We start from the raw sequence: 57671 nt of genomic DNA, 5'->3' as shown, positions 1-57671 counted from the left end.
ACGACACCGAAGAAGCCGATCAACGCCGAGTTCTTGATCATCGCGATGATCACTGAGCCGAGCGGAACCACCGACGCCGCCCACGACTGCGGCAGCACCACATACCGCAGGTTCTGGGTGAAGGTCAGCCCGAGGGACCGGGCAGCCTCCGCTTGGCCGGCGGGCACCGCGTTCACGCCGGAGCGCAGCGCCTCGCAGACGAACGCCGCGGTGTAGAGCGTCAGGGCGATCAGCCCGAAGCGGAAGTACGGCAGGTCGGTGCCGAGCCGACTGAACACGATCTCGAGCCCGGGGATACGGAGGAAGTCCGCGTTGGAGCCGAGCGCGGGGAGGCCGAAGGCGGCGAAGAACATGACGATGGTCAGCGGCAGGTTACGGAAGATGTTGACATATGCGGTACCGACCGCTCGCAGGGGCGGTACCGGGGAGATCCGTAGCACCGCCACGACGGAGCCCAGGATCAGGGCTCCGATCGCGGCGAGGAAACAGATCTGGAGGGTGAGCCAGAATCCACTCGCGAAGACGTCGAACTTGTCGATGAGCACACTCACGGTCGGTCTCTCTCCCCACCCTCCAGATCAGCCCGGGTCAGCTCAGTAGCGGTCGATGGTCGGCGGCGTGCCGAGCTCGGCACCGAACGTGCCGGCGGTGTCGTCCCAGGCCTGCTGCCAGCTGCCGTCGGCGAACGCCGCTTCCAGCACGTCGTTGACGAAGTCGCGGAACTCGGTGTCGTCCTTCTTCACCCCGATGCCGTAGGGCTCCTTGGTGAAGTTCTCGCCGGCCAGCTTGAAGGATTCCTCGTCCTTGGCGATGTAGCCGAGCAGGATCACGTTGTCCGTGGTGAGCGCATCGACCTGGCCGCCCTGGACCGCGTCGCGGCACTTGTCGTACGTGTCGAAGAGGACTAGCTGGGAGCCGACGTCCTTGACGTACTGCTTGATCTCCTCGGCCGGAGTCGATCCGGTCGCCGAGCAGACCTTCTTGGTACCGTCGGCGAACGAGTCCGGCCCGGTGATCGAGGTGTCGTCCTTCCTCACCATGATGTTCTGGCCGGCCTCGTAGTACGGACCGGCGAAGGCGATGCGCTCCTTGCGCTTGGGGTTGATCGTGTAGGTCGCGGCGACAAGGTCGACGGTCCCGTTGACGATCACGTCCTCACGAACCTTCGAGGGGGCCTCGACCCACTCGATCTTGTCCTCGGGAATGCCCAGCTCCGAGGCGATGATCTTTGCGATCTCGACGTCGAAGCCTTCCGGCTGGCCGGACAGGCCCTTGAGGCCGAAGCCCGGCTGGTCGAACTTGGTGCCGATGGTGATCGCCTGGGCCTCGTTCAGGCGCTCCATGGTGCTGCCGGCGGCGAAGGACTTGTCGCTGCCGCCGCTGCCGGTCTCCTCTCCAGCGTCGTCACCACATGCGGTCAGGCCGAGTGCCAGTGCGGCGACCGCGGTGAGCACCGCCGCGCGCTTGGTACGCATATCTGTCTCCTTTTCGACGGGGCGGGCCGGGGGCGGCACGCCCACAACGGACGCCTAGTGCGTGAGGATCTTGGAAAGGAAGTCCTTGGCCCGCTCGCTGCGCGGGTTGGCGAAGAACTCCGTCGGGGGTGCGTCCTCGACGAGTTGCCCGTCGGCCATGAAGACCACCCGGTTGGCCGCGTGGCGGGCGAAACCCATCTCGTGGGTGACCACGACCATCGTCATGCCCTCGCGGGCCAGGGAGGTCATCACGTCCAGCACCTCGCCGACCATCTCCGGGTCCAGGGCGCTGGTCGGCTCGTCGAAGAGCATCGCCTTGGGCTGCATCGCCAACGCCCGGGCGATCGCCACCCGCTGCTGCTGGCCGCCGGAGAGCTGGGCCGGGAACTTGTCGGCCTGGTTGGCGATGCCGACCCGGTCCAGCAGGGCCAGGCCGCGTTCGCGGGCCGCCGCCGGCTTCTCCCGGCGGACCTTGATCGGTCCGAGGGTCACGTTCTCCAGGATGGTCTTGTGCGCGAAGAGGTTGAACGACTGGAACACCATCCCGACCTCGCTGCGCAGCTTGGCCAGGGCCCGGCCCTCAGCCGGCAGCGGCTGGCCGTCGAAGGTGATGCTGCCGGAGGTGATCGGCTCCAGCCGGTTGATGGTGCGGCAGAGCGTCGACTTGCCGGAGCCGGACGGCCCGATCACCACGACGACCTCGCCGCGCCCGACCGACAGCGAGACGTTGTCCAGTACGTGCAGCGGCCCGAACCACTTGTTGACCGATTCCAGCACGATGAGCGGTTCGCTCGTCGTCACGTCGTCCACCGTCCCTGTCGTCACGGATGGGAGGCCGAATGACCTCCGGTTGGCAAACTCTAGGCGGGGAGATGTTGGGGTGGGGTGGCCCAGATGGTCACGGAGCCGTAACACCCTTCCGCGATGAGCTGGGGAGGCGTTCTTCCGGGCCGCACGGTGGCCCCGTGGGGTGGGGTTGACTCCCGTGTCGTGCGGTATGGCGCTGCCTTATACCCGATAATGTGTCATCTTCCGGCTGGTTATCGCGTCATCACTCGAGGGAATTTTGCCCGGAATGGTCACAGACCGGTAACTTGCTCCCGGCTGGGGCTAAATGCCCCCCACCATCGTCAGTAAGGCCCGATCCGGGGCCGGTGAGACGATCGCAGCGAGGAGGCGGCATGACCGAGCTGTGGAACTGGAGAATCGACCAGGTACGGCCGACCGAGGTCTGGCCGGCGCTGGCCGAGGCGCTCGGCCGGGTGGTGATGCCGTTGGCCATCGCCGACCCGGCACGCCTGCCGAGATACGCCGTGGTCTGCGACATCTGGCAGGCGCCGGGAGAGTTCGCCACCATCGTCGACTGCTACGGCGTGCCGGACACCCTCGCCGAGCTGCCCAGCATCGCGAACCTGGCCCGGCTGCTGGACCGCAACTGCGTGTTGCGCGACGACACCCTCGACGAGACCCGGCACCTGCTGGTGGCCCCGGACGGAACGATCCGCCCGGTGCACTTCGATGTCCGGGAGACCGACGACGGCGAGGTGCTCAGCCACCAACGGCTCTGCACCGCGGCCAACCCGGGCTGTCGCGGCTGGTCCCGGTGCCACCGCTCCCGCTGGGCCCCCGACTCGGTGCTGCCGGCCCTCGCCGCGGCCTGACCCGCGGGAAGCACGGGGTGTTGCGGCGCCGCGCGGATCGCCGACCGTGACCCGCTGGTCGCGACGGTGGGGTACGCCGGGTCCGGCGCGGTCGTCAGTTTCTGCTGGCTCAGCCCGGAAATAGGGCGAAATCGGTAGGCTGAGGTCGTGCAGCTGCCGCGACCTGGAAGCCGTACCTGCCGCTCCCACCCGGGCCGGCGGGGCCGCCCGACGTCCCCGACGCCGGTGGCGGAGACCGCCAGGGCGGGTGGTTGACCATGCGGGTCGGCGTGCTCATCCTGCCCTCCGCGCCCTGGGACCAGGCCCAGCAGATGTGGCGGAAGGCCGAAGAGCTGGGGTTCGCCCACGCCTGGACGAGCGATCACATCGGCTGGCAGGACATGGTCGGTAAGGAGTGGTATGCGGCGGTGCCGACCCTGGCCGCCGCGTCGGTCATCACCCGACAGATCAAGCTCGGCACCCTCGTCTCGTCACCGAACTTCCGACACCCGGTGCCGTACGCCAAGGAGGTCGTCACCCTCAACGAGCTCAGCGGCGGGCGCTTCATCCTGGGTCTCGGTGCCGGCGGGAGCGGAATCGACGCCACCGCCCGCGGTCAGGACCCGGAATGGACGCCCGTCGAACGGGCCGATCGGTTCGGCGAGTTCGTGGAGCTGACGGCGGAGCTGCTGTCCAACCCCGTCACCGATGCCGACGGCAAGTACTACCAGGCGCGACAGGCGCCCATCTGGCCGGTGGACTCCTCGCCCGCCCACATCCCGTTGGCGATCGCCGCCAACGGTCCCCGTGGCATGGCCCTGGCCGTGCGCCACGGCGACATCTGGGTGACCAACGGCCGGTCGCGGCGGAACGGGGTCGTCCCCCCGGTGGCCCGGCCCGACGACGTCGCGGGACAGGTTCGCCAGCTGACCGACATCTGTGAGAAGGCCGGCCGCGACCCGGCATCCCAGCGCCGGCTGTTGATGTACGTGAACCGGGAGCCGACGGCGCTCGCCTCCCTCGACGTGTTCCGGGAGACCGTTGACACGTACCGCCAGATCGGGATCACGGACCTGGTGGTGCCGTTTCCCGGGCAGGCGCCCTTCGACACCAGGATGGCGGTGCTCGAACAGGTAGCCGGGATCCTGTCCGACCTGTGAGGCGGTAGCTCGACTCCGGTCCATCCGGGCGGCCCGGATAGGCTGTCGAGGTCATGACTACCGCAGCGGCGAGCAGCCCTCGCACCTACCAGGTGCGCACCTACGGCTGCCAGATGAACGTGCACGACTCCGAGCGCATCTCCGGCCTCCTCGAGCAGGCCGGCTACCTGCGGGCCGGGGCCGCCGACGACACCCCGGACGTGGTGGTCTTCAACACCTGCGCCGTGCGGGAGAACGCCGACAACCGGCTCTACGGCAACCTCGGTCAGCTGCGTCCCCGCAAGAGCCAGCACCCGGAGATGCAGATCGCGGTGGGTGGCTGCCTGGCGCAGAAGGACCGCAGCGAGATCGTCCGCCGGGCGCCCTGGGTGGACGTGGTCTTCGGCACGCACAACATCGGGTCGCTGCCGGTGCTGCTGGAGCGGGCCCGGCACAACGCCGCCGCCGAGGTGGAGATCCTCGAGTCCCTCGAGGTCTTTCCGAGCACCCTGCCGACCCGTCGGGAGTCAACCTACGCCGGTTGGGTGTCGATCTCGGTTGGCTGTAACAACACCTGCACCTTCTGCATCGTGCCGGCGCTGCGCGGCAAGGAGCGGGACCGCCGCCCCGGCGACATCCTCTCCGAGGTACGCGCCCTGGTCGACGAGGGTGTGTTGGAGGTGACCCTGCTCGGGCAGAACGTCAACTCCTACGGCATCGAGTTCGGCGACCGGTACGCGTTCGGCAAGCTGCTGCGTGCCTGCGGTGACATCGAGGGTCTGGAGCGGGTGCGGTTCACCAGCCCGCATCCGAAGGACTTCACCGACGACGTGATCGCCGCGATGGCCGAGACACCGAACGTCTGCCCCTCGCTGCACATGCCGCTGCAGTCCGGCTCCGACGACGTGCTGCGGGCCATGCGACGGTCGTACCGGTCGGAGCGGTTCCTGGGCATCATCGAGAAGGTGCGGGCGGCGATGCCGGACGCGGCGATCACCACGGACATCATCGTCGGCTTCCCCGGCGAGACCGAGGCCGACTTCGAACGCACCCTCGACGTGGTTCGCGCGGCCCGGTTCTCCTCGGCCTTCACCTTCCAGTACTCCAAGCGCCCCGGCACCCCCGCCGCGACGATGGCCGACCAGTTGCCGAAGGCGGTGGTGCAGGAGCGCTACGAGCGGCTGATCGACTGCGTCGAGGAGATCACCTGGGCGGAGAACCGGCGGCTGCTGGGGAAGACCGTCGAGGTGCTGGTGGCCGTCGGCGAGGGGCGCAAGGACGAGCGCACCGGCCGGCTCTCCGGGCGGGCCCGGGACGGCCGACTGGTGCACTTCGACGCGGGCAGTCTCGCCGGGCAGATCCGCCCCGGCGACATCGTGCAGACCGTGGTCACCTACGCCGCCCCACACCACCTCAACGCCGACGGTGAGCCGCTCGCGCACCGGCGTACCCGGGCCGGCGACGCGGCCGAGGCGGGGCACCGACCCCGTACCGCCGGGGTGTCGCTCGGGCTGCCCACCGTCGGCGCCCCGCCACCGATGCCCCCCGCGGCCTCGTCGGCCTGCTCCTGCTGACACCGGGGCTGATGCGGCGCGGTTGACGCCTGCCACCTCCCGTAACCCGGGCCTGAACCGCCCGGGGCCCCGGTTCACGAGGAACCGGGGCCCCGGGGCGGCCGGACCAACGGATCAGCTGGACTGCTCCGCCAGGCTGAGGAACTGACGCTTGGAGCTGAGGGCCTGCTCGGCGTCCCGGACCCGCCGGGCGTCCCCGGCGGTCTTCGCCCGGGCCAGCCGCTCCTCGGCCTCGGCGACCTGCGCCCGCATCTGCGCGAGCAGGGGGTTGTCCTGCGGAGCGGTGCGCCGCCACGCGGAGTCCATCACCTCGCGAACCTTGTCGTCGACCGTGCGCAGTCGACGCTCCAGGCCCCCCGCCGCCTCCCGGGGCACCCGTCCGGCCTCGTGCCACTGCGCCTGGATCTCCCGGAGTTTCGCCTGCGCGCCCTTCGGGTCGCCGTCGACATCCAGCGCCTCGGCCTCCGTCAGGAGCGCCTGCTTACGCTCCAGGTTGGCGCGCTGCTCGTTGTCCCGGGCGGAGAAGACCTCGCTGCGCCGGGTGAAGAACGCGTCCTGCGCGGCCCGGAACTTCTCCCAGAGCCGCTGCTCGGCCTCCTTCGACGCCCGGGGCGCGACGCGCCACTGGCTCATCAGCTCCTTGAGCTGGCCGGCGGTGTGGGCCCACTCGGTCGAATCCTGGAGCTTCTCGGCCTCGACGACCAACTCCTCCTTGATCGCCTGCGCCTGTTTCCGCTGCGCGTCCAGCGAGGCGAAGTGGGCGCCCCGGCGGCGGGTGAAGCCATCCCGGGCCGCCGCGAACCGCTTCCACAGCTCACCGTCGGTCTTCCGGTCCACCCCGCGGATCGACTTCCACTCCCCGAGGATCTCCTTGAACCGGTCGCCGGCGGTCTTCCAGCCGGTCGACTCGGCGGCCAGCTTCTCGGCCTCCTCCACCAGTGCGGTCTTGCGGGCCAGGGCTTCGCTCCGGGCGGCGTCGCGGGCGGCCCGAGCCTCGGTGGCTTTCTCCTCCGCGAGGGTGACCAGCCGGTCCAGCCGGTTGGCGAGGCCGTCGATGTCGCCCACGACGTGCGCCTCGGCCAGCGAGGCGCGCAGCCGGCGGAAGGTGCTGAGCGAGTGGCTCGCATCAGCCGCGCCCGAGTTGAGTCTCGCCTCGGCCAGCCCCACCTCGGTGATCAGATCGGCGAACCGGCGGGCGAAGTGCGCCAGCCCCTCCTCCGGTGCCCCCGCCTGCCAGGAACCGACCACCCGCTCGCCCTCAGCGGTTTTCACGTAGACGGTGCCGTCCGCGTCCACCCGTCCGAAGGCAGTCCAGTCGCTCATGTGCCCATCCTCGTTCTCCCGGCGTCACGGGTCAGTCCCGCGAGCGCCGCCACGGCGCAGCCCAACGTTCTCCACGGCATTGTCACAGGTGCGCCCCCGGCTCCGTCGAGCGCCTATCGCCGACCGTGACCATACGGTGTCCTAGCGCCCCGACGGGCCGGGATGGGGCGAGTGTCGGAAACCTCCGTTCGGGCGTACCCGTCAGTAGCCGGAATTCCGGGCTCCGGCCGCGGGAAGGCGCGCGGCGGCGCGTTCGCACCAGCCGTTACGGTGACCCTCGTGCCCCTGGTCGCCGCCGCCGTCTGCCCACATCCGCCGTTGCTCGTCCCCGAGGTGGCGGGCGCCGCCTCCGCCGAGCTGGACGAGCTGCGTGCCGCCTGTGCGGGGGCGGTGGCCCGGCTACTCGCCGCCGAGCCGGACCGGATTGTGATGATCGGGTGCGGGCCGGCGACCGCGACCTTCGGCGCCGCGGAGCACGGCTCGTTCCATCGGTACGGGATCCACCGCCGGGTGCCGCTGTCGCCAGCAGACGCCGGGGACCGCACTGATGCGGCCGCTGCCGGGCCGGCGCGGCTGCCGCTGAGTCTGACGATCGGGGCGTGGCTGCTCGATCGCGCCGGCACGGCGCTGCCCCGTTCCGCGGTGGCGGTCGCCGCCGACGAGCCCGCCGCCCGCTGCGCCGCCCTCGGCGCGGGCCTGCTCAACCCAGACCTGTTCAACCCAGAACTGCTCAACGCGGATCGGCTCGGCTCGGTGACCGGGAACGCGTCGGGTGGTGATGCGTCCGGCCGGCTCGGGCTGCTCGTCCTGGGCGACGGGTCGGCCTGCCGGGTGGAGTGGTCACCCGGCTACGACGATCCGCGCGCCGAGCCGTACGACCAGGCGGTGGCGCGGGCCCTGGCTGGTGCGGACCCGGCCGCCCTCGGTGCGTTGGACGTGGAGCTGTCGGCGGGGCTCAAGGCCACCGGCCGGGCGCCCTGGCAGGTGCTGGCCGGCGCGGTCCGGGCGGCCGGCGGCCCGTGGCGTGGCGAACTGGCCTACGCCGCGGCACCCTACGGGGTGACCTACCTCGTCGCCTCGTGGGCGCCGACAGGAGCGGCCCGGTGAGCGTCGCCGACGCGGCCGACGGTGCTCGCCTGGCGGCGGAGGCGGCCGCCGGCGTGGCTGACGGTGCTGACCCGGCAGCGGGCGCGGTGCCGGCTGACGGTGCTGACCCGGCAGCGGGCGCGGTGCCGGCTGACGGTGCCCCGCCAGCAGCGGGCACGGTGGTGGGCGTGGTCGGTCCGACCGCAGCCGGGAAGTCGGCGTTGAGTATCGCCCTCGCCCACGAGCTCGACGGTGAGGTCGTCAACGCCGACTCGATGCAGCTCTACCGGGGCATGGACATCGGCACCGCCAAACTGACCGTCGGCGAACGCGCCGGGGTGCCGCACCACCTGCTGGACATCTGGCCGGTGACCGAGCCGGCGAGCGTCGCCGAGTACCAGCGGCTCGCCCGCGCGGCGATTGACGACATTCTGGCTCGGGGGCGGGTGCCGCTGCTGGTCGGCGGTTCGGGCCTCTACCTCCGCGCCGTGCTGGAACGCTTCGAGTTCCCCGGCACGGATCCGGTGCTCCGGCAACGGCTGGAGGCGGAGCTGGCGCAGGCCGGCCCGGCTGCCCTGCACGAGCGACTGCGCGCGGTTGACCCCGACGCGGCGGCGAACATCCTGCCGGGCAACGGCCGGCGGATCGTCCGGGCGTTGGAGGTGATCGAGCTGACCGGTGCGCCCTTCGCCGCCGCGCTGCCCGACCCCAGCCCGTACTACCGGTCGGTGCAGGTCGGCGTCGACCTGGACACCGCCCAGCTCGACGAGCGGGTGGCACTGCGGGTGGACCGGATGTGGGCCGACGGCCTGGTGGCCGAGACCCGGCTGCTGGCCGACCAGGGGTTGGCCGCGGGCCGTACGGCCAGCCGTGCCCTCGGTTACCAGCAGGTCCTGCGGTTCCTGGCCGGAGAGCTGACCGAGTCCGAGGCGTACCAGGAGACGATCCGCGCCACCCGCCGGTTTGTCCGTCGCCAGCGGTCCTGGTTCCGCCGGGACCCGCGGATCACCTGGCTCGACTCGGCCGGAGCCGGGCTGGTGGCGGAGGCGCTGCGAGTGGTCCGGCCCGCTGCGCGATGATGGGGTCGTGGAGTTCACCAAGGGGCATGGCACCGGCAACGACTTCGTGATCCTGCCCGACCCCGACGGCACCCTCGAGCTGACCCCGGACCTGGTCGCGGCCTTGTGCGATCGGCGACAGGGGATCGGTGCGGACGGCGTACTGCGCGTGGTCCGCGCCGCACGGCACCCCGACGGAGCGGCCCTCGCCGGTGCGGCCGAATGGTTCATGGACTACTGGAACTCCGACGGCTCCGTGGCCGAGATGTGTGGCAATGGCGCCCGGGTCTTCCTCCGCTACCTGTTGGAAGCCGGGTTGGCGGTGCCGTCGGAGGCGGCACTGCCGGTAGCCACCCGTGCCGGTCTCGTGCGGGCGCGGGTGGAGGGGGAGGAGCTGGCGGTCGAGATGCGGCGGCCCCGGTTGGCCGACTCCTCGTTCGCGGTGCTCGGCGGGCTGGCCCTGCCCGGCACGGCGGTTGACGTCGGCAACCCGCACCTGGTCTGCCCGGTGCCGGCCGGGCTGGAACTGGCGGCTCTCGACCTGACCCGAGCCCCGGAGTTCGACCCGGCGATCTTCCCGGCAGGGGTCAATGTCGAGTTCATCAGCCCCGGGAGCCCGACGGACGGCCTCGATGGCCACGTTCGGATGCGGGTCTACGAGCGGGGTAGCGCCGAGACGCGTTCCTGCGGCACCGGTGCGTGTGCGGTGGCCGCGGTCGTCCTGCGGGACGCGGGCCGGGACACCGGCGTGGTCGCCGTGGACGTGCCCGGTGGTCGGCTGGTGGTGACCCAGACCGCCCAGAGCTGCTGGTTGGCGGGGCCCGCCGTACTGGTGGCGAGCGGCGAGGTGACGCGCGCGGCGCTGGCCTGACCCGCTACCGGACCGGCGGCGGGCGTGCCGCCGCAAACTCCACCGTGGTGCCGGACCGGCGGCGTGCCGACGAGGCGGGCGGCATCTAAGCTTTCCAATGTGAACGACGGAGTTTTGGTAGCTGGTGCCGGGATCGCGGGTGTGTCGATGGTTCGGGCGTTGCGGTGGCACGGTATCCCTGCGACGGCAGTGGAGCAGCGGCCCGCCCTGCTGGACGCGGGGCTGGCGATCAATATTCCGGGCAACGGGGTGCGGGCGCTTGCGGCACTCGGCGTCGCCGACGGCTTGCGTGACATCGGCCTGCCGGTGTCGAGACGCGAATATCGCACCCAGCGGGGGCGGCTACTTTTCTCCGTTGCCGAGGACGAGTTCTGGGGCGTGGCGCACCAGCCCCGGTGCGTGCGTCGTCGGGACCTTCTCGACCTACTGGAACGTGACCTGCCCCCGGGTTCGGTGCGGCGCGGGGTGGCGGTGAGCATGGTCCGCGCCACAGCCGGTGGCGTCGATGTGACCCTCTCCGATGGCAGCACCGGCCGGTACGGGTTCGTGGTCGGGGCCGACGGAGTGCATTCAACGGTTCGCACGTCCCTGTTCGGCGACGCCCGCCTCGAAGCGGCGCTGCTGTCCGCGGCGAGTTGGCGGTTCATGGCACCCAACCCCGGTGTCACCTGCTGGACGGTGTGGTCCGGCGACAGCGGCACGGCCCTGCTGCTTCCGGCGGGTGACGGCGAGGTGTACGGCTTTGCCTCCGCGACCAGGGGCGGCCCGATCGGGTCCGACCCCGGCTGGCTGTCGGCGACCTTCGCTGGGTTCCCCGAAGCGGTACGGACCGCGATCGCCGCGGCCCTCGTCCGCCCGGAGTCGATGTACCACTCCCCGATCGAGGAGGTGCGTATCCCCCGGTGGCATCAGGGCCGGGTTGTCCTGATCGGCGATGCCGCGCACGCCACCGCGCCGGTCTGGGCGCAGGGTGCCTCGCTCGCCGTAGAGGATGCGCTGGTGCTGGCCGAACTCCTCGGCAGCCGGGACTGGGAAACGGTCGGTGGGCAGTGGGAACGGCTTCGGCGTGGGCGGGTAACCCATGTGCAGGCAGCGACTGACCAGCTCTCCCGGGCCGTCGTCAAGCCTGCGTGGTTGCGAAACATTCTGCTGCCGGCGATCGGTCAGCGCAGCTACCGGTCGGCGTACGGCCTGCTGCGCACACCGGTGGCGGCAACGACGGCGCTCGACTGACCCTCGGTGGCTTCGGCGCGGTCCGGAGGTCGGTGCCCGATGCCGTTGTCGCTCCTGCCGAGAGCCGCGGTGCTCGGCGGGCCGGCGCTGCTCGCGGTGAACGACCTCGGTGTCACGTCGGGCGCCGCAGCTCCCCGAGCAGTTGCGCCACTCGGTTCCGGATTTCGTCGCGGATCGGGCGGATCGCCTCGACGCCGAGGCCGGTGGGGTCGTCGAGATCCCAGTTCTCGTGGCGTCCGGCTGGGAAGTCGGGAAAGTCACTGCGGCGCCCGATGGTGATGATGATGTCAGCGGACGCGGCTGTCGCGGGCCGCAGCAGCGTCGGCACCTGACCGGTGATGTCGATGCCGACCTCCCACATGGCCACCGCGGTGGCGGGGTCGACCTGGCGGGCGGGGGCGGAGCCGGCGGAGCGGACCTCGACGGTGTCGCCAGCGAGCTGGCGTAGCCAACCGGCGGCCAGCTGCGAGCCGCCGGCGTCGTGGACGCAGACGAACAGCACCGAGGGTTTGTCGACCCCGCGGTGCTCCTCACTGGTCTGGTGCGAGTGGGGCGGTGGCGTGGCCGGGGAGCGGCGGCGGTCCACTCGACGGGTCGGCGGCCCCTGGTGTCCCGTCGCTGCCGGCTCCGCGGGGATGACGACCTGGTCGGCGGCGGCACCGGCGTCGGGGTAGAGGGCGGTGAGTAGGCCGACGCCGACGGCGAGTCCCGCCAACTGGGCCAGGATGAAACCGGGCACCGAGGTGGGGGCGATGCCGGCGAAGGTGTCGGAGAACGCGCGGCCGATGGTGACCGCTGGGTTGGCGAAGGAGGTGGACGAGGTAAACCAGGACGCGGCCCCGATGTAGGCGCCGACGGCGGCCGGGGCGACCGACGTACGCCCGGACCGGGCGAGGGCGAAGATCAGTAGGACCAGCCCGGAGGTGGCGACAACCTCACCGACCCAGAGGTGCCAGGCGGCCCGTTCCTTGCCGGCGAAGTCGATCGCGGCGAGATCGAACATCAGGTGCGCCAGCACCGCACCGGCGACCCCGCCGAGGATCTGGGCCGCTCCGTAGGCACCCAGGTAGCCGGCGGTCAGGCCGGTGCCGGCGCGCCGCCCGAGGAACCAGTCGGCGGCGGAGACGACCGGGTTGAAGTGGGCCCCGGAGACCGGTCCGAAGATCAAAATCAGCGTGCCGAGGGCGAAGGCGGTGGTGATCGAGTTTGCCAGCAGCTGTAGGCCGACCTGGTCGGGGGCGAGGGTGGTGGCCATGATTCCGGAGCTGACCACGGCGGTGACCAGCAGGGCGGTGCCGGTGAACTCAGCCAGCAGGCGTCGCCACAGTGTGCTGGTCATCGCTTGGTATCCCACCATCTGCGGTTGCCGAGGAGCGGCGAGCTGCGATTACCAGCTGTGGTGTGCCCCAAACCCACCCGGATCACCTGCTCGTCGAGGTGATCCGGCGCGGTGGAGGGCGGCGGCCTAGGGGGTGGCGCTGGCGTTGGCGGCGATCTCGGGCAGGTCGACCGGGCCGGGGTCGGCGGCGGGCGGTGGGGTGGTTGCCGGGTTCTGCGCGGCCGCGCGGACGGCCGCGGCGACGGCCGGGGCCACCCGGGAGTCGAAGACGCTGGGGACGATGACCGTCGGGTTGATCTTCTCCTCGCCGACGACGTCGGCGATGGCCCGCGCCGCGGCGATCGCCATCTCCTCGGTGAAGCCCTCCGCGTGCGCGTCCAGCATCCCCCGGAACACGCCGGGGAAGGCCAGCACGTTGTTGATCTGGTTGGGCTGGTCGGAGCGGCCGGTGGCGACCACGGCGGCGTGCTTGCGCGCCTCCCGCGGGTCCACCTCCGGGTCCGGGTTCGCCAGCGCGAACACGATCGCGTCCTTGGCCATGGCGGCGATGTCGTCCCCGGTGAGCAGGTTGGGGGCGCTCACGCCGATGAAAACGTCCGCGTTCCGTACCGCCCCGGCCAGGTCACCGGAGTAGTTCTCCCGGTTCGTGTGCTCGGCCAGCCACTGCCAGGCCGGGTTCAGCCCGGTCATCCCACGGTGCAGCGCACCCTGCCGGTCGTACGCGATGATGTCGCCCACGCCCTGGCGCAGCAGCAGCTTCATGATCGCGGTGCCGGCGGCGCCCGCGCCGGAGACCACCACCCGTACCTGCGCCAGTTCCTTACCGACGACGCGGAGCGCGTTGGTCAGCGCGGCCAGCACACAGATCGCCGTGCCGTGCTGGTCGTCGTGGAAGACCGGAATGTCCAGCGCCGCACGCAGCTGTGCCTCGATCTCGAAGCAGCGCGGCGCGGCGATGTCCTCCAGGTTGATCCCGCCGTAGGCGGGTGCGATCGCCTTGACGATCGACACGATCTCGTCGGTGTCCTGGGTGTCGAGCACCACCGGCCAGGCGTCCACCCCGCCGAAGCGCTTGAACAGCGCGGCCTTGCCCTCCATCACCGGCAGCGACGCCGCCGGCCCCAGGTTGCCCAGGCCGAGTACGGCGGAGCCGTCGCTGACCACCGCCACCGTGTTGCGTTTGATGGTCAGGCGCCGCGCGTCCGCCGGGTTCTCCGCGATGGCCTGGCAGACCCGGGCCACCCCCGGGGTGTACGCCCGGGACAGTTCGTCCCGGGTGCGTAGCGCGACCTTCGGGCTGACCTCGATCTTGCCGCCGAGGTGTAGCAGGAACGTGCGGTCGGAGACCTTACGCACGTCAACCCCGTCGAGCGCGGTGAGCGCGTCAACCACCTGGTCGGCGTGGTTGGCGTCGGCGGTGTCACAGGTCAGGTCGACGGTGACGTGGGTGTGGTCGGAGTCGACCACGTCGAGCGCGGTGACGATTGCCCCGGCCTCGCCGACCGTGGTGGTCAACCGCCCGATGGAGGAGGCATCCGCGGTTACTGCGATCCGGACCGTGATCGAGAATCCGGCACTCGGCAGTCGGGTGGTGGCCACACAGTTCCTTCCGATGACGCTGAACGACTCGCCCCGCATTTCTACTCGCCCCCGGTATCGGCACCGCATCCGACCCCGTTACCGGTGGGTAGCCCGGGCATATTGCCGATGCGGGTGGCGTTGTCACATGTCAGGATTGTGGGAGCCGGTCGCAATTTCCCGGCAGCACGGTGGGCAAACAGCCAGCCGGCGGTAACCAGACAGGGGGCGCGATTTGCGAGAGCAGGAGACCTTCCTTCCCGACGAGGGCGACGCGTTCGACGCCACCACCGGTGAGTTCGAGCTGTCGGAGCGGCAGGCGCTGCGGCGGGTCCCCGGCCTCTCCACCGAGCTGACCGACATCACCGAGGTTGAGTACCGCCAGCTCCGACTGGAGCGGGTCGTGCTGGTCGGGGTGTGGACCGAGGGTTCGCAGCAGGACGCCGAGAATTCCCTCGCCGAGCTGGCGGCGCTGGCCGAGACGGCCGGTTCGCAGGTGCTCGAGGGGCTGATCCAACGCCGGCAGCGGCCCGACCCGGCCACCTACGTTGGCCGGGGCAAGGTGGATGACCTGGGGGCGGCCGTGCTCGCCAGCGGCGCCGACACGGTGATCTGTGACGGTGAGCTGAGCCCGTCCCAGCTGCGCAACCTGGAGCAGCGCACCAAGGTGAAGGTCGTCGACCGCACCGCCCTGATCCTGGATATCTTCGCCCAGCACGCGAAGAGCCGGGAGGGTAAGGCGCAGGTCGAGTTGGCCCAGCTGGAGTACCTGCTGCCCCGGCTGCGGGGTTGGGGTGACACCCTTTCCCGGCAGAGCGGTGGATCAGGCCGCGGCGGTGGCGCTGGCGGCGGCGTGGGCCTGCGGGGCCCGGGTGAAACCAAGTTGGAGACCGACCGCCGGCGGATCCGGCACCGGATCGCCCGGCTGCGCCGGGAGATCAAAGCCATGCGCACGGTACGCCAGACCAAGCGTGCCCGCCGCTATCGCAACGCGGTGCCGGCGGTGGCCATCGCGGGTTACACGAACGCCGGCAAGTCCAGCCTGCTGAACCAGCTGACCGGAGCCGGGGTACTGGTGGAGAACGCCCTCTTCGCCACGCTGGACCCGACGATCCGGAAGGCGACCACGGCGGAAGGGCGGCACTTCACCTTCTCCGACACGGTGGGCTTCGTCCGGCATCTGCCACACCAGATCGTCGAGGCGTTCCGCTCCACCCTCGAGGAGGTGGCGGAGGCCGACCTGGTGGTGCATGTCGTTGACGGCACCCACCCGGACCCGGAAGAGCAGGTTCGTGCCGTCCGGACGGTCCTCGCCGAGGTGGGCGCCGACCGACTGCCGGAGCTGCTGGTGGTCAACAAGACCGACGCTGCCGGCGAGGAGACCCTGCTCCGGCTCAAGCGGCGCTGGCCGGAGGCGATCTTCGTTTCCGCGTACTCCGGGCAGGGCATCGCCGACCTACGGGGTGCGGTCGAGGCCCGGCTGCCCCGTCCGGCCGTGGAGGTCCGCGCGGTCCTGCCGTACGAGCGGGGTGACCTGGTGGCCCGGGCGCACCAGCAGGGTGAGGTGCTCAGCACGGTGCACCTGCCCGAGGGCACCCTGCTCCAGGCCCGGGTCGGCGCGGCGCTGGCCGCCGAGTTGGCGCCCTTTGCGTCGGCCGAGGCAGCTGGTTCCGAGCCGACGACGGAGCCTGCGGCGGTGGTGGTCGGGGCGCGTTCGTAGCCATTGCGGGTGGGCGGCCGTGAAGCGCCGCCATGCGACACTGTGCTGATGCGTCGCTTCCTCACCCTGACCACGGGTTCCCTCAGTCTGCTGGGGGCAGCCGCGGTTGCCATCGGTGTAATCCTGGTCATGGTGCCGTCGCCGGCCGCGGCCGAGGGGCAGAAGCGTTGCACCGTCACCGACGATCGGCTGCGGGAGCTGTCCGGGTTGGTGGCCACGGAGACCGGCTACATCGTGATCAACGACAGCACTGACGTGGAGAGCCACAAGCGGGTCTTCTTCCTGGACGCTGACTGCGAGGTCACTGGGGATCCGGTCCGCTACTCCGTCAGCGGTCCCCTGGACACCGAGGACCTGGCGTTGTCGCCGGATGGCAAGACCCTCTGGGTCGCTGACACCGGCGACAACGTGACCAGCAGCACCCGCCGGGAGCGGGTGGCGGTGTGGAGCATGCCGGTAAGCGGTGACGAACGGCTGACGCTGCACCGCCTCGCCTACCCGGACAACGAGCCGCGGGACGCCGAGGCCCTGGTCATCGACGATGACGGCGTCCCGATGATCATTACCAAGGTTGCCTCCGGCAAGGCCGAGATCTTCACCGTTGATGGGGAGCTACCCAGCGGTGACACCGCACCGGGGAAGATGAAGAAGCTCGGCGAGGTGGAGTTGCCGACGACCGAGACCGAGAACGCCTTCGGGGCGCTCGGGCGCGCGGCGATCACCGGGGCCGCCCGCTCCCCGGATGGCACTCGGGTGGCGCTGCGCACCTATGCGGACGCCTTCGAGTACGACGTCACCGACGGCGACCTCGTGACGGCGCTGACGTCGACGGAACCGCGGGTGACTCCGCTCGCGGATCCGTTTGGTGAGGCGATCACCTATACCCCGGATGGCAAGACCTTCCTGACCGTCTCCGACGGCGGCCAGCTCGACGACGGCGAGCCGATCGACGTCCTGTCGTACTCGCCGACGGCGAAGCCGGAGTCCGGCCCGGAGGCGAACGCCGACGGAGCGGAGGAGTCAACGGCCTCCTGGTTCGACAGCTTCTCCCTGCAGGGGAAGGTGTACCTGGCCGTCGCCGCCGTGGGCCTGATCGGTGTGGGGCTGGTCGCAGCGGGCCTGACCGGCGTCGTACGGGCGCGGCGGCGACCGGCCGAGACCACGGGTGCCGGTGGGCCGGCCGATGACAGTGGTTCACGCGATGCCACCGACCGCCCGCGCGGCGCGGTGTACGGCGGCGCGCCGCCCGCCGCGGGTCACGGGGTGCGTCCGGAGCCGGGCCGGGCGGCGGCTCCGGCCGACAAGCGCGAGCACGGTGGTGGCCGTCCGGCGGAGGGGGGTCGTCCCGCTGCTGGTGTCTACGGCCGGCGGCCCGCCGGTGGTGCCGGTGGTGCTGGTGGGCCCCGTCCCGCCGCGGGCGGCGGTCAGGGCGCCGATGGCGGCCGTTCGGCCGGCGGGGGTCGTGGCGGCGGTGTGTACGGCGGGGGAGCCGGTGGTGGGGTGAACGGCGGGGGAGCCGGTGGTCGGGTGCACGGCGGTGGTGGTCGGGCCCAGCCACCGCGCCGTGACGGTGGTGGGCACGGCCGTTACTGATCCGGCTGTCCGGCGGCTACCACGGTCAGATGCGGCGGAGCACGGTGACGACCCGGCCCATGATGGTGGCATCGTCGCCCGGGATCGGGTCGAAGGCCGGGTTCTGCGGCATCAGCCAGACGTGTCCGTCCCGCCGCCGGTAGGTCTTCACCGTCGCCTCGCCGTCCAGCATGGCAGCCACGATGTCGCCGGATTCGGCGGTGGGTTGCTGCCGGACGACGACCCAGTCGCCGTCGCAGATCGCCGCATCCAGCATCGAGTCGCCCTTGACCTGGAGCATGAAGACCTCCCCCTCGCCGACCAACTCGCGGGGGAGCGGGAAGATGTCCTCGATGGCCTGTTCGGCGAGGATCGGACCGCCGGCGGCGATCCGGCCCAGCATCGGCACATAGGCCGGGGCTGGCCGCTGTGCGATCGCCGCGTCGTCGTCGAGGGCGTCGCTGGGCGGCCGGACGTCAACCGCGCGCGGGCGGTTTGGGTCGCGGCGCAGAAAGCCCTTCTTCTCCAACTCCTTGAGCTGGTAGGCGACGCTGGACGGGGATACCAGCCCGACCGCCTCGCCGATCTCGCGCACGCTCGGCGGGTAGCCGTGCCGCTCGACCCAGGTGCGAATGAACTCCAGGATCCGCCGCTGCCGGGTGGTGAGGTCGACGGTCGCCGGTTCGGGGTAGGCGCTGACGACGGGGGTGACCGGACGCACAGCGGGCGAACCGGTGCGGCCCCGCGCAGCACGTCGACGGCGGGTGCTCGCCGGCCCCGCTTCGGTGGTCTGCTGCGGGCTCTTCGGCCGGTTGGTCCGGTCCTCGGTCACGTCCGTCCTCCCTGGTCGGCGCTTGGGTGTCCAGTCGCTCGTGGTGTTGGCCCGCGCCGGAAGCCGTCGTGAGCCGGTCGTCCCTGACCGTATAGGCGAGATCAGCCTTCTTCAAACATCTGTACGACCTTGGTCGGCGTGTCGGGGTGGTTCTCGCCTGGGTCGTACTCCTGTTCTGGTAAATAGTACGACGGGTCGTACTTCTGTTCTAATTTCGGGGCCGCAGGGGATGAGCTGCGCTGGGTGCCCGTACCGATTCGGGGTCGAAGGGGGTTGAAAATCTCGGTGGCGCTGGTCCTGGTCAGGTGGGCCGCGCGGGCGGGGTGATCCAGGTCGCTTGGTGACGCGCCGGACAGGCTCGCCAACTTGACCCCAGTTCTCCGGCGGCATACGGTCGACCCCTAGATGTAGTAGTCATTGGGCCTTAGTTGCCTATAGGTTGGGTTCGACTACGGACCGCACTTCATCCGCCAGCACGGCGAAGACCGTCGAAAGGACGGCTCCGCCGCGGTGAGGCGTGTCCGGGGTGCGGCCCGGCTCGGCCCACGGCCGACGAAGGAGGTCGGGCTCCATGCGGTGTCCGTACTGCCGGCACCCCGACTCCCGGGTCGTTGACTCACGGGAAGCCGACGACGGTCAGCTGATCCGGCGCCGGCGCTCCTGCCCGGAGTGCGGCAAGCGGTTCACCACGGTGGAGGAGGCGGTCCTCGCGGTCGTCAAACGCAGCGGGGTCACCGAGCCCTTCAGCCGCACGAAGATCATCGGCGGGGTGCGCAGGGCGTGCCAGGGTCGTCCGGTTGACGACGACTCCATTGCCCTGCTGGCGCAGAAGGTGGAGGAGACCGTGCGGGCCAAGGGCGCCGCCGAGCTTCCCAGCCATGAGGTCGGGCTGGCCATCCTGGGGCCGCTGCAGGACCTGGACGAGGTGGCGTACCTCCGGTTCGCCAGCGTCTACCGGTCGTTCGAGTCGCTCGCCGACTTCGAGCGGGAGATCGAGACGCTGCGGACCGCGGCGCAGGTCCGCGAGGGAGGCTGAGGCGGTCGGGGTAGCTGGCCGCACCAGAGCGTGCCGCGGGTGAGACGCGGACGGGTTTGACGGTAGGGCCGCGGGTGAGACGCGGACGGGTTTGACGGTAGGGCCGCGCGTGGGGCGCGGACGAGGGGCGATGAGATGCCGGGGGACGGTGTGACAACGAGCAAGTCACGGAGCAAGGCGGCAGCGGGTCTGAAGGTCGAGCGGGTGTGGACCACCGAGGGGATCCACCCGTACGACGAGGTGACCTGGGAGCGTCGGGACGTCATCATGACGAACTGGCGGGACGGCTCGATCAACTTCGAGCAGCGCGGCGTGGAGTTCCCACAGGAGTGGAGCGTCAACGCGGCCAACATCGTGACCACCAAGTACTTCCGGGGTGCGGTGGGTACCCCGGAGCGGGAGTGGTCGCTTCGACAGCTGATCGACCGGGTGGTGGCCACCTACCGCACCGCCGGTGAGGAGTACGGCTACTTCGCCACCCCGGCCGACGCCGAGATCTTCGCCCACGAGCTGACGTGGATGCTGCTGCACCAGGTGTTCAGCTTCAACTCGCCGGTCTGGTTCAATGTCGGCACATCCTCGCCGCAGCAGGTCAGCGCGTGCTTCATCCTCGCCGTTGACGACTCGATGGACTCCATCCTGGACTGGTACAAGGAGGAGGGGCTGATCTTCAAGGGTGGCTCCGGCTCCGGAGTCAACCTCTCCCGGATCCGCTCCTCGAAGGAGTTGCTCTCCTCCGGCGGCACCGCCTCCGGCCCGGTCAGCTTCATGCGCGGCGCCGACGCGTCGGCCGGCACCATCAAGTCCGGCGGCGCGACCCGGCGGGCGGCCAAGATGGTCATTCTCGACGTCGACCACCCGGACATCGAAGAGTTCGTGGTCACCAAGGCGCGCGAGGAGGACAAGGTCCGTGCCCTGCGTGACGCCGGCTTCGACATGGACCTGGGCGGCGCCGACATCGTCAGCGTGCAGTACCAGAACGCCAACAACTCGGTCCGGGTCAGCGACGAGTTCATGACGGCGGTGCAGGACGGCGGCACCTTCGACCTGCGGGCCCGCCTCGACGGTACGGTGATCGACACGATCGACGCGAAGCCGCTGTTCCGGACCATCGCGCAGGCGGCCTGGGAGTGCGCCGACCCGGGGCTCCAGTACGACGACACCATCAACGACTGGCACACCTGCCCGGAGACCGGGCGGATCACCGCGTCGAACCCCTGCTCGGAGTACCTGCACCTGGACAACTCCTCGTGCAACCTGGCCTCGCTCAACCTGATGCGTTTCCTCCGCGCCGACGGCGGCTTCGAGGTGGAGAAGTTCGTCCGCTCGGTCGAGTTGGTCATCACCGCGATGGACATCTCGATCTGCTTCGCCGACTTCCCCACCGAGAAGATCGGCGAGACCACCCGGGCGTACCGGCAGCTCGGCATCGGGTACGCCAACCTCGGTGCGCTGCTGATGGCCTCCGGACTGCCGTACGGCTCGGACCAGGGTCGTACGCTGGCCGCGGCGATCACCTCGCTGATGACCGGCACCGCGTACCGGCGCTCCGCCGAGCTGGCCGGCATCGTCGGCGCGTACGACGGCTACGCCCGGAACGCCGAACCGCACAAGCGGGTCATGCGCAAGCACGCCGCCGCGAACGACGAGATCAAGCCCACCGGCACCGTGGCCACGGCCGTGCAGCGGGAGGCGACCCGGCAGTGGACCCTCGGCAACAAGGTCGGCGACCGGAACGGCTGGCGTAACTCGCAGGCCAGCGTCCTGGCGCCCACCGGCACCATCGGCCTGATGATGGACTGCGACACCACCGGGGTCGAGCCGGACCTGGCGTTGGTCAAGTTCAAGAAGCTGGTCGGTGGCGGCTCGATGCAGATCGTCAACCAGACCGTGCCGCGCGCCCTGCGCAGCCTCGGCTACCAGGAGGAGCAGGTCGAGGCGATCGTCGAGCACATCGCCGAGCACGGTCACGTGGTGGACGCCCCGGGGCTCAAGCCGGAGCACTACCCGGTCTTCGACTGCGCGATGGGCGAGCGTTCCATCGCCCCGATGGGCCACGTGCGGATGATGGCGGCCGTCCAGCCGTTCATCTCCGGCGCCATCTCCAAGACGGTCAACATGCCGGAGCAGGCCACCGTCGAGGACGTCGAGAAGATCTATTTCGAGGGCTGGCGACTCGGCCTCAAGGCGCTGGCGATCTACCGCGACAACTGCAAGGTCGGCCAGCCGCTGTCGGTGGCGAAGAAGGAGAAGGCCACCGCCCTGGCCCCGGCCCCGGCGGCGACGCCGGCCGCGGTCGAGAAGGTCGTGGAGAAGGTCATCGAGTACCGGCCGGTACGGAAGCGGCTGCCGAAGAAGCGCCCGTCGGAGACGATCTCCTTCTCGGTCGGCGGCGCAGAAGGTTACCTCACCTCGTCCTCCTACCCGGACGACGGCCTCGGCGAGGTCTTCCTCAAGATGTCGAAGCAGGGCTCGACGCTGGCCGGCGTGATGGACGCCTTCTCGGTGGCCATCTCCATCGGTCTCCAGCACGGTGTTCCGCTGGAGACGTACGTCAGCAAGTTCACCAACATGCGCTTCGAGCCGGCCGGTATGACCGACGACCCGGACGTGCGGATGGCGGCCTCGGTGATGGACTACATCTTCCGTCGCCTGGCCCTGGACTTCCTGCCGTACGAGCGCCGCGCGGAGCTGGGCATCTTCACCGCCAAGGAGCGGGCCGCCCAGCTCGCGGCCGAGGCGGAGGCGGAGGCGAACACGGCGGACCTCACCGCGATGGCCTCGTCGGCCCCGGTCGAGACCCGGCCGGAGGAGCCGAAGATCGGCCCGGTCGCCCAGCCGGCGCAGGAGCTGGCCGATGTCGCGGCGGCGCAGCCGGCGCCGCCGGTGGGGTCGAGCACCGAGCTGCTGGAAGCGGTGATCGGTAAGGCCGCCGACGCGCCGCTCTGCTTCACCTGCGGTACGAAGATGCGCCCGGCCGGCAGCTGCTACGTCTGCGAGGGCTGCGGTTCCACCAGCGGTTGTAGCTGACGTACGTGCCACGTGTGACCTCGGGCCAGGGTGCCCGGGGTCACACGGGGCGGTAGCCGGTGTGGGGCCCTGGACTCTCCTTTGTGGTGCGATCCTGTGGGCATGACGGCAGCCGATACCTATCGCACCTTTGCCACCCGGGAAGCGTGTGGCGTCTCACCGGCGTACGAGCGCTTGGCCCTGGCGGTGTCCGGTGACGCCGAACTGCTCGCGTTGATCGAGCAGCTTCCGCCGCCCAAACGGCAGCCGAATCTGCTCTTCGGCGTGGTGCGGCTGCTCGGTGGCCCGGTCGAGGACCCCGCGGCCTTCCACGCCTACGTTCTGGCGAACTGGCCGCTGATCGAGGTGGAGATTCGACGCCGGGCGACCCAGACGAACGAGGCCGGGCGGTGCGCCGTCCTGCTGCCGCTGCTCGCCGCGCTACCCCAACCACTGGCGCTGTTGGAGGTCGGCGCGTCGGCGGGGCTCTGTCTCTACCCCGACCGGTACGCGTACCGCTACGACCGCCAGCTCCTGGGCGACGGCCGCCCCGTCCTCGACTGCGCGCTCACCGGCACCCTGCCCCCGAGCCGGCTCCCCACCGTGGTGTGGCGGGCCGGGCTGGACCTCAATCCGCTGGACGTGACCGACGCGGACGATCTTGCCTGGCTGGACGCTCTCATCTGGCCGGAGCATGCCCACCGGCGGGCACGGCTGCGGGCGGCGGCGACTCTGGCCGCGGCCGATCCGCCGCTGCTTGTCCGCGGCGATCTGGTGGACGACCTGCCGGCGGTGGCCGCACTGGCCCCACCCGAGGCGACCCTGGTGGTGTTCCATACGACGGTGCTGTACCAGGTGCCGCAGCGCCGACGCACCGCCTTCGTCGAGGTGGTTCGTGGGCTGCCCGGCACCTGGATCGCCGTGGAGTCGCCGCGGGCGCTGCCCTACGACGGATTGCCCGACCCACCCGGTGCCGGCTTCAACAATGTGCTCGCGCTCGACGGCACGCCACTGGCGTGGGCCCAGGCGCACGGGCAGGCAGCGGCCTGGTTCGGTTAGCCACCCGGCCCGCGGCGGGGTCCTGACCGTCGGGTCCTACACTGCCCGGCGTGGGTGGGGAGCGAAAACCGTTGGCGAATCGGCCGTTGACCGAGCCACACCCGTCCCGGTTGCCGCCCGAGGACCCGCAACGCGAGCGGATCTGCGCCGCCCACGCTGCTGCCCTGGCGGCCGGTGCGGCCGGCTACCCCGACCCGACCACCGGTCTGTTCGTGCTGACCGCCGGCTTTCTCGCCCGCCGGGGCACCTGCTGCGGTCGTGGCTGCCGCCACTGCCCGTACGTCGACTGAGCCCTCAGCCGGGTCGGTGCGGTGCGTGGCCGCCCGACAGTCGCGGTCAGCCGGCGGCGACGAAAACGCGGGAGGCCACCTCGCGGGGGAGGCGGACGCGGTCGCCGTAGCGGTCGACCGACACGCCGTCGCGCTCCTGGGCGACGTTCACCGTGGCGCCCGGGTCAACCCCGGCGGCGTGCAGTTGGCGCAGCACGTCCGCGTTGCTTTGGAGGCTCTCGCAGATCCGCCGGACCACGACCGTGCCGGAGAGGCCGGGGAATGCCAGGTTGCGCTCCCCCTCGGCGGGCTCTGTGGCGGAGGGGTCCGCCGACCCCAGCGCCTCCAGCCCGGGAATCGGGTTGCCGTACGGCGAGCGGGTCGGGCGGTTGAGCAGGTCGTAGACCCGCTGCTCGACAGCGTCGCTCATGACGTGCTCCCACCGGCAGGCCTCCTCGTGGGCCTCCTCGTAGGGCATGCCGATCACGTTGACCAGCAGGAGTTCCGCCAGTCGGTGTTTGCGCATCACGGAGACCGCCGCGTCGCGGCCGCTGTCGGTGAGCGTGAGGTGGCGGTCGCCCTCAACGGTGAGCAGGCCGTCCCGCTCCATCCGGGCGACGGTCTGGCTGACCGTGGGACCGCTCTGGCGCAGCCGCTCGGCGATGCGGGCACGCAGCGGCGGCACACCCTCCTCCTCGAGCTCGAGGATGGTCCGTAGGTACATCTCGGTCGTATCGACCAGTGAGTGCGCGATGATCTCAATCACCCGTTTACGAGAAACAAATCGGACGGCAAGTGTCTCACGCACGACCCCCACTCATCCACGTGACCCGCTACCGCGGGTTGTGGTTGACCATGGCAGTTCCCGATCCGATCTGGGGTTACGCGGTCGCCCGGCCCTCAGGTTCGGCGTGAGGTACGTCGATGTTACCCGTACCGCAGGCGCCGGTCGCCGAGGCCCAACCCGTGGGCGTGAGCTGGACGGCAGGGACACGTATGCCAGATCAGCATGAACTTCACCCTTTCCGTCTTCGACGGCATCCCCAGCCCCCTGCCAAAGTCGAGTCCGGCCCGATCGGCACCTCTGGCCCGGCAGGCCGCCACCACATCCACCCGCCGATTCTATGTACGTGGATGGTGTTGACTGGGCGTCATGTCCGGTACCGAAAACCTGCTGGTCGAGGTAGACCAGCTCGCCGCCGAGATGCGCGGTGACGACCCGCCGACCCTGCTCGACGTCCGCTGGCGCCTGACCGGCCCACCCGGGCGCGCCGACTACGCCGCCGGGCACCTGCCCGGGGCGGTCTTCGTCGACCTGGACACCGAACTGTGCGGCCCGCCCGGCGCCGCCGGCCGGCACCCGCTACCCGAACCCGCCGCCCTCCAGGCCGCGCTGCGGGCCGCCGGCGTCCGGGCCGGGCACCCGGTGGTGGTCTACGACGGCGGGGACGGCATGTCCGCCGCCCGCGCCTGGTGGACGCTGCGCTGGGCCGGTCACCGGTCGGTCCGCGTGCTGCACGGCGGCCACCCCGCCTGGGTGGCGGCGGGGCTGCCCACGTCCACGGAGACACCCACCCCGAGCCCCGGCGACGTTGCGGTGCGCCCCGGCGCCCTGCCGGTGCTGGTCGCGGCCGAGGCCGCCCGGCTCGCCACGGCCGAGACGGGGACGCTGGTGGACGTCCGCGTCGCACCGCGCTACCGGGGGGAGACCGAGCCGGTCGATCCGGTTGCCGGGCACGTGCCGGGTGCGGTCAACCTGCCGGCACCGGAGTACGTGACCGAGGGGCGCTTCCCGGCGGCCGACGTGCTGCGGGAGCGGTTCGCCGCCGCCGGAGTGGCCGCCGCCGAACCGGTCGGCGTCTACTGTGGCTCCGGCGTGACCGCCGCGCAGGCGGCTTTCGCCCTGCACCTGGCCGGTCGCCCGGATGTCGCCCTCTACGTCGGGTCCTGGAGCAACTGGGTCGCCGACCCGTCCCGCCCCGTCGCGGTCGGGCAGGAACCCGGAATCACCCCGGCCTGACCGCGGTCCCCCAGGGCGCCCGCGCGGCGGCCCAGGCCGCGGCCGACCGCTCACATTTCTCGGGTACTGGCTGCCCCACGCCGCGCGACACCGGCGGCGTGGGCAGCGCGTACGACGGGCCGGCCGAGTCCCCGTGCGACGATAGGCCCATGTCGGACGACACAGTGGTGGTGTGGGACGAGACGCTGCTCTCCTACAACCTCGGCGACCACCCCCTCGACCCGGTACGGGTCGAGCTGACCGTCGCGCTCGCCCGAGAGCTGGGTGTGCTCCGGCGTCCCGGGGTACGGCTGGTCGAGCCGAAGCCCGCCGACGACGAACTGCTGACCCGGGTGCACGACCCGGCCTACCTGGCAGCCGTGCGAGCTGCCCCGCAGGATCCGCTCGGCACCGGGTTCGGGCTCGGTACCCCGGATAATCCGGTCTTTGCGCAGATGCACGAGGCCAGTGCGTTGGTCGCCGGGGCCACCGTTGCGGCGGCAGAGGCGGTCTGGCGGGGCACGGCACGTCGGGCGGTCAACGTGGCGGGCGGGCTGCACCACGCGATGCCCGACCGGGCCGCCGGCTTCTGCGTCTACAACGATCCCGCCGTGGCCATCGCCCACCTGCTCGACCTGGGCGCGCGCCGGATCGCCTACGTCGATGTGGACGTGCACCACGGCGACGGGGTGCAACAGGTCTTCTGGGACGACCCCCGGGTACTCACGGTGAGCCTGCACGAGACCCCACTCGCGCTCTTTCCGGGCACCGGGTTTCCCGACGAGACCGGCGGTGCGCAGGCCCAGGGCACCGCGGTCAACGTGCCGCTGCCACCGGGGGTCGAGGACGCCGGCTGGCAGCGGGCGTTCCACGCGATCGTGCCGTCGGTGCTGCGCGCGTTCCAGCCGGAGATCCTGGTCACCCAGTGCGGCGCGGACGCGCACCGGCTCGACCCCCTGGCTGACCTGCGCCTGTCGGTGGACGGGCAGCGGGCCACCTACCTTGCTTTACGGGCGCTCGCCGACGAGCTCTGCGCGGGCCGCTGGGTCGCCACCGGTGGCGGGGGATACGCGTTGGTCGAGGTCGTGCCCCGGGCCTGGACCCACCTGCTCGCGGTGGCCACCGGCGAACCGCTCGCGCCGGCCACCCTCTGTCCGTCCGCCTGGCGCGAGCTCGCCCAGGTCCGCCGTCCGGGGCAGGAGGTGCCGTTGCGGATGACCGACGACGTCAACCCGTCGTACGAGTCGTGGCAGCCCTCCGGGGAGCCGAACTCGGTGGACCGGGCCATCGTGGCCGCCCGCAAGGCGGTGTTCCCGCTGCTCGGGCTCGACCCGTACGACCCGCGCGACTAGGGCCCGTGTCGAGTCACCCGCCGGTCGCGCCGACCTTCGACGACACCGGACCGAACGCGGCCGGGAGGAAGGACGCTCGCGTGACCACAGGTGACGTGACAACCGGTGAACAGCCGGCGGACGTGCTGCTCAGCGACGGCACCACCGTCCAGTTGCGGCCGATCCGGCCAGCGGATGCACCGGGCATCGTCGCCATGCACTCGCGTTTCTCCGAGCGCACCCGCTACCTGCGCTACTTCTCGCCGTACCCCCGGATTCCTGAGCGCGACCTGCGGCGGTTCGTCAACGTCGACCACCACGACCGGGAGGCGTTCGTCGTTCTGGTCAGCGACCAGATTGTCGCGGTCGGCCGGTACGAGCGGCTGGGTCCAGCCGCCACCGAAGCCGAGGTCGCCTTCGTGGTCGAGGACGCCTACCAGGGCCGGGGCATCGGATCGGTGCTGTTGGAGCACCTCGCCGACGCGGCCCGGCGGGTCGGCATCCCGACCTTCGTGGCGGAGGTGCTGCCGGCCAACAACGCGATGCTCCGGGTCTTCGCCGACTTCGGCTATCAGGTGCGGCGTCAGTTCGCCGACGGGGTCGTGCACCTGAGCTTCCCGATCGCGCCGACCGAGGCGACCCTTGAGGTGCAGCGGGGCCGCGAGCACCGCACCGAGGCCCGGTCGGTCGCCCGGCTGCTCGCACCCCGGGGAATCGCCTGCTACGGCGCCAGCGCCACCGGGCAGGGGGTTGGGGCGGCGGTCCTCGGGAACCTGCGCGACTACGGGTTCACCGGAGCGGTGGTGCCGGTGCATCCGAGCGCGCGAATGGTGGCCGGGCTGCCCGCGTACCCGTCGGCCGCCGAGGCCGGCCTGCCGATCGACCTGGCGGTGGTGGCGGTGCCGCCGGCGGCGGTGGAGACGGTCGTCGCCGACGCGGCCGCCGCTGGAGCGCACGGCCTGGTCGTGATCAGCGCGGGTTTCGCCGAGGCCGGTGCGGACGGCGCGGTCGCCCAGCGTCGGCTGGTTCGGGCGGCGCACGCGGTGGGCATGCGGATCATCGGCCCGAACTGCTTGGGGATGGCGAACACCAGCACCGCGGTACGCCTGAACGCCACGCTGGCCCCGCGGTTGCCGGTCCCCGGTCGGGTTGGTCTGTTCAGCCAGTCCGGTGCGTTCGGGGTGGCGCTGCTGGCCGAGGTGGAGCGGCGGGGACTGGGGCTGTCCAGCTTCGTGTCGGCCGGGAACCGGGCCGACGTCTCCGGCAACGACCTGTTGCAGTACTGGCAGGACGACCCGAACACCGATGTGATCCTGCTGTACCTGGAGACTTTCGGCAATCCCCGCAAGTTCGCCCGACTGGCCCGGGGGATCGGGCGGGAGAAGCCGATCGTTGCGCTGGCGCCGTCGGCCCACGTATCCGGCCCCGCCGCCCCGGGTCCGGACGAAGCCGCGGTCAGCGCACTCTTCGCCCAGTCCGGGGTGATCCGGGTGGCCACCGTCGCCGAACTGCTCGATGTCGGCGTGCTGCTGGCCAACCAGCCGCTGCCCGTCGGCGACCGGGTGGGGATCGTCGGTAACTCCTCGGCGTTGACCGGGTTGGCCGCCTCCGCCGCCACCGCGGTCGGGCTCGCCGTCGCCGACGGCTACCCGCGCGATGTCGGGCCAGACGCCGGGGCGGCCGACTTCGCCACCGCCCTCGGCGCCGCCGTGGCCGACGACGGGGTGGACGCGCTGGTGGCGGTCTTCGCCCCGCCGCTGCCGGGTCAGCTGCCCGACACCGAGACCGACTTCACCTCGGCGCTGCCCGCGGTGCTTGCCGGCGGCAAGCCCACCGTGGCGACGTTCCTGGCCGGACGCGCCCCCGCCGGGGTGCCGGCGTACCCGAGCGTGGAGGAGGCGGTGCGTGCCCTGGGGCAGGTCACCGCGTACGCCGGGTGGCTGCGTCGCCCCACCGGCACGCACCCGGAACTGATGGACGTGGATCGGAACGCGGCCCAGGCGGCACTGCGGCCGGGGGCGTTCGATCCGGCTGGGCTGCTCGCCGCGTACGGAATCAACGTGGTCGAGTCGGTGCTGGTGGGGTCGGAGCAGGAGGCCGTCGCGGCGGCACGGAAGCTGGGATACCCGGTGGTGATAAAGGCAGCCGCCCCCGGTCTGCGGCACCGACTGGACCTTGGCGCGGTCCGCCTCGACCTGCCCGACAAGGCGCGGTTACGACGCGCGTACGCAAAGATGGCGACGGAGTTTGGGGCGGACGTCCTGGTCCAGCCGATGGTTCCGCCCGGAGTGGCCTGTGTGGTGGAGCTGGTGGAGGACCCGGCGTTCGGGCCGGTGGTGGGCTTCGGGGTGGGGGGTGTCGCCACCGAGCTGCTCGGCGACCGGGCCTGGCGGGCGGTGCCGTTGACCGACCGCGACGCCGCGGAGCTGGTGGACGAGCCCCGAGCGGCCCCACTGCTGCGCGGTCACCGTGGGGCGGCGCCAGTGGACCGGAGGGCCCTGGCCGAGTTGCTACTGCGGGTCGGGCGGCTCGCCGACGAGCAGCCGCGGGCCCGCACCCTGACGCTGAACCCGGTGCTGGCCCGGCCGGACGGCTTGTCGGTGCTGCACGCCACCGTACGGCTCGGTTCCGCTGCCGTCCGCCCCGACACCGGCCCCCGCCGGCTGTGACGCGCTGCCGTGCGGCGGTGGCCTTTGACGCTTCCGGAGCTGGTCGCGCGGGTCAGCAGGCGTACGCCTCCAGGCGCTGTGCCCGCTCCGGGGCGCGGAGCTTGTGCAGGGTCCCCTTCTCGATCTGGCGGATCCGCTCCCGGGAGAGGCCGAATTCCCGACCGACCTCGTCCAGGGTGCGCTGCCGTCCGTCGTCCAGCCCGAACCGGAGCCGGATCACCGCCTGCTCCCGCTGGGAGAGGGTGGCGAGCACCCCCCGCATCTCCTGGCGCAACTCGCCGCAGCTGGCGGTGTCCTCGGTCCTGGCCGTCGGGTCCACCGCGGCGACGAAGTCGCCGAGCGGGCTCTCGCCGTCCTCGCCGACGGTCTGGTCCAGGCTCACCGGCTCCCGGTCGTAGGAGATCAGCTCGATCACCTGGATCTCCGGGATGTCCAACGCCCGCGCCACCTCCGCGACCGTGGGTTCGCGGCCCAACGCGACCGACAGCTCGCGCCGGGTCCGCACCATGCGGTTGACCTGCTCGACCATGTGTACCGGGATGCGGATGGTGCGGGCCTGGTCGGCCATGGCGCGGGTGATGGCCTGGCGGATCCACCAGGTGGCGTAGGTGGAGAACTTGTAGCCCTTGGTGTAGTCGAACTTCTCGACGGCGCGGATCAGGCCGAGGTTGCCCTCCTGGATCAGGTCGAGGAAGGCCATCCCGCGGCCGGTGTAGCGCTTGGCGAGCGACACCACCAGGCGGAGGTTCGCCTCCAGGAGGTGGTTCTTTGCCCGCTCCCCGTCCCGCGAGATCCACATCATGTCGCGCTGCATGTCGCGGTTGAACTTCTCGTCGCCCTCATCTGCCGCGCGCAGCTGCTCGGTGGCGTAGAGGCCGGCCTCGATCCGCTTGGCGAGCTCGACCTCCTGCTCGGCGTTGAGGAGCGGGACCTTGCCGATCTGCTTCAGGTACGCCCGGACGGAGTCGGCGGAGGCGGTCAGCTCCGCGTCTCGGCGGGCCTGCTTGAGGGCCTCGGACTCCTCGTCGTCCCACTCGAAGTCGGTGTCGGTGGCGGAGTTCGCCGCGTCGGTCTCGGCGGCCCGGGTCAGCTCCGCCGGCTCGTCGACCACCACGTCTTCGATCTCAGCGGCCAACTCCTCCGCGTTGACCTCGCCGGCAGCTTCGCCCTTCGTGGCCTTCGCGGTCTTCGTCGTGGCCTTCGCCGGGCCGGTCGCCGCGGCCACGGTCGCCTTGGTGGCCCGGGTGGCCTTCTTCGCCGGCGTGGCCTTGGCGCCGTCGGCGGCAGCGCCAGCCGCCTTGCGGGCGGTGGCCTTTCGCGGCGCCGGTGCCGGTGCCTCGGCCCCGGTCGGTGCCGCCTTCGACGTGGGCGTGGCGGCCTTCTTGGTGGTCTTGGCGGTGGTGGCCCGGGATGCTGGGGTGGTTGACCGGGCGGCGGCCACCCGGCGGCGTGGGGCGGTGCTGGCCGAACCGTCTACCACGACGGTCACCCCTGCCTCCGAGAGCGCCCGGAGGATTTTCTTGGCCTGGGCCGGAGTCACCTCGGCTGACTCGACAGTGCGCGCGAGCTGTGCCGACGTGAGCTGACCGCCGGCGCTCTGCGCATGGGCGATCAAGGTGTCGGTGAGCGAGCGAACGTCGGCGCCGGTCTGGCGGGGTTCTGTCACGAATGACCTTCCGGTGGCGAAGAGCGAGCACGGCAGGGTCGTCCGGCGTGGGGCGGAGCGCGGTGCCGGGCGAGTCGTTGAGGACCCCCGAGTCGCGGGCCAGCCGGTTGGGGCGGTCCGTGGCGCGTGGGCAGGGTGAATTGTAACGCTGTCCACGGCGATCATTCGGCGGCGCACGCCGGACCACCGCTCGGACCGCCGAATTGGCGCGGATGTGGACTTTGAAAGGATGATACCCGCATATGGTCGCGACCACCCCGGTCGTGCGGGAAGGGGACGAGAATGGTCCGCTCGGTACCGGAGCCGCGGGAACTACTGGAGATCGCGGTCGAGGTGGCGCGGGAGGCAGCCGCGACGGCGTACCGGATGCGCAGCCAGGGTGTCTCGGTGGCCGCGACCAAGACCACCGTCACCGACGTGGTGACCGCGGCCGATCGGGCGGTGGAGCAGCAGGTGCACGACGCGCTGCGCCGGCTCCGGCCGGGGGACGCCGTGTTGGGTGAGGAGTACGGGGAAGTGGGCGCCGGTGGTGCCGTCCGGTGGATCGTGGATCCCATCGACGGCACCGTCAACTACCTGTACCGCATCCCGCACAGCGCGGTCTCGCTCGCCGCCGAGGTCGATGGGGTGGTGGTTGCCGGGGTGGTACGCAATGTCGTCACCGGCGAGGAGTGGACCGCGACCATCGGTAACGGCGCCTGGCGGGACGGTCAACGGTTGCAGTGCTCCACCGAGCCAGATCTGGGCCAGGCGCTGGTGGCCACCGGCTTCGGCTACGACCCGCTCCGCCGGGAGCACCAAGCCCGCGTGCTGGCCGAGTTGATTCCGCACCTCCGCGACATCCGTCGGTTTGGCGCGGCGGCCCTCGACCTCTGTCTCGCCGCCGAGGGGCGGGTGGACGCCTACTACGAGAAGGGGCTGGCCGCCTGGGACCTCGCCGCGGGAGGCCTGGTGGCCACCGAGGCCGGACTGCGGGTCGGCGGGCTGGCCGGCGCGGCGGCCGGGCCGGATCTGGTGATCGCCGCGCCCCCGGGGCTCTTCGCGCCGCTGCACGACCGGCTGGCTGACCTCGACGCCGCCGGCGGCCCCTGAGCCGCTCTGCGGGCGGTTTCGGTCACTCCTCCTGGACCGGGCAGGTGTCGGGCGGCGCCACCGGTGCCCCGAGGTCACCGAGGGACTGGTTGACCTCGGTGGTGGTGGCAAGCTGCTGGAAGGCGCTGCCCAGGATGATGTCGACGGTGGCGTCGGCGCGCTCCGGGTCGTACTCGGCCGCGGCGTTGTTCAGGAAGTAGGCCCGGAGCAGGTGCGCCGAACCAACGCCCTTCGGGCCGTACCGCAGGACCGCGATGTTGTCACTCTTCGCCGCGTCGCCGGTCTCCTCGACCTGGAACTTCCGATTCCGGAAGTCGTCGGAGATCTTGCTGGCGAGGCCCACCTGGTCGGTCCCATTGAGTACCTTGATCTTTACCTCGGCCGGTTCGCGGAGGGTGACGTCCGCCTCCGGCCAGCCCTTCTGGCAGCCGGCGCCGAGCCCCGCGTCGCTCTGCGTGTCCCGGACGAGGGCGACAACGGTGAAGATCAGCGCCAGGATCGCCAACAGGGCGACGACGACGAGTGCCCGCACTCGCGCAAAGCTCATCAAGGTGCTCCCGGGACGGAGGAAGGCGACGGTCGTCAGCGGCGGGCGAAGCGCCCGAACGGCCGTCCGGTACGCCGCTGAGGTTAACGGTTGTCCGGCGGCGGCGTGGAAACAGCCGGACATGCCGGCGCGCCGGCAAGGAACGGGGTAGTACTACCCCTATCTTCATGTCGCCTGAGTCACATTGGGAACAACTTCCTGTGCAGAGGCGTACATCTCTTCCACGAGGGCGGTATACATGCCACGCCCGCGGTGGAGGTAAGGTACCGCGCTCGCTGGGGGAGTTTCCTGGCGGCGTCGACCCGACTCATGCCGGGTCGGGTGAACGACACAAGTGGTGGCCGCCCAGCGGGACCGAAACAACGTCGTCCGGCGTTACAACCGGAAGCGACAACATCGATATGGGAGAGTGAACCGATGGCCACCGACTACGACGCCCCGCGTCGCGACGAGGTCGACCTCGGCGAGGACAGCCTGGAAGAGCTGAAGGCCCGGCGCGTCGACTCACAGTCGGGCGCCGTGGACGTGGACGAGGCCGAGGTGGCGGAGAGCTTCGAGCTGCCCGGCGCCGACCTGGCCGATGAGGAGTTGACGGTCAAGGTGCTGCCGATGCAGCAGGACGAGTTCCGTTGCGGGCGTTGCTTCCTGGTGCACCACCGCAGCCAGTTGGCGGCCCAACGCAACGGCGACCTCATCTGCCGCGAGTGCATCTGACCGGGACGCGAATCGCGCTACTGGCGGCGGCTCTGTGTTGGGGCCGCCGCACCCCCCGGTCGTCGTGCGGCGGCCCGGTGGCCAACGCTGCACCCGTCCCGGCCAGCCGCCAGCGCGGCCCAGCGGGAGGTCCGGTGCCATGACCGAGCGGGACTCCACCGGGCCGGACCGCATCGAGCGGGACTCCACCGGGCCGGACCGCATCGAGCAGGGTCGCATCGCGCCGGACAGCATCGTTGGCGAACCGGTCGGTGACGCCGACGGCCTCGGGGCCACCGTGGCGGAGCTGGCCGCCGACGATGTCCCGCCGGCTCGGCGGGGACAACTCCTCGGTCGCCTGGTTGGGCAGGCCCGGACCCGCGGGCTCGGCGACCTGCTCCGGCCGAGGGCGGCGCTCGGCTGGATGGTCGACACCATCGCTGAGATCGCCCCACACGTGCCGGTCCGGGACCGGGTCACGCTCCACCGGCACTTCCCTGACCTCGACGGCGAGGCGCTGGCCGACCGGCTGGTCCGGAACGCCGCCCGGGCGAGCACCGGGGTGGGCGCTGCCGGTGGTGGCGTCGCCGCGGTCGAGTGGACGGTGCCCCCGAGTCTGCTCACGGCGCCGGTGCTGCTGGCCGCCGAGACGGTGGCGGTGGTCGCGATCGAACTGAAGCTGGTCGGTGAGCTACACGAGGCGTACGGGGTGCCGCTGCCCGCCGGTGGCGCCCAGCGGGCGGTGGCGCTCGTCGTCTCCTGGTCCGGGCGGCGCGGGATCAACCCGATGCGGCCGGGCGTGGGAGTGAGCGCGGTGCTGAGCGCCGCGGCCCGCCGTGAGCTGCGGGACCGGCTGGTCAGACGCTTCGGCCGCAACCTCACCACGCTGGGCCCGTTCCTGACCGGCGCGGCTGTCGCGAGCTACCTCAACCGACGGGCCACCCGAGCGATGGCCGATCTCCTCCGCGCTGATCTCCGACGCCGGGCTGGGGCACCCCCGGATCCGCCGTGAGCCCGGGCTGTCGGGGGTAGCCCTGTCCCGGGAGTCGCCGGCCGCCGGTTGAGCCCGGGCCGACTCAGTCCTGAGCGGTGTCGGCCGGGCCTCGGGCGGCGAGGATCGCCTCCGCCAGCCGCACCGGCCGCCGGGTGCTGATCACCCAGAACGGGGTCGGGTCAGCCGGGTCGTCGAGCACCACCTGCACGGCGCCGGGGATCCACGGCCGCTGGATCACGAACGCCAGTGGGTCCGCGCCGACACCGAGCACCTCACGTCGCCCGGCGGCATCCAACGGGATGACATCGGCGACGAACCGGGCCGGCAGCCGCGCGTCGTCCACCCGCAGCTCGCCGTCGTCCACCGCCACCCGGATCCGGCCCAGCCAGAGCAGGCTCGCCAGGCACGCCGGCAGCAGCAGCACGAACGGCAGCCACGACCGGATGCCGGACGCGCCCAGCCAGATTTCCGTGGCGAGTAGCCCGGCCGCGGCGAATCCGCCCAGCCAGAGCCACCACGGCAGATCCAGCCGTTCGGCGTAGCGGGCAGCCGGGGACGAGGAGACGCGCACGAGATGAAGGGTACGGCGCGCGCCGCGGCGAGTACCGGGCAGGATGGGCAGGTCACTCAGGAACCGGAGGGAAGAGGGAACCGTGACCGATCTCGTACCCGTGCCTGTACGGCAGCTCGACCCGGGGCTGCCGCTCCCCGCGTACGCCCATCCCGGCGACGCGGGGGCGGATCTGGTGGCCGCCGCGGAGGTGGAGCTGCCCCCGGGTGGCCGGGCCCTGGTGCCGACCGGGGTGGCCATCGCGCTGCCCGAGGGGTACGTGGGCCTGGTACACCCCCGTTCGGGTCTGGCGGCCCGGCTCGGCGTGACCGTGCTCAACGCGCCCGGTACGGTCGACGCCGGCTACCGGGGTGAGATCCTGGTCAACCTGATCAACCATGATCGGGAGGCGGTGGCTCGGATCGCGCGCGGTGACCGCATCGCACAGCTGGTCGTGCAGCGGGTGGCCCGGGCGCGGTTCCAACCGGTGGCGGAGCTGCCCGGGTCCCAGCGGGGCGCCGGCGGGCACGGCTCCACCGGCGGCCACGCCGGCCTGGGTTCGGCCCCGGTGCCGACCGCCGGCCGGCAACCGGTGCCGGAGGTGTCGTGACACCCGGAGCGGACGCATCGCCGGTAGCGAAGGAAAGTGACAGGGTGGGCGTGAAGAGCGTGAACAGCGGAGGGTGTACGCAGTGATCTTCTCCCGAAAGCGGGCCGGTGCCGAACGGCGCCCGCGCGACGAGCGGCCCGAGGCCCGGGACGCGCACGAAGCGACGAATTCGGCAGCGCCGGCCCCCGGCCCCTACGACGTGACCGAGGCGCCGTCCGGGGTGCAGCGGCTCGACCTGGGGAGCCTGCAGATTCCCGCGGTCGGCGGGGTCGAGGTGCGGGTGCAGGCCGACCAGCAGGGCGCTGTTCAGCAGGTGGTGCTCGTGCACGGGCAGAGCGCGCTTCAGCTCGGGGTCTTCGCCGCCCCGCGTAGCGCGGGCATCTGGGACGAGGTACGCGAGGAGATCCACCAGTCCCTGTCCAACGACGGCGCCACCACCGAGGAGGTCACGGGTGGGTACGGCGTCGAGCTACGGGCGCAGGTCCCTACCCAGGACGGCCGTACCGACCTGCGGTTCGTCGGCGTCGACGGGCCGCGCTGGATGGTCCGGGCCGTCTTTCAGGGCGCGGCGGCGACCGAGCCGGATGTAGCCGGCCCGCTGACCGCCTGTCTGGAGGGCCTCGTCGTTGACCGGGGGCAGGAGGCGCGGCCGGTGCGGGAGCCGCTGCCCCTGCGCCTGCCCCGGGAGGCAGGGGAACAGGCGGCCGGGGAACAGGCGGCCGGGGAACAGGCGGCCGTGGGCTCTGCCGCCGAGCCGAAGCCGACCCCGCAGGCCTGACGGCGCTCCACCGACCGCTGGGGTCCACTCCGTCGGCGTACGCTGGCGGGGCGGTCCCGGCGTGCGGTGGGCCGCCCCACCGCCGGCCCCGGTCGGCCCAGCCCGGAAAGGGTGACGCGGAGGTCATGTCGACCGACGAGCGACGGGGTTCGCTGCGGCGCGTGTTGCGTCGGCTCACCGCCAGCGAGGCGGAGATCGAGGCGCAGGAGCTGCTCCGGGAGAGCGCCGAACACGGCGGCATGCCGGCCCGCCAGTGCTGCCGAGGCCAGCTGGTCGCGGTCTCCGGCCGGCTCCGCACCGTGGTCTACACGCCGCGGACCAACCAGCCGACGTTGGAGGCGGACCTGTACGACGGCAGCGACGTGGTGACCCTGGTGTGGCTGGGCCGGCGGCACATCGCCGGTATCGAACCGGGCCGGCACCTGACCGCACGGGGTCGGGTTGCCGTCCGAGGTGACCGTAAGGTCATCTACAACCCGTACTACGAGTTGGAGCCGCCGAAGTGACGACGGGACAGCGCCCGACGGCGCAGCCGGGCACGGGAGCGGAGGAACCGCTCCCGACGCTCGCCGAGCAGATGGCCGACCAGCTGGGGGGCTGGCGCGGAATGCTGGAGTCCAGCATTCCGGTGGTCGTCTTCGTGGTCGCCAACATCATCGGTGAGCTGCGTCCGGCGGTGGTCGCCGCGGTGGCGGTCGCGGTGTTGATCGCGGTGCTGCGGCTGGCCCAGCGGCGGCCGGTGCGGCACGCGGTGAACGGGCTGTTCGGGATCGCGATCGGCGCGGCGATCGCCTGGCGCACCGGTGATGAGCGGGACTTCTACCTGCCCGGCATCCTCTACGGCATCGGCTACGGCGTGGCGCTGCTGGTCTCGGGGATGATCCGGCAGCCCCTGGTCGGCTGGATCTGGTCGATCCTGGTGGCCAAGGGTGCCTCCGACTGGCGTCAGGACCCGATCCTGGTGCGGACCTTCACCCGGCTGACCGTGCTCTGGGGGGTGGTCTGGCTGGCGAAGGTGGGGGTGCAGGCCGGGCTCTACCTCGCCCACCAGGACACCGCGCTCGGCATCGCCCGGCTCGTGCTCGGCTACCCGCCGTACGTGCTGCTCCTGCTGATCACGGTCTGGACGGTGCGTCGGGTGACCCGGCACCACCCGCACGCCCCCCGGACGCCCCCGGCCCCGGTCGAGTAACGGCCGGCCGCGGGTCTCCGCAGGCCTTGCGGGTCCGTTCGACGCTGTCCGGGCCGAGCACCACCGTCCGGACGGAGTCCTCCACCTCCGCCGTGCAGACGAAGATCAGCTCGTCGCCGGCCTCGATCGGGTCGTCCGGGCTGGGCACCAGCACCCGCTTGCCACGCAGGATCGCCACCAGCGCCGCGTCGCGGGGCAGTGGCACCTCCCGTAGCGGGTGACCGACGTACGGGGCGCTCGTCGGCAGCGTGATCTCGACCAGGTTCGCCTCCCCCTGCCGGAAGGTCATCAGCCGGACCAGGTCGCCGACGGTCACCGCCTCCTCCACCAGGGCGGCCATCACCCGCGGCTTGCTGACCGCCACGTCCACCCCCCACTGCTCGGTGAAGAGCCACTCGTTCTCGGCCCGGTTGATCCGGGCGACCACCCGGGGCACCGCGAACTCGGTCTTGGCCAGCAGTGAGACCACCAGGTTGACCTTGTCGTCCCCGGTGGCGGCGACCACCACGTCGCGGTTGGCCAGCTCGGCCTCCTCCAGGTTGGTCAGCTCACAGGCGTCGGCCAGCACCCACTCCGCGTCCGGCACCCGTTCGGGCCGGAGCATCGTGGGCTGCCGCTCGATCAGCGTCACCTGGTGGCCGTTCTCGATCAGCTCCTGGGCGATGGAGCGGCCCACGTTCCCGGCGCCGGCGATGGCGACCCGCATGGTCACTGCCCCCCTTCCAGCGGCTGCGCCGCCGCTGACGTGACCGCGTTGACGATGTCGTCGGTGACCAGCATGAAGATCTGGTCCCCCTCCTGCACGACGGTGCTCGGCGTCGGCAACGTGCCGATCCCGAACCGGGTGAGGTACGCCACCCGGGCGCCGGTTGTCTTCTCCAGCGCCAGCACCGGCCGGCCGACCCAGTCCTTGTGCACCGGCACCTCCACGATCGAGACGGTGCTCGTCGGGTCCCGGAACAACGCCTCGTTGCCGTCCGGCACCAGGTGCCGCAGCATCCGGTCGGCGGTCCACCGGACGGTGGCCACCGTCGGGATGCCGAGGCGCTCGTAGACCTGGGCCCGTCGCGGGTCGTAGATGCGCGCCGCGACGCGGGTGACCCCGAAGGTCTCCCGCGCCAGCCGGGCGGAGATGATGTTGGAGTTGTCGCCGCTGGAGACGGCCGCGAACGCGTCCGCCCGGTGGATGCCGGCCTGCCGGAGTACCTCCCCGTCGAAGCCGGCACCGGTCACCGTGATGCCGGCGAAGTCCGGGCCGAGTCGGCGGAAGGCGTCGGCATCCTGGTCGACGACCGCCACCGAGTGCCCGCGGGCCTCCAGACCGTGCGCGAGGGTCGCTCCGACCCGCCCACAGCCCATGATCACCACATGCACCGTGCCCCTCCTCAACATCCGCCCGCACCAGCCGTTGCGGCTGTTGGACGAGCCTGTCACGTCCCCGGGGGCGGACGCGGACCGACGGTACTCCGTGCGTACACCCCCCGGTCTCCGGCCACCCGGGCGTGGCCGTGGCCGAGGGTCGTACGCTTGGCGGTTGTGGCCCGACCCGCCTCGCTGGTGAAGCGACTGCTCGTCGGTCGACCGTTCCGGTCTGACCGACTCCAGCACACCCTGCTGCCCAAGCGCATCGCCCTGCCCGTTTTCGCCTCCGACGCGCTCTCCAGCGTGGCGTACGCCCCGGACGAGATCCTGCTGATGCTCTCGTTCGCCGGGGCCTCGGCGTTCGTCTTCTCGCCGTGGATCGCCCTGGGGGTGGTCGTGGTGATGCTCGCCGTCGTGGCGAGCTACCGGCAGAACGTGTACGCCTACCCGTCCGGCGGTGGCGACTACGAGGTGGCCACGGTCAACCTGGGGCGCCGCGCCGGTGTCGGCGTGGCCAGCGCCCTCCTGGTCGACTACGTGTTGACCGTCGCGGTTTCGGTCGCGTCCGGGGTGGCGAACCTGGGCGCGGTGATCCCTTTCGTGGCCACCCACAAGGTGGCGGTGGCCGTCGTCGCGGTGGTGCTGCTCGCCGCCGTCAACCTGCGGGGGATCAAGGAGTCCGGCACCACCTTCGCCATCCCCACGTACGGCTTCATGATCGTTATCGTCGGCATGATCCTCACCGGGCTGGTCCGGGTGGTGCTGCTCGGCCACGACCTGCGTGCTCCCAGCGCGGACCTGGTCATCGCCACCGAGTGGAGCGACACGACCGGGTGGGCGATGGCGTTCCTGCTGCTGCGGAGCTTCTCCTCCGGCTGCGCTGCGCTCACCGGCGTCGAGACGATCTCCAACGGGGTGCCCGCCTTCCGGGCGCCGAAGAGCCGCAACGCGGCGACCACCCTGCTCATGCTCGGCGCGGTGGCGGTGACCATGCTGGTCGGCATCGTCTGGCTGGCCCGGCTGACCGGCCTGCAGTTCGTGGAGGACCCGGCCCGGCAGATCGTCGGCGGCCCCGACGGGTACGTGCAGAAGACCGTCACCGCGCAGCTCGGCGAGACCATCTTCGGCTCCGGCTCGCTGCTGCTGTTCGTGGTCGTCGGCGTCACCGCACTGATCCTCTTCCTGGCCGCGAACACCGCGTTCACCGGCTTCCCGGTGCTCGGGTCGATCCTCGCCCAGGACCGCTACCTGCCCCGGCAGCTACACACCCGGGGGGACCGGCTCGCGTTCTCCAACGGCATCCTCTTCCTGGCCGGCTTCGCGATCGTGCTGATCATCGGTTTCCAGGCCGAGGTGACCAAGCTGATCCAGCTCTACATCGTCGGCGTCTTCGTCTCGTTCACCCTGTCCCAGGCCGGCATGATCCGACACTGGAACCGCTACCTCCGGGTCGAACGCGACCAGCAGGTCCGCCGGCAGATGATCCGCTCGCGGGCGATCAACAGCTTCGGGATGGCGATGACCGCCACCGTACTGGTGATCGTGGTCCTCACGAAGTTCCTGCTCGGCGCGTGGATCGCTATCGCCGCGATGGTCATGATCTACCTGGTGATGCTGGGGATCCGGCGGCACTACGACCGGGTCGCCGTCGAGCTCATCCCCGACGAGGGGCGGCCGGTGAAACCGGCCCGTAACCACGCGGTCGTGCTGGTCAGCAAGGTGCACCAGCCGACCCTGCGGGCGATCGCCTACGCGCAGGTGACCCGGCCGGACAGCCTGACCGCGGTGACGGTGAACGTCGACGACAAGGACACCCGCCGGTTGCAGGCCGAGTGGGAACGGCGGGACGTGCCGGTCGCACTGACCGTGATCGACTCGCCGTATCGGGAGATCACCCGACCGATCCTCGACTACGTGGCCGGCATCCGTCGGTCCTCGCCCCGCGACGTGGTCACCGTCTTCATCCCCGAGTACGTGGTCGGCCACTGGTGGGAGAACCTCTTGCACAACCAGAGCGCACTGCGGCTCAAGGGTCGGCTGCTCTTCGAACCGGGAGTGATGGTTACCAGCGTGCCGTGGCAGCTTGTCTCCACCGAGGGCAAGGATCTGGACCGGCTGGACGAGACGCTCAGCCGCGGCCCGGCCCGCGGTCCCCGGGCGACGCCGGGTGGCCCGGAGCCGGCACCCGGCCCGCCAGCGGTCCCCGCTCCGCCGCCCGGGAGCGGCCCGGATTCGGCCGATGGAGGTGGCCGGTGACCGGCGACGAGGGGCTGGCGGAGGCCGAGCGGGTCGAGTTGACCGTCGGGGCGGTGGCCCCGGGCGGGCACTGCGTCGCCCGGGTCGCCGGCCAGGTGGTCTTCGTCCGGCACGCGCTGCCCGGCGAGCGGGTGGTGGCCGAGGTCACCGAGGTGCACCGCGGGTACGTCCGGGCCGACGCGGTGACGGTGCTGACGGCCGCGCCGGAGCGGGTCGAGCCCCCCTGCCCGTACGCGAAACCCGGCCGTTGCGGCGGCTGCGACCTGCAGCACGTGTCCCCCGAGGCGCAGCTGACCTGGAAGGCGGGGGTGATTCGCGAGCAACTCACCCGACTGGGCGGGCTGACCGACGGGGAACTGGACGCGCTGGGTATCCAGGTCGAGGCGCTGCCCGGTGGGTCGCTGGGCTGGCGCTCCCGGGTGCGCTACACCGTCGACGGCGCCGGTCGGGCTGGCCTGCTCAAACACCGCTCGTACGAGGTGGTGCCGATCGACCGGTGCCGGATCGCCCACCCGGCGATTCAACAACTGCCGGTGCTCGGCCCCGTACGGTGGCCGGACGCGGACGCCGTCGAGTCGGTCGCCTCGACCGGTGGGGACGTGACCGTGACCGCGGTCGCCGACGGGGCGGCGCGGCCGGTGAGCGGGCCGGAACGGGTTCACGAGGAGGCCGTCGGCCGTCGGTGGACGCTGCCCCGATCGGCGTTCTGGCAGGTCCACCCGGCGGCGGCGGACACCCTGGTGAACGCCGTGCTGGCGCAGCTCGACCCGCAGCCGGGGGAGACGGCCTGGGACCTGTACGGCGGGGCCGGCCTCTTCGCCGCCGCGCTGGCGGAGCGGGTCGGCGTCACCGGTCGGGTCACCCTCGTCGAGGCCGCCGGGGCCGGCATCGCCGCCGCCCGGGAGAACCTGCGGGACCTGCCACAGGTCGGCATCGTCTCGGGCCGGGTCGCCCCGGTGCTGGACCGGGGGCGCCGCATCGCGCCGGTGGACCTGGTGGTGCTCGATCCGCCCCGCTCCGGGGCCGGGGCCCGGGTGGTGCGGGCGGTGGCCGCCGCCGGAGCGCGCGCGGTGGCGTACGTGGCCTGCGACCCGGCCGCCTTTGCCCGGGATGTCCGTAGCTTCACCGAGTGGGGTTGGCGGCTGGCCGCGCTGCGCGGCTTCGACCTCTTTCCGATGACCCAGCACGTGGAGCTGGTGGGGCTGCTGCTGCCGCCCGCCTCGCCGAGCCAGCGGCCGAGCGATGCCTGACCCTGCGGCACCAGCGGTTGAGCGACGCCTGACCTGCCGCACCAGCGGTGGAACGAGGCCTGATCATCGGCTCAGCGTTGCTGGTGTCCCGCGGACCGTTCCGGGTGCTCCCGACCGGACTGCGAGCTGTCACCCGGCCGATAGACTCTCCGGTCATGAGTGTTGAACGGGACCCGGCAAACCAACCGGGGCTGCTGGCCGCCGTCAGCGGTCCGCAGGACATCAAGCGGATGTCCACCGAGCAGTTGGACATCCTCGCCGCCGAAATCCGTGACTTTCTGGTGGCCAAGGTCTCCCGCACCGGCGGGCACATCGGCCCCAACCTGGGGGTGGTGGAGCTGACCCTCGGGCTGCACCGGGTCTTCGACTCCCCCCGGGACCGGATCCTGTTCGACACCGGCCACCAGGCCTACGTACACAAGATTCTCACCGGCCGCCAGGGTGGCTTCGACAAGCTGCGCCAGCGCGGCGGGCTCGCCGGCTATCCGAGTCAGGCCGAGAGCGAGCACGACGTGATCGAGAACTCGCACGCCTCCACCGTCCTCTCCTACGCGGACGGGCTGGCCAAGGCGTACGCGTTGCGGGGCGAGCCGCGCGCGGTGGCGGCCGTGGTCGGCGACGGTGCGCTGACCGGCGGGATGTGCTGGGAGGCGTTGAACAACATCGCGACCGCCGGCAACCCGCTGGTGATCGTGGTCAACGACAACGGCCGCTCCTACTCGCCGACGATCGGTGGGCTCGCCGACCACCTCTCGACGCTGCGCCTGAACCCCGGCTACGAGCGGGTGCTGGACACGGTCCGGGAGGCGCTCGGCTCGACCCCGCTGGTCGGCCGGCCGATGTACGAGGTGCTGCACGCGGTCAAGCGGGGCATCAAGGACGCGGTCGCGCCGCAGGCGATGTTCGAGGACCTCGGCATCAAGTACGTCGGCCCGGTCGACGGGCACGACATCGCGGCGGTCGAGGGGGCGCTGCGCGCGGCGAAGTCCTTCGGCGGCCCGGTGATCGTGCACGCGGTCACCCGCAAGGGCTACGGCTACCGCCCGGCCGAGGACGACGAGGCGGACTGTTTCCACAGCCCCGGTGCCTTCGACACCGAGACCGGCAAGGCCACCGCGGTGCCGTCGGTGAAGTGGACGCATGTCTTCGCCGAGGAGTTGGTGGCGATCGCCGACGAGCGGCCGGACGTGGTGGGAATCACCGCGGCGATGGCCGAGCCGACCGGCATCGCCAAGCTGGCCCGGAAGTACCCGGAGCGCACCTACGACGTGGGCATCGCCGAGCAGCACGCCGCCACCTCGGCGGCGGGGCTGGCGCTGGGCGGAATGCATCCGGTGGTCGCGGTCTACGCGACCTTCCTCAACCGGGCATTCGACCAGGTCCTGCTGGACGTGGCGATGCACAAGCTACCGGTGACCTTCGTGCTGGACCGGGCCGGGATCACCGGCCCGGACGGGCCCAGCCACTACGGCATGTGGGACATGTCCATCTTCGGGGTGGTGCCGGGCCTGCGGCTCGCCGCCCCCCGGGACGCCGCCACCCTCCGCGAGGAGCTGCGCGAGGCGGTCGCCGTGGACGACGCTCCCACCATCGTCCGCTTCCCGACCGGTTCCGTCGCCGCCGACCTGCCGGCGCTGCGCCGGGTCGGTCCGGTGGACGTGCTCGCCGAGTCGGCCCGCGCCGACGTGCTGCTGGTCGCGGTCGGTTCCTTCGCCGGCCTCGGCGTGGAGGTCGCCGCCCGGGTCGGCGAGCAGGGTTACGGCGTGACCGTGGTTGACCCGCGCTGGGTCCGGCCGGTCCCGGCCGAACTGGTGGAGCTGGCCGCCGGGCATCGGCTCGTGGTCGTCGTGGAGGACGGGGTGCGGGCCGGCGGCGTCGGCGACGCGATCGCCCAGGCGATGCGGGACGCCGACGTCGAGGTGCCGGTGAAGGACCTGGGCGTACCGGTCGACTGGCACCCGTACGGCACCCGGGCCCAGATCCTCACCGACCTTGGCCTGACCGCCCAGGACGTGGCCCGCGACGTCACCGGCTGGATCTCCCGGCTCGACAATGGCGCCCTCGGCGACGAGAAGGAGCTGGTCACCGACCAGGTGGAGCCGATCGTCACGCCGCAGGAGGCCCCCGCCCCGAAGTGAGGGTGTGGGTGGGCGACGGCGGGGACCCGCCGTCGCCCACCCGTCACCGCGGCATCGCGGCGGAGGCCGCCGCCGGCGTGACCCCGCGGACCCGCCGCCCCGGCACTACCGGCGCACGGCGCCGCCCAAGCGTTACTGGGGAGCGGGCAGGGAACGGTAGTGGGTCTCCTCGGTGGTCGCCAGACTCACCGTGACCTTCTCGTCCGCCAGGGGCAGGACCGTCAGGCCCGGGCGGTCAACGAGGCGGGACGTGCCGGCCGGGACCGACAGCGAGTCCTCCGGCGTCGACTGCCAGCTCAACACGCCGAGTCGCTGCCCCGCCACCGGCAGGACGTACGCCTGCAGCGGTGCGGCCGGGTCGGCGGCTGACATCAGCGGTGCGCCGCCGGTGGCCGGCCGGTACAGCATCGCCGTCATCTCGTCGCCGGCCGCCTCCCAGGTGAGCTGCTGCACCTCACCCGGCGGGCCGGCACCGAGCGCGCCTTCGCCGACCGTCCGGATGGTCAGCCCCGACATCGGCCAGGAGGCCGGCACCGACTTCGCCGACTTTCGGCTCCCGAACTGGCGTTGGATGCTGCCGAACGGCCCCTCGTCGCCGGCGAGCGCGCAGGTGTCCAACCCGGCCAGGGCCTGCTGCCCGGAGCCGGACTCGTCGCGTACCAGCGGGTCGCGGGGCGCGTCCAGGCCGGTGCCGAGGTCGAGGAAACGATCGGTGGCGCGCCCCTGCGGCAGCGATTCGGTGGCGCGCAGCGTGGCGGTGACCGGGACCGCGGAGCAGGCCGGCACCGCCACGGGGGCGCTCAGGCCCCCCTCGATGGTCACCGCCTCGCCGTCCGGACCGGTCAGGTCGGTGACCCGGGCAGAGACCAGGTAGCGGCGACCCGCGTCGGTGTGCACCGGAAGGACATCGGAGTAGATGAGGTAGCCGGGGTCGGTGTGCTCGACGGCGTGGGTGACGGTGTGGCGCCCGGCCTCCCCGGCGACCTGGAGTAGCCAGGAGGAACCCGTGCCGGGAACATCCGCGGCGACCAGGGCGAGCGGCGCGCCGTCAACCTCACCGACCCAGAGAATGCCGGAGGTGGGTAGGTAGGCCCGGTCGTCGAGCGGTGACCGCCAGGCACGGACCGCCTCGGTCACCGCCGTCGTCGTCGCGGCCTCGGCGGCGAGGGAACCGCGGGCCGGCCAGACCATGAGCGAGCCGTCCTGGCTGTCATGCCCCACCGACAGGTCAGCCGGTGCCCGGTCGGTGACGACTCCGCAGCCGGCCAGGGACGCCATCAGGGCCAGCGCGGCGGCGGTCGTCCTGCCGGTCCGGCGGGCTGCAAGCACTTTTTAGCTCCTCCGTTTACCCCAGCCGGTCGTGCGAACCGCAATCGTACGAGATGACATGGTGCCGTCCGGCGCCGCCCACAAAGGATTGAGCGCTGGCTCTCCGGTGAATTCCGTTCGGGTAGACTCCGCCGACTGTGACCTCTGCTGACACCCGCGTCGACCCCGCCGCCGTGACTCCGTCGGAGCCGGTCAATCTCCACAGCGCGGGTGTGTTCCCCCTGAACGGCGCTGCGGCGGGGGACCGGAAGCCGACGCCCGACCCACCGGCGACGGCCCCGGGGCGTCGTCGGCTTCGGCTGCCGTCGTTGACGGCCCGACGGCAGCACCTGGTGGTGGTCGGCGGGTTTCTGCTCGCGGCGTTCTGGGTGACCAGCCAGATCTGGATCAACCCGGCCGGCCGGGTGGCCGCGCTCTACAGCAGTGACCCGGCGCAGGTGCAGTTCTTCCTGGCACACTCGGTGCGGGTGGTGCTCCACGGGGAGTTCCCGTTCTTCACCGAACAGTTCAACTACCCCGACGGGGTCAACCTGATGGCCAACACGGCCATCCTCGCGCTGGGCATCCCGATGGTGCCGGTGACGCTCCTCTTCGGCCCGGCGGTGACCTTTGTGCTGTTGGTCACCCTCGGGCTCGCCGGCACCGCGACCGCCTGGTACGTGGTGCTCCGCCGGCACCTCGTCCGCAGTCGACTGGCGGCTGCCGTCGGCGGATGGTTCTGCGGGTTCTCCCCGGCGATGCTGTCGCACGCCAACTGGCACCCCAACATCATCAGTCAGTTCCTGCTGCCGTTCATCGTGTGGCGGGTGCTCGCCATCACCCGGTCCCAGCGTCCGTACCGCGACGGCCTGCTGCTCGCCCTGCTGGTGACCGTGCAGGCCTTCATCAACGAGGAGATCCTGCTCTTCACCGCGATGGCGTGCGGGGTCTTTCTCGCCGCCGTGCTGGCGCAGCGGCCCCGGCTGTGGTGGGCGGCGTGGCGGCCCCTGGCGAAGGCCCTCGCCACCTGTACGGCGGTGGCGGGCGCGCTGCTGGCGTACCCGCTCTACGTGCAGTTCGCCGGGCCGATGGCGTACCACGGGCTGAGCGACGCGGTCCGGGACTACGGCAACGACATCGCCGCGTTCGTCGCCCCGGGCTCGCCCACCCTGGGCGGGGATGACGCGGCCAACACCGGCCTCGCCCCGAACTACTCGGAGGAGAACGCCTTCTTCGGCTGGAGCCTGTCCCTGATCGCCGTCGGCATCGTCCTGTGGCTGCGCCACGAGGTGGTCGTGCGGGCCCTCGCGGCGACCGGGATCTTCTTCGCGGTGCTCTCCCTCGGCGAGCGGATCTCGTGGTGGGACCAGGAGATCGGGGTCGGGCCGTGGGAGTGGCTGGTCCGGCTGCCGCTGCTGGACGCGGTGGTGCCGACCCGGTTCGGGCTGATTACCACCGTCACCGTCGGGCTGTTGCTGACGCTCGCGGTGGACCGGTCCCGGAAGCTGCCGCTGCCCCGCCGTACCCTGCGGCTGCGCACCGCCGCCGGGCTGGTGCTGGCGTTGTTGCCGATCGCGCCCATGCCGCTGGCGGTGACCTCCCGACCACCGGTGCCAGAGTTCATCACCGCCGACCGGTGGCGCGGCTACGTCGCGGCGGACCAGACGCTGGTGCCCATTCCGGTGCCGAGCATGGGTAACACCCACGGCATGCGTTGGGCCGCCGCCGCCAACCTCGACTTCAAGATTCCCGGTGGCTACTTCCTGGCGCCGCGCAACGCCAACACCGGCGACCCAGGTCGGTTCGGTGGCCGCCCCAGCGGGCTCGGGGAGCTACTCAGCGAGGTCGCCAGCACCGGACGTACGCTGCAACTCGACGACCGGCAGCAGCGGCGGGCCCTGGACGACCTGCGGCACTGGCGGGCCGCGATCCTGGTCCTACCGGTGGACCAGCACCACGCGGAGCCGCTGCGGCTGACCGTCGAGCAACTGGTCGGCCCGGGCACGCGTGAACTGGACGTGTGGGTGTGGGACGTCCGCGCCCTGACGGACCCGGCGCCGGCCGCCTGAGGCGGGGTCTTTAGTCGACCAGGGAACGGACGTCCCAGAGCCAGACGTCGTCCACCCGCTGCGGTGTGCCGAGCAGCGACGTCATCAGGTCGCGCAGCACCGCCTCCTGGGGGTGGGCGCCGAGCACCACCACCGAGGCCTGCCAGTACCGCAGGTCCTCGACCGCCTGCCGCCGCTCGACGTCGGTGATGTCGGGCGCGGCGTTCTTGCCCATCGTGGAGTAGATGAGTCGGGTCGTCGGCCGGTTCGCCGCCCCGAAGATCCCCTCCCCCTGCTCGTTGGGGCCGATGAAGTACCCGCCGGGGACGGGGAAGGCGTGCTGGGCCAGCGCACTCCAGCGCAGCGTGGAGAGGCCGTGCACGTTGCTCGGGATCGGCACCGGGACCAGGGTGCGCCCCTCGGGCACGTACGGCCGCCAGCCCTCGGCGGTGATGAAGTGCGGTGGGGGCGCCACCGACTCCACCGGCAGCGGTCGGGGGATCAGCGGCAACAGCGCCAGCGTGATGGCCGCGTAGCCGACCGGGCGTCGCCACCGCAGCAGGAATCGCAGCGGGCGGCCGGAGCGCCGCATGGGCACCGGTGGCTGGCCGGAGCGCTGCGCGGGTACCGGTGGCCGGCCGGTCCGGGAGACGGCGTCCCACGCGACGGCGAGCAGGACCCCGATCGCGGCGGCCACGACCAGACTCAGCCGGGTCGGCATCATCATCTCGACCAGCGGCAGCTCCTCCGACACGTACGACCACGGGCCGTCGGTGTCGGTCTCGGCGCCGTCGAAGCGGATCGTCGGGCCGAGGGAGGCCACCGTGAACACCACCGTCAGCACCGCCAGGATGCGCGCCACCAGGCTGCGGCGAACCAGTAGCAGGAGGGCCAGCACCGCCAGGATCACCAGCGGCCAGCCGAACCAGCTGTTCTGCTCGGTCAAGCCGAGCGTCTGCTCCACCGCGGGGTCGCCGGCCAGGGTGTCCCGGGGGAAGGTGACGTAGGCCTTCAGGTCCTCGCCCCAGCTGTGGAAGATGCCGCCCTGCAGGCCGCGGTAGGACTGCGGACCGTTGAACTGGAACCAGATCGGGTACGCGGTGAGCAGCAGCGCCAGGCCACCGCCGGTGCCGAGGGCGGCGGCGAAGGTGCCGGCCTGTCGCCAGGCGGCCCTCGGCCGCAGCACCGCGTACGTGGCGACGACGACGAGGCAGGCCAGCGCCGTGAGCAGCAGCATCTCCTCGTTGATGAAGATCTGGTACGCCACCAGCAGGCCGAGCAGGATGCCGTTGCGCCGCCAGCGGCCGGGCTCGCCGAGCCGCAGCACGCGGAGCACGATCAGCGGGAGCAGGAAGTTGGAGACGAAGTTGGGCTGGCCGTTGGCGTGGTGCACGACGCCGGGTGCGAAGCCCAGGAACGCGCCGCCGACGAACGCGCCGGCCCGGGAGCGCACCAGGTGCCGGGAGAGCACCCAGTAGGAGGTGCCGGCGGTGGCGGCCAGCGCGCCGCCGAGGTAGAGCACGTACGTCACCTGGGGGCCGACCAGCGCGGTCAACGGCGCCAGCGGCAGGGTCACCCCGAGTAGTGAGGTGTTCGCCATCATGTTCACCCCGACCGGGGCGTTCTGCCGGGTGGTGAAGAGCGGGTTCTCCAGGTGGAACACCGAGTACGCCCCGTGTGCGAAGAGCCACTCGAACCAGCTGTGGTCGGTCGGCAGGTGGGCGGAGACCCGGTTGGGTATGTCTCCCCAGTGGTTGAGGCAGACCAGTACGCCGAGGGCCAGGTAGACGCCGATGGCCAGAACGTCGGCACGCGCCGGACGCCAGCGGGAACGCCGGGTCGGCACTTCCGCCGCAGCGGATGCGGGGGTGCTGGTCTGTGGCACGGAGTCAACCATCGGCGCGGGCACGACGCGCCATCGTACAGGCGGCCCCGGGGTGGAGCTCCCGGCCCCGGTCACTCTCGGTTGCCCGCTGTCCCCTCCGGGGTCGTGGCCTGGCCCGAGCCTGGTGCCGGGCTGCTCCGCCACCGGTCACGCACCGGGTCGTCGCTGGCGGTGAAGCACTAGGTTGTCGGGGAGTCAGGCGCGAGGAGGCTGGGATGCGGGTACTGGTTGTCGAGGACGAACGCCACCTCGCCGACGCGATCACGCGGGGGCTGCGCAAGCGCGGCATGGCGGTGGATGTCGCGTACGACGGTGACAGCGGGCACGAGATGGCCTTTGTCACCCGCTACGACGTGGTGGTGCTCGACCGGGACCTGCCCGGCGTACCCGGCGATCAGATCTGCGCCGAGTTGGCCGCCTCCGGCACCCTGACCCGGGTGCTGATGCTGACCGCCAGCGGGACGGTCGCCGACCGGGTCGAGGGGTTGCAACTGGGCGCGGACGACTACCTGCCGAAGCCGTTCGCCTTCGACGAGTTGGTCGCCCGGGTGCAGGCGTTAGGCCGTCGCGCCACCCCGGCCGCTCCGCCGGTGCTGGCGGTGGCCGACCTGGTGCTCGACCCGGCTCGGCGGACGGCCACCCGGGCCGACCTGCCGGTGGACCTGACCAACAAGGAGTTCGGCGTGCTGCACGAACTGGTCAAGGCCGGCGGCGCGGTGGTCTCCAGCGAGGAGTTGCTGGAACGGGTCTGGGACGCGAACACCGACCCGTTCACGACCATCGTCCGGGTCACCGTGCGCACGCTGCGCCGGAAGCTCGGCGACCCACCGCTGATCGAGACCGTGGTCGGTGCCGGCTACCGGGTGACCGGGGCGCCGGTGTGACCGCCAGCCGTGGCATGCGGCCCACCCTGCGGCTGCGGTTGACCCTGCTCAACGGGTTACTGCTGGTGGGCGCCGGGGTGATCCTGGTGCTGCTGGCCTGGCTGCTGGTACGCGATGCGCTGCGTCCCACCGACGAGCTGCTTCCCGGGACGACGGTGGTGCTGGCCGACGGGCGTTCCCTGGACGCCGCCGAGTGGCAACGGCAGCTGGGCGATACGGCGAGCCGGGAACTGTTGGCCAAGGGGCTGGCGGCGCTGCTGGCGATCAGCGTGGTCGGGGTCGCCGGTGGCTACCTGGTCGCGGGCCGGGCACTGCGCCCGCTCTACCAGGTCACCGCCACCGCCCGGCGGCTCGGCGAGACCACCCTCGATCAGCGGATCGGCTACTCGGGTGCCGACGATGAGGTGGCCGAGCTGGCGCAGACCTTCGACGCGATGCTGGACCGGATCGCGGTCGCCTTCGACGCGCAGAAGCGTTTCGTCGCCAACGCCTCACATGAGCTGCGTACCCCGCTCGCCGTGATGCGTACCGAGATTGACGTGACGCTCAGCGACGACGAGGCGGACACCGCCGAGTACCGCCGCATGTCCACTGTGGTGCGGGATGCCTCGGAGCGGGCCAACGGCCTGGTGGACGCGCTGTTGGTGCTGGCCCGCAGCGAGGCCCAGGCCGGCCATCGCCTCGCCCGGCGGACGGAGTGCGACCTGGCCGCCGGCACCGCCAACGCGTTGACGGCGGTACGCCGGGAGGTGGAGCGGATCGGCCTGCGGGTGGAGACCTCACTGGAGCCGGCGCCGGTGGTCGGCGACCCCGGGCTGCTCGACCGGCTCGCCGGGAACCTGGTCGAGAACGCGGTGCGTTACAACCATCTGCACGGCCGGCTCTGGGTGCGGACCGGTTCGGACGGCCGGCGGTCCTGGCTGGTGGTGGGCAACACCGGTTTCGAGGTGGACCAGGCCGATGTGCCGGGGCTGTTCGAGCCGTTCCGGCGGGGCGGCCGGGAACGGACCGGTGCCCGCGGCTCCGGTCTGGGGCTTTCTATCGTCCGGGCCGTCTGCGACGCGCACGGTGGCGTGGTGAAGGCGATCGCGCAGCGGGGCGGAGGCCTGGAGGTGACGGTGACGCTGCCGGCGGCAGATGGGCCGGGTCCCGCCGTGACGCGGTGACACCGAGTCGGGCCGTTCGAGGATGTGGACCGTTCCAGGAAACGGACGAACCAAGAGGCGGTATCCGCCTGGACCTGATGCGCTCCGTCGCTACTCGTTCGGCTATCAGTCTTTGACATCGAGCGTGGCAGCGCGGGCGAGCAGATATCTCCGTTCCGCCTCGCTCGTCGTCCTGGCCGCTGCCTGCCGGTAGTGCACTACCGCTTTGGTGAGAGCACCTGCCATCTCCCACAGGTGCCCGCGGACCGCGTCTGGGCGGTGGCTACCCGCGAGTTCTCCGTCGAGCCTTTCCAACGCCGCGAGCCCGGCTACTGGGCCGTGCACCATAGCGGCGGCGACCGCCCGGTTCAATGCCACCAGCGGGTTCGCCGACACTCGGGTGAGCAGGCCGTAGAGCGCTAGGATCTGTGGCCAGTCGGTGTCCTCGGTCGTCTTCGCCTCGTCGTGGACTGCGGCGACCGCCGCAAGTAGTTGGTAGTAACCGACCTTGCCGCGCGGCAACGTGGCGGAGATCAGGGCCACGCCCTCGTCGATCATGTCCTGGTTCCACAGCGTCCGGTCCTGGCGGTCCAGCGGAACCAGCTCGCCGTGCGCGCCGGTGCGCGCCGGGTGACGGGCGTCAGTGAGCAGCATCAGCGACAGCAGCCCCGCCACCTCCTCGTGGTCGGGCAGGCTCGCGTTCAGCCTTCGGGTAAGGCGAATCGCCTCGGCGCACAGGTCGGCGCGGGTCACCCCGGGGCCGCTACTGACGGCGTACCCCTCGTTGAACATCAGGTAGAGCACATGCTCAACCGCGCGTAGCCGCTCGGGAAGCTCGGCCGGGTTGGGTAGAACGAAAGGCAGGCCGGAGTCGCGGATGCGCCGCTTGGCGCGGGCGATGCGCTTGCCCATCGTTGGTTCGGGCACGAGGAACGCGCGCGCGATCTCGGCGGTCGTCAGACCACCGACGGCGCGCAGGGTCAGCGGGATGGCCGCGCTCGCGGGCAGGGCCGGATGGCAGCACAGCAACAGCAGCGCAAGCGAGTCGTCGGTGCCCGAGACCTCAGGCGCGGTGGATGGGTCCCGTAGGGCGGCGACCGCCTCCCGGCGGTGGCGGGCGGCCTCGCTGCGCCAGAGGTCAGCCAGCTTGTGGGAAGCGACGGCAAGCAACCAGCCGCGCGGATTAGCCGGTACGCCGTCGGCCGGCCACTGTACGGCAGCTGCCAACAGCGCCTCCTGCACGGCGTCCTCAGCGTCGGCGAAGTCGTGGTGCCGGCGGGCGAGCACGCCGAGGACCTGCGGCGCCAACTCGCGCAGCAGGTCCTCGACAACCGGCTCGTCGGTCACAACTCCGGGTCGGCTCCCCGCATCACCGCGCGGACCTCGATTGGCCGCCGAGTCGGCCTGCCGCCTGCCCCGGGAGCCGCCGAGGTGCGGGCCGCAATCTCGATGGCGCGCGCCTCGCTGTCGACATCGATCAGCCAGTAGCCAGCCAGGAATTCCTTTAGCTCCGCAAACGGCCCGTCAGTGACGACCGGGGCGTCTCCGCCGCTGATCACCAGCTTCGCCGTATCTGGGTCAGCCAGCCCCGCCGCGCCCAGTAGTTCTCCGGACTCCACCAACTCCTGCCTGAGCTGGTCCATGTGAGCCCCGCTGGCCCGCATGTCCTCGGCCGTGCAGGTCTCGATCGCTGGCTCGTTTCCCGTCGGCGCGTGGTTCATCAACAGCATGTACTTCATCCGGTGCTCCTTCATGCGCGCGCCCAGGTCGGCGCTTCCACCCTACGGTCGGAACCGAACTCTGATCTTGGACACAGGGATGGAACACCGCTAACCGGCTGGCGGTTTTTTTTGAGCAGCAACCCAGCGGCGAGTGCCGTTCGCTCTGGGAGCGCGTGAGGTGCGGGTCCGGCGCATGATCGCTGGGCTGATCTGGGGTCAGGCCGTGTGCGTCGTCCGGGCCGGAGGGGTGCCGACCGCGTCGTTCAGCTGCCGTTCGTGACCGGGGGGAGTCCTTTATTCCCTGCCACTCTTAACGTATAGCACATAGGGGGTCTTGCGGCAATACCCCGTTATTGCCGCAGAATCGTCGGCCGAAGCCAGTACCTGTGGAATCAGGGATTCGCGACACACACGTGTGCGCGGGTTCGGGCCATCAATTCGGCGGAGGGCTGGCCGAGGTAAGTGTCGACGAAATGGGGGCAGTTTCATGTTTGACGTGATCATTGTTGGGGGCGGGCCGACCGGCATGATGTTGGCCGGTGAGCTACGGCTGCACGGATTGCACGTGGTGGTGCTGGAGCGGGACACCGAGCCGCCGGTGATTGTCCGCTCGCTCGGGCTGCACGTGCGCAGCATCGAGGTGCTGGACCAGCGCGGCCTGCTGGAGCGCTTCCTCGCGAACGGCCAGCAGTACCGGGTCGGTGGCTACTTCGCCGGCATCACCAAGCCGTGGCCCGACAACATGGACACCGCGCACGGGTACATCCTCGGTATCCCGCAGACCAGCACCGAACGACTCCTCGCCGAGCACGCCGCGGCGGCCGGCGCGGACATCCTGCGCGGCACCGAACTCGTCAGCCTGCGCCAGGACGAGGAAGCGGTGACCGCGGAACTCGCCGACGGCACCCAGCTCCGTTCCCGCTACCTCGTCGGCTGCGACGGCGGCCGCAGTACGGTCCGCAAGCTGCTCGGCGTGGACTTCCCCGGCGAGCCCACCCGGTTCGAGACGTTGCTGGGCGTCATGGAGCTGACCGCGGCGCCGGAGGAGGTCACCGCGGTGATGACCGAGGTCCGCAAGACGCAGCTCCGGTTCGGTGCCGGCCCGGTCGGCGACGGGGACGGGCTGTACCGGGTCGTCGTGCCCGCCGCCGGGGTGGCCGAGGACCGGACGACCCCGCCGACGTTCGAGGAATTCCAGCAGCAGCTGCGGGTGACCGCCGGCACCGACTTCGGGGTGCACTCACCGCGCTGGCTGTCCCGGTTCGGTGACGCCACCCGGCTCGCCGAGCGCTACCGGGTCGGCCGGGTGCTGCTGGCCGGCGACGCGGCGCACATCCACCCGCCGCTCGGTGGGCAGGGGCTCAACCTCGGTATCCAGGATGCCTTCAACCTCGGCTGGAAACTCGCCGCGGAGATCGGCGGTTGGGCGCCGACCGGGCTGCTGGACAGCTACCACGCGGAGCGGCACCCGGTGGCCGCCGACGTACTGGAGAACACCCGCGCGCAGACGGAGCTGATCACCCTCGAGCCGGGCCCCCGGGCCGTACGCGGGGTGGTGGCGGAGCTGATGGACTTCGAGGAGGTGAACCGCTACCTGATCGAGAAGGTCACCGCGATCTCGGTGCGGTACGACGTCGGCGCGGGGCACCATCTGCTCGGCCGGCGGTTGCGCGATGTGGAGCTGAAGCAGGGGCGCCTCTACGGCCTGATGCACCGCGGCAAGGGAATGGTGCTCGACCAGACCGGCCGGCTTTCGGTGGCCGGCTGGGCCGACCGGGTCGACCACGTGGTGGACGTCAGCACGGAACTGGACGTGCCCGCGCTGCTGCTGCGGCCGGACGGCCACGTGGCGTGGGTCGGCGAGGACCAGGAGGCGCTGCGTACCCAGCTGCGGCGATGGTTCGGTGAGTCGTCGGCGTAATTCGGTTGATCGACTGAGTGGGAACGGGTAGCAAACCTCCTATGTCGACATCCTTGCGTAACGTCTGTTTCGACGCCGCTGACCCGTACCAGCTGGCCACCTTCTGGAGCCAGGTCATGGACCAGCCGATCGCCGCCGAGTGCGCGCCGGGCGTGGAAGAGGCGTACCTCGATACGGTTGGCGGGTCGTGCCTGCACTTCCTTCGGGTACCGGAGAGTAAGGTCGGCAAGAACCGGGTCCATGTCTGCCTCACTCCCGAGCTCACGCGGGACGAGGAGGTCGAACGGGTCATGGCGTTGGGGGCGAGGTTCGTCAGCGACCACCGGAACCCGGACGGCACCGGATGGGTGGTGTTGGCCGACCCGGAGGGCAACGAGTTCTGCGTCCTACGCAGCGACGCCGAGCGGGCCGGCTGAGCAGAGGTTGGGAAGGTCGTCAATCCCGGTGGGTGAGCGCCAGGTCCACCGGGATGGCGGCACGCTTGGCGCCGGGGCCAGGCAGGTCGATGGCAGCGACGTGGTCATCAACCCTAGAAACGAAGGGTCACGAGCCACAGCGCCGGCCGGACGTTGGACGTCAGATCCGGTAGGAACCAGAGGAGCAGGTAGGCGTACAGCGTCAGCAGCGGTAGCAGCACGAGCGCCACGACGATCACGGTCGCGGTGCGGACCCAGGCCCAGCGCATGCCGGGCTTTCTATCGAATCGCGTTCACACCGCCAAGGGTCGGTAGCGGCTGCCCGGTGCGGTCCGGCGCCGCCGTGGATATGCGTTGCGCCGCCGTGGATATGCGTTGCGCCGTCGTGGATATGCGTCGCGCTGTCGCCGCCACACGCCTAGGGTGGGCTGATGCCATCGGTCAAGCAGGTCCAGGTAACTTTCGACTGCGCGCAGCCGGAACGGGTGGCACGGTTCTGGTGCGAGGCACTGGGATACGTCGTACCGTCGCCCCCGACGGGCTTCGCCACCTGGGAGGACTTCGACCGCACGTTGCCACCGGAACGGCAGGGTTCGGCGTTCGCCTGCGCTGATCCCTCCGGTGTGGGTCCGCGGCTGTTCTTCCAGCGGGTTCCCGAGGGGAAGGCGGTGAAGAATCGGCTGCACCTCGACGTGCGGGTCGGAACCGGGCTCGTCGGTGCCGAACGGGTGGCCGCCCTCGAGGCCGAGTGCGCCCGGCTGGTCGCGCTCGGCGCGGTACGGGTGCAACTCCTGCCCGCCGACGGCTACAACGAGTCGTGCCTGGTGATGCAGGACGTCGAGGGCAACGAGTTCTGTCTTGACTGACGCCCCCGCCCGGGCGGCGTCCGGGATCCGGTTGTAGTCGCCCGGGGTTAGGGCTGGTAGCCACGGCTCGTGCCGGTGGGGACGTGACCTGGGCTCCAAACTGGCCATATCCCCACCGAGCCGAAGCGTGACAGTACCCTGACCGCATGCCGATTACCGCAGCGCTGCGTGATCTGGTGCGGGCGGTCGCCACCGGCCACGACCCGAAGCCGGGGGACGCTGCCGCGTCGGGTTGGGCTCGTCGGTTGGCGCGGCTGCGCCCGAAGCTGCGGGTGTTGGCGCCGGTGGTCGCGTTCCTACTGTGGCTCCTCGCGATGGCGGGCCTCGCGCCGTACCAGGTTGGTCGGTTCGAGACGGTCCTCATCGCCGCCCTGAGCACGGCGCCGGTGGCCCTGCTTCCCGGCCGGTCGCTGCTGGCGTGGCGGGTGGCAGCGGTGGCCACCCTGGTCAGTGGCGTTAACGGGCTACACGAAGCCGGTGCCCCCTGGCCCGGCAATCCGGTGCTGATCCTGGTCTACCTCGCAGTCCTCGTGGTGG

At 71.5% G+C, this 57671-nt stretch carries 51 protein-coding genes (2 of these 51 cut by a window edge); 33 read left to right on the top strand and 18 right to left on the bottom strand.

The annotated features are described in order from the left end of the window. The 3 genes in view from H0524_RS22700 to H0524_RS22690 are tightly spaced (at most 54 nt apart) and all read right to left on the bottom strand, a layout consistent with a single transcriptional unit that may run on beyond the window. On the bottom strand, window positions 1–551 hold the 5' portion of the coding sequence (locus H0524_RS22700) for an amino acid ABC transporter permease (protein WP_026323035.1). The gene continues 157 nt to the left of window position 1, outside the view; only the first 551 of its 708 coding nucleotides appear in the window; the start codon lies at window positions 549–551; its stop codon lies beyond the left edge, outside the window. A 42-nt stretch (window positions 552–593) separates the two neighbouring features. Next, complete coding sequence (locus tag H0524_RS22695; protein WP_180200471.1) at window positions 594–1475, bottom strand: glutamate ABC transporter substrate-binding protein; 882 nt, start codon at window positions 1473–1475, stop codon at window positions 594–596. 54 nt (window positions 1476–1529) lie between these two features. Continuing rightward, window positions 1530–2285 carry an amino acid ABC transporter ATP-binding protein gene (locus H0524_RS22690; RefSeq protein ID WP_018736741.1) on the bottom strand — a complete coding sequence of 252 codons (756 nt, stop codon included), beginning with the start codon at window positions 2283–2285 and terminating at the stop codon, window positions 1530–1532. A 371-nt stretch (window positions 2286–2656) separates the two neighbouring features. Between H0524_RS22690 and H0524_RS22685 the strand changes: the two genes are divergently transcribed. The 3 genes from H0524_RS22685 (at window position 2657) to miaB (ending at window position 5828) form a co-directional block, all read left to right on the top strand. Beyond that, entirely contained in the window at window positions 2657–3136 is a 480-nt protein-coding gene (locus H0524_RS22685) for a hypothetical protein (RefSeq protein WP_018728477.1), read from the top strand. Between the two features lie 257 nt (window positions 3137–3393). Next, window positions 3394–4275 carry an LLM class flavin-dependent oxidoreductase gene (locus tag H0524_RS22680; RefSeq protein ID WP_180200470.1) on the top strand — a complete coding sequence of 294 codons (882 nt, stop codon included), beginning with the start codon at window positions 3394–3396 and terminating at the stop codon, window positions 4273–4275. Window positions 4276–4328: 53 nt separating this feature from the next. Beyond that, window positions 4329–5828 (top strand): tRNA (N6-isopentenyl adenosine(37)-C2)-methylthiotransferase MiaB, encoded by a 1500-nt coding sequence (gene miaB, locus H0524_RS22675; RefSeq protein ID WP_180200469.1) that lies wholly within the window; start codon window positions 4329–4331, stop codon window positions 5826–5828. Window positions 5829–5942: 114 nt separating this feature from the next. On the opposite strand, the gene H0524_RS22670 is transcribed toward miaB, so the two are convergent. Beyond that, a complete protein-coding gene (locus tag H0524_RS22670) occupies window positions 5943–7151 on the bottom strand; it encodes a DUF349 domain-containing protein (RefSeq protein WP_180200468.1) in 1209 nt (402 codons plus the stop codon). Window positions 7152–7421: 270 nt separating this feature from the next. Between H0524_RS22670 and H0524_RS22665 the strand changes: the two genes are divergently transcribed. From H0524_RS22665 to H0524_RS22650, 4 genes are all read left to right on the top strand, one after another. After that, window positions 7422–8258 (top strand): class III extradiol dioxygenase subunit B-like domain-containing protein, encoded by an 837-nt coding sequence (locus tag H0524_RS22665; protein ID WP_180200467.1) that lies wholly within the window; start codon window positions 7422–7424, stop codon window positions 8256–8258. Next, the gene (gene miaA / locus H0524_RS22660; protein ID WP_180200466.1) at window positions 8231–9316 is read left to right on the top strand and encodes a tRNA (adenosine(37)-N6)-dimethylallyltransferase MiaA; all 1086 of its coding nucleotides are present in this window, start codon (window positions 8231–8233) and stop codon (window positions 9314–9316) included. Before H0524_RS22665 ends, miaA begins: the two co-directional genes overlap by 28 nt. 7 nt (window positions 9317–9323) lie before the next feature. Continuing rightward, a complete protein-coding gene (dapF, locus tag H0524_RS22655; protein WP_180200465.1) occupies window positions 9324–10166 on the top strand; it encodes a diaminopimelate epimerase in 843 nt (280 codons plus the stop codon). A 99-nt stretch (window positions 10167–10265) separates the two neighbouring features. Further along, on the top strand, window positions 10266–11399 hold the full coding sequence (locus tag H0524_RS22650) for an FAD-dependent monooxygenase (protein ID WP_180200464.1): 1134 nt from the start codon (window positions 10266–10268) through the stop codon (window positions 11397–11399). A gap of 112 nt (window positions 11400–11511) precedes the next feature. On the opposite strand, the gene H0524_RS22645 is transcribed toward H0524_RS22650, so the two are convergent. Both H0524_RS22645 and H0524_RS22640 read right to left on the bottom strand, forming a co-directional pair. After that, window positions 11512–12738: an aquaporin gene (locus H0524_RS22645; protein ID WP_180200463.1), complete on the bottom strand. Its 1227-nt coding sequence runs from the start codon at window positions 12736–12738 to the stop codon at window positions 11512–11514. Between the two features lie 126 nt (window positions 12739–12864). Then, complete coding sequence (locus H0524_RS22640) at window positions 12865–14376, bottom strand: NAD-dependent malic enzyme (RefSeq protein ID WP_180200462.1); 1512 nt, start codon at window positions 14374–14376, stop codon at window positions 12865–12867. 175 nt (window positions 14377–14551) lie between these two features. Between H0524_RS22640 and hflX the strand changes: the two genes are divergently transcribed. Further along, on the top strand, window positions 14552–16036 hold the full coding sequence (gene hflX / locus H0524_RS22635) for a GTPase HflX (protein ID WP_180200461.1): 1485 nt from the start codon (window positions 14552–14554) through the stop codon (window positions 16034–16036). Window positions 16037–16084: 48 nt separating this feature from the next. Beyond that, entirely contained in the window at window positions 16085–17629 is a 1545-nt protein-coding gene (locus H0524_RS22630) for a hypothetical protein (RefSeq protein WP_180200460.1), read from the top strand. A 25-nt stretch (window positions 17630–17654) separates the two neighbouring features. Here H0524_RS22630 and lexA read toward each other — a convergent pair whose 3' ends face one another. Further along, window positions 17655–18440 carry a transcriptional repressor LexA gene (gene lexA / locus H0524_RS22625; protein ID WP_180200459.1) on the bottom strand — a complete coding sequence of 262 codons (786 nt, stop codon included), beginning with the start codon at window positions 18438–18440 and terminating at the stop codon, window positions 17655–17657. A gap of 571 nt (window positions 18441–19011) precedes the next feature. On the opposite strand from lexA, the gene nrdR reads away from it, so the two are divergent. From nrdR to H0524_RS22605, 4 genes are all read left to right on the top strand, one after another. After that, window positions 19012–19476, top strand: a complete 465-nt coding sequence (gene nrdR, locus H0524_RS22620) for a transcriptional regulator NrdR (protein ID WP_018728461.1) — start codon at window positions 19012–19014, stop codon at window positions 19474–19476. A 135-nt stretch (window positions 19477–19611) separates the two neighbouring features. Then, window positions 19612–22506, top strand: a complete 2895-nt coding sequence (locus H0524_RS22615) for a vitamin B12-dependent ribonucleotide reductase (RefSeq protein ID WP_180200458.1) — start codon at window positions 19612–19614, stop codon at window positions 22504–22506. A gap of 102 nt (window positions 22507–22608) precedes the next feature. Further along, a complete protein-coding gene (locus tag H0524_RS22610; RefSeq protein ID WP_180200457.1) occupies window positions 22609–23544 on the top strand; it encodes a DUF2332 domain-containing protein in 936 nt (311 codons plus the stop codon). Window positions 23545–23594: 50 nt separating this feature from the next. Then, window positions 23595–23834 carry a DUF5522 domain-containing protein gene (locus H0524_RS22605; RefSeq protein ID WP_180200456.1) on the top strand — a complete coding sequence of 80 codons (240 nt, stop codon included), beginning with the start codon at window positions 23595–23597 and terminating at the stop codon, window positions 23832–23834. 46 nt (window positions 23835–23880) lie between these two features. Here H0524_RS22605 and H0524_RS22600 read toward each other — a convergent pair whose 3' ends face one another. Continuing rightward, window positions 23881–24579 carry a metal-dependent transcriptional regulator gene (locus H0524_RS22600; protein ID WP_180200455.1) on the bottom strand — a complete coding sequence of 233 codons (699 nt, stop codon included), beginning with the start codon at window positions 24577–24579 and terminating at the stop codon, window positions 23881–23883. 387 nt (window positions 24580–24966) lie between these two features. Here H0524_RS22600 and H0524_RS22595 point away from each other — a divergent pair, with 387 nt between their 5' ends. The 3 genes from H0524_RS22595 (at window position 24967) to H0524_RS22585 (ending at window position 29812) form a co-directional block, all read left to right on the top strand. Further along, on the top strand, window positions 24967–25833 hold the full coding sequence (locus H0524_RS22595) for a sulfurtransferase (protein ID WP_180200454.1): 867 nt from the start codon (window positions 24967–24969) through the stop codon (window positions 25831–25833). A 149-nt stretch (window positions 25834–25982) separates the two neighbouring features. Beyond that, window positions 25983–27164: an acetoin utilization protein AcuC gene (locus tag H0524_RS22590; RefSeq protein WP_180200453.1), complete on the top strand. Its 1182-nt coding sequence runs from the start codon at window positions 25983–25985 to the stop codon at window positions 27162–27164. Window positions 27165–27169: 5 nt separating this feature from the next. Next, entirely contained in the window at window positions 27170–29812 is a 2643-nt protein-coding gene (locus tag H0524_RS22585; protein WP_180200452.1) for a bifunctional GNAT family N-acetyltransferase/acetate--CoA ligase family protein, read from the top strand. 52 nt (window positions 29813–29864) lie between these two features. Here the strand turns inward: H0524_RS22585 and H0524_RS22580 are convergent, their stop codons facing one another. Further along, window positions 29865–31643 carry an RNA polymerase sigma factor gene (locus H0524_RS22580; protein ID WP_218942464.1) on the bottom strand — a complete coding sequence of 593 codons (1779 nt, stop codon included), beginning with the start codon at window positions 31641–31643 and terminating at the stop codon, window positions 29865–29867. Window positions 31644–31760: 117 nt separating this feature from the next. Between H0524_RS22580 and H0524_RS22575 the strand changes: the two genes are divergently transcribed. Then, window positions 31761–32570, top strand: coding sequence for an inositol monophosphatase family protein (locus H0524_RS22575; protein ID WP_180200450.1), 810 nt, complete (start codon window positions 31761–31763; stop codon window positions 32568–32570). A gap of 22 nt (window positions 32571–32592) precedes the next feature. Here H0524_RS22575 and H0524_RS22570 read toward each other — a convergent pair whose 3' ends face one another. Then, window positions 32593–33102: a LytR C-terminal domain-containing protein gene (locus H0524_RS22570; protein ID WP_180200492.1), complete on the bottom strand. Its 510-nt coding sequence runs from the start codon at window positions 33100–33102 to the stop codon at window positions 32593–32595. 432 nt (window positions 33103–33534) lie between these two features. Here H0524_RS22570 and H0524_RS22565 point away from each other — a divergent pair, with 432 nt between their 5' ends. Then, window positions 33535–33831, top strand: a complete 297-nt coding sequence (locus H0524_RS22565; RefSeq protein WP_180200449.1) for a DUF4193 domain-containing protein — start codon at window positions 33535–33537, stop codon at window positions 33829–33831. Window positions 33832–33970: 139 nt separating this feature from the next. Continuing rightward, window positions 33971–34822 carry a hypothetical protein gene (locus tag H0524_RS22560; RefSeq protein ID WP_218942444.1) on the top strand — a complete coding sequence of 284 codons (852 nt, stop codon included), beginning with the start codon at window positions 33971–33973 and terminating at the stop codon, window positions 34820–34822. A 64-nt stretch (window positions 34823–34886) separates the two neighbouring features. On the opposite strand, the gene H0524_RS22555 is transcribed toward H0524_RS22560, so the two are convergent. Beyond that, window positions 34887–35375 carry a DUF3093 domain-containing protein gene (locus tag H0524_RS22555; protein WP_180200448.1) on the bottom strand — a complete coding sequence of 163 codons (489 nt, stop codon included), beginning with the start codon at window positions 35373–35375 and terminating at the stop codon, window positions 34887–34889. Window positions 35376–35457: 82 nt separating this feature from the next. Here H0524_RS22555 and dut point away from each other — a divergent pair, with 82 nt between their 5' ends. The 4 genes from dut to H0524_RS22535 all read left to right on the top strand — a co-directional run bounded on the left by dut (window position 35458) and on the right by H0524_RS22535 (window position 37934). Then, window positions 35458–35964 (top strand): dUTP diphosphatase, encoded by a 507-nt coding sequence (dut, locus tag H0524_RS22550; RefSeq protein WP_180200447.1) that lies wholly within the window; start codon window positions 35458–35460, stop codon window positions 35962–35964. A 73-nt stretch (window positions 35965–36037) separates the two neighbouring features. Then, window positions 36038–36742: a DUF3710 domain-containing protein gene (locus H0524_RS22545; RefSeq protein ID WP_180200446.1), complete on the top strand. Its 705-nt coding sequence runs from the start codon at window positions 36038–36040 to the stop codon at window positions 36740–36742. A gap of 125 nt (window positions 36743–36867) precedes the next feature. Further along, complete coding sequence (locus tag H0524_RS22540) at window positions 36868–37248, top strand: OB-fold nucleic acid binding domain-containing protein (protein ID WP_018214605.1); 381 nt, start codon at window positions 36868–36870, stop codon at window positions 37246–37248. Then, the gene (locus H0524_RS22535; protein ID WP_180200445.1) at window positions 37245–37934 is read left to right on the top strand and encodes a DUF3159 domain-containing protein; all 690 of its coding nucleotides are present in this window, start codon (window positions 37245–37247) and stop codon (window positions 37932–37934) included. Before H0524_RS22540 ends, H0524_RS22535 begins: the two co-directional genes overlap by 4 nt. Here H0524_RS22535 and H0524_RS22530 read toward each other — a convergent pair. Next, window positions 37858–38640, bottom strand: a complete 783-nt coding sequence (locus H0524_RS22530; RefSeq protein WP_180200490.1) for a TrkA family potassium uptake protein — start codon at window positions 38638–38640, stop codon at window positions 37858–37860. The two genes, H0524_RS22535 and H0524_RS22530, sit on opposite strands and share 77 nt — an antisense overlap. A 2-nt stretch (window positions 38641–38642) precedes the next feature. Continuing rightward, window positions 38643–39308 (bottom strand): TrkA family potassium uptake protein, encoded by a 666-nt coding sequence (locus tag H0524_RS22525; protein ID WP_180200444.1) that lies wholly within the window; start codon window positions 39306–39308, stop codon window positions 38643–38645. Between the two features lie 162 nt (window positions 39309–39470). Between H0524_RS22525 and H0524_RS22520 the strand changes: the two genes are divergently transcribed. The 3 genes from H0524_RS22520 to dxs all read left to right on the top strand — a co-directional run bounded on the left by H0524_RS22520 (window position 39471) and on the right by dxs (window position 44940). Beyond that, window positions 39471–41552, top strand: coding sequence for an APC family permease (locus tag H0524_RS22520; RefSeq protein WP_180200443.1), 2082 nt, complete (start codon window positions 39471–39473; stop codon window positions 41550–41552). Further along, entirely contained in the window at window positions 41549–42802 is a 1254-nt protein-coding gene (locus H0524_RS22515; RefSeq protein ID WP_180200442.1) for a TRAM domain-containing protein, read from the top strand. Before H0524_RS22520 ends, H0524_RS22515 begins: the two co-directional genes overlap by 4 nt. A gap of 155 nt (window positions 42803–42957) precedes the next feature. Further along, a complete protein-coding gene (gene dxs / locus H0524_RS22510; protein WP_180200441.1) occupies window positions 42958–44940 on the top strand; it encodes a 1-deoxy-D-xylulose-5-phosphate synthase in 1983 nt (660 codons plus the stop codon). 132 nt (window positions 44941–45072) lie between these two features. On the opposite strand, the gene H0524_RS22505 is transcribed toward dxs, so the two are convergent. After that, window positions 45073–46269 carry a hypothetical protein gene (locus H0524_RS22505; RefSeq protein WP_180200440.1) on the bottom strand — a complete coding sequence of 399 codons (1197 nt, stop codon included), beginning with the start codon at window positions 46267–46269 and terminating at the stop codon, window positions 45073–45075. Between the two features lie 137 nt (window positions 46270–46406). On the opposite strand from H0524_RS22505, the gene H0524_RS22500 reads away from it, so the two are divergent. Continuing rightward, on the top strand, window positions 46407–48317 hold the full coding sequence (locus H0524_RS22500; protein WP_180200439.1) for a hypothetical protein: 1911 nt from the start codon (window positions 46407–46409) through the stop codon (window positions 48315–48317). A 10-nt stretch (window positions 48318–48327) separates the two neighbouring features. On the opposite strand, the gene H0524_RS22495 is transcribed toward H0524_RS22500, so the two are convergent. Then, a complete protein-coding gene (locus tag H0524_RS22495; RefSeq protein WP_180200489.1) occupies window positions 48328–50193 on the bottom strand; it encodes a hypothetical protein in 1866 nt (621 codons plus the stop codon). A gap of 203 nt (window positions 50194–50396) precedes the next feature. Between H0524_RS22495 and H0524_RS22490 the strand changes: the two genes are divergently transcribed. After that, complete coding sequence (locus H0524_RS22490) at window positions 50397–51065, top strand: response regulator transcription factor (RefSeq protein ID WP_180200438.1); 669 nt, start codon at window positions 50397–50399, stop codon at window positions 51063–51065. Continuing rightward, window positions 51062–52231, top strand: a complete 1170-nt coding sequence (locus tag H0524_RS22485) for a cell wall metabolism sensor histidine kinase WalK (RefSeq protein WP_180200437.1) — start codon at window positions 51062–51064, stop codon at window positions 52229–52231. Before H0524_RS22490 ends, H0524_RS22485 begins: the two co-directional genes overlap by 4 nt. Window positions 52232–52336: 105 nt before the next feature. Here the strand turns inward: H0524_RS22485 and H0524_RS22480 are convergent, their stop codons facing one another. Beyond that, on the bottom strand, window positions 52337–53557 hold the full coding sequence (locus H0524_RS22480) for an RNA polymerase sigma factor (RefSeq protein WP_180200436.1): 1221 nt from the start codon (window positions 53555–53557) through the stop codon (window positions 52337–52339). Beyond that, window positions 53554–53949: a YciI family protein gene (locus H0524_RS22475; RefSeq protein WP_255436177.1), complete on the bottom strand. Its 396-nt coding sequence runs from the start codon at window positions 53947–53949 to the stop codon at window positions 53554–53556. The genes H0524_RS22480 and H0524_RS22475 overlap by 4 nt, the downstream gene beginning before the upstream one ends. A gap of 469 nt (window positions 53950–54418) precedes the next feature. Here H0524_RS22475 and rox point away from each other — a divergent pair, with 469 nt between their 5' ends. Both rox and H0524_RS22465 read left to right on the top strand, forming a co-directional pair. Further along, window positions 54419–55852: a rifampin monooxygenase gene (gene rox, locus H0524_RS22470; protein ID WP_180200434.1), complete on the top strand. Its 1434-nt coding sequence runs from the start codon at window positions 54419–54421 to the stop codon at window positions 55850–55852. Window positions 55853–55893: 41 nt separating this feature from the next. Continuing rightward, on the top strand, window positions 55894–56268 hold the full coding sequence (locus H0524_RS22465; protein ID WP_018214619.1) for a VOC family protein: 375 nt from the start codon (window positions 55894–55896) through the stop codon (window positions 56266–56268). A gap of 113 nt (window positions 56269–56381) precedes the next feature. On the opposite strand, the gene H0524_RS22460 is transcribed toward H0524_RS22465, so the two are convergent. Beyond that, window positions 56382–56537, bottom strand: coding sequence for a hypothetical protein (locus tag H0524_RS22460; protein ID WP_180200393.1), 156 nt, complete (start codon window positions 56535–56537; stop codon window positions 56382–56384). A 162-nt stretch (window positions 56538–56699) separates the two neighbouring features. On the opposite strand from H0524_RS22460, the gene H0524_RS22455 reads away from it, so the two are divergent. Both H0524_RS22455 and H0524_RS22450 read left to right on the top strand, forming a co-directional pair. Then, complete coding sequence (locus H0524_RS22455) at window positions 56700–57134, top strand: VOC family protein (protein ID WP_180200433.1); 435 nt, start codon at window positions 56700–56702, stop codon at window positions 57132–57134. Between the two features lie 146 nt (window positions 57135–57280). Further along, window positions 57281–57671: the beginning of a sensor histidine kinase gene (locus H0524_RS22450; protein ID WP_180200432.1), read on the top strand. It continues 914 nt past the right edge of the window; 391 of the gene's 1305 nt are visible here — the first part of the coding sequence; the start codon lies at window positions 57281–57283; its stop codon lies off the right edge, out of view.

The organism is Salinispora sp. H7-4, from assembly GCF_013416675.1.
Taxonomy (GTDB): Bacteria; Actinomycetota; Actinomycetes; order Mycobacteriales; family Micromonosporaceae; genus Micromonospora; species Micromonospora vitiensis.
This window is presented reverse-complemented; position numbering and strand designations above follow the sequence as displayed.

Bases quoted from the DNA above. Each gene is read 5' to 3' on its own strand.
- H0524_RS22695 (WP_180200471.1), bottom strand. From the start codon at position 1,475: ATGCGTACCAAGCGCGCGGCGGTGCTCACCGCGGTCGCCGCACTGGCA.
- H0524_RS22685 (WP_018728477.1), top strand. From the start codon at position 2,657: ATGACCGAGCTGTGGAACTGGAGAATCGACCAGGTACGGCCGACCGAG.
- H0524_RS22680 (WP_180200470.1), top strand. From the start codon at position 3,394: ATGCGGGTCGGCGTGCTCATCCTGCCCTCCGCGCCCTGGGACCAGGCC.
- miaB (WP_180200469.1), top strand. From the start codon at position 4,329: ATGACTACCGCAGCGGCGAGCAGCCCTCGCACCTACCAGGTGCGCACC.
- H0524_RS22670 (WP_180200468.1), bottom strand. From the start codon at position 7,151: ATGAGCGACTGGACTGCCTTCGGACGGGTGGACGCGGACGGCACCGTC.
- H0524_RS22645 (WP_180200463.1), bottom strand. From the start codon at position 12,738: ATGACCAGCACACTGTGGCGACGCCTGCTGGCTGAGTTCACCGGCACC.
- H0524_RS22640 (WP_180200462.1), bottom strand. From the start codon at position 14,376: ATGCGGGGCGAGTCGTTCAGCGTCATCGGAAGGAACTGTGTGGCCACC.
- H0524_RS22630 (WP_180200460.1), top strand. From the start codon at position 16,085: ATGCGTCGCTTCCTCACCCTGACCACGGGTTCCCTCAGTCTGCTGGGG.
- nrdR (WP_018728461.1), top strand. From the start codon at position 19,012: ATGCGGTGTCCGTACTGCCGGCACCCCGACTCCCGGGTCGTTGACTCA.
- H0524_RS22615 (WP_180200458.1), top strand. From the start codon at position 19,612: ATGCCGGGGGACGGTGTGACAACGAGCAAGTCACGGAGCAAGGCGGCA.
- H0524_RS22610 (WP_180200457.1), top strand. From the start codon at position 22,609: ATGACGGCAGCCGATACCTATCGCACCTTTGCCACCCGGGAAGCGTGT.
- H0524_RS22595 (WP_180200454.1), top strand. From the start codon at position 24,967: ATGTCCGGTACCGAAAACCTGCTGGTCGAGGTAGACCAGCTCGCCGCC.
- H0524_RS22590 (WP_180200453.1), top strand. From the start codon at position 25,983: ATGTCGGACGACACAGTGGTGGTGTGGGACGAGACGCTGCTCTCCTAC.
- H0524_RS22580 (WP_218942464.1), bottom strand. From the start codon at position 31,643: ATGATCGCCGTGGACAGCGTTACAATTCACCCTGCCCACGCGCCACGG.
- H0524_RS22575 (WP_180200450.1), top strand. From the start codon at position 31,761: ATGGTCCGCTCGGTACCGGAGCCGCGGGAACTACTGGAGATCGCGGTC.
- H0524_RS22565 (WP_180200449.1), top strand. From the start codon at position 33,535: ATGGCCACCGACTACGACGCCCCGCGTCGCGACGAGGTCGACCTCGGC.
- H0524_RS22560 (WP_218942444.1), top strand. From the start codon at position 33,971: ATGACCGAGCGGGACTCCACCGGGCCGGACCGCATCGAGCGGGACTCC.
- H0524_RS22540 (WP_018214605.1), top strand. From the start codon at position 36,868: ATGTCGACCGACGAGCGACGGGGTTCGCTGCGGCGCGTGTTGCGTCGG.
- H0524_RS22530 (WP_180200490.1), bottom strand. From the start codon at position 38,640: ATGCGGGTCGCCATCGCCGGCGCCGGGAACGTGGGCCGCTCCATCGCC.
- dxs (WP_180200441.1), top strand. From the start codon at position 42,958: ATGAGTGTTGAACGGGACCCGGCAAACCAACCGGGGCTGCTGGCCGCC.
- H0524_RS22495 (WP_180200489.1), bottom strand. From the start codon at position 50,193: ATGGTTGACTCCGTGCCACAGACCAGCACCCCCGCATCCGCTGCGGCG.
- H0524_RS22490 (WP_180200438.1), top strand. From the start codon at position 50,397: ATGCGGGTACTGGTTGTCGAGGACGAACGCCACCTCGCCGACGCGATC.
- H0524_RS22475 (WP_255436177.1), bottom strand. From the start codon at position 53,949: ATGAAGTACATGCTGTTGATGAACCACGCGCCGACGGGAAACGAGCCA.
- rox (WP_180200434.1), top strand. From the start codon at position 54,419: ATGTTTGACGTGATCATTGTTGGGGGCGGGCCGACCGGCATGATGTTG.
- H0524_RS22465 (WP_018214619.1), top strand. From the start codon at position 55,894: ATGTCGACATCCTTGCGTAACGTCTGTTTCGACGCCGCTGACCCGTAC.
- H0524_RS22460 (WP_180200393.1), bottom strand. From the start codon at position 56,537: ATGCGCTGGGCCTGGGTCCGCACCGCGACCGTGATCGTCGTGGCGCTC.
- H0524_RS22455 (WP_180200433.1), top strand. From the start codon at position 56,700: ATGCCATCGGTCAAGCAGGTCCAGGTAACTTTCGACTGCGCGCAGCCG.